This window comes from Alkalibacterium indicireducens, assembly GCF_039522005.1.
GTDB classification, from domain to species: Bacteria; Bacillota; Bacilli; order Lactobacillales; family Carnobacteriaceae_A; genus Alkalibacterium; species Alkalibacterium indicireducens.
The window spans coordinates 1-42524 of the sequence record NZ_BAAADA010000002.1 but is presented as its reverse complement, the minus strand read 5'-3'; the positions used below and the strand labels follow the sequence as shown (position 1 = coordinate 42524).

The window sequence follows — 42524 nt, the reverse complement described above, 5'->3', positions numbered from 1 at the left end:
TCCGATTCCTCTGTCTGCATGAAACCTGTGCAGACAAGAATGGAGTTCGTAGGAAGCCCCCACTTCAAAATCCGGAGGATTTAAGTGGTGGGTAGTTCACACGTCGAAAAGCAGCAGAATAAGTTGGATCATCCACGCTTATTCGTCATGCCTTTTAGACTGGAATGAGATCGCATTATGATTCGGCACAAATTCTGGACTTCTGTACGTCGCTTTATCAAGTCTTTTATTTACATGTGTCTAAGCGCCTCTCATTCTGTCTGAAAACCAGAGTGGGAGGTTTTTTGCATGCGTCATTGATCGATAACAAGGCAGATTTAAAATCAGAAAAGCTTCACGTGCAGTTCAGCCTCGAAAAGAAAATAGGAAATTCGCCCCGAATGAGCATGATGAGCAATGGGTGAATTTATCTTTTTCTCGAGAGGCTGGCACGTTAAGCTAGACAATAACTTAAATTTATACTTTCCTACACAAACAAAAAAAGACCGACCAATGTCTCGACTTTTATCATCATCCCATATTCAGTTTTGATTTCTGAACATGGGATGTAGGGGCAGTCTTAAGCATTGGTCGGTCCTGCAATTTAGTCTACGTTTGCTTCAAATTCATCCTTCACGCGCTGCAGCATGTCAGAGTCTGTAATGAGTGCCAGAGCGGTATGTGTCAGTCCCGCAATGGTCTTTTCCATTCCCTGATACGCTTCTTCAGTCAGCGTGCAGTCTCGAAATTCGGTCGTGTGTGCTGAAACGGATTTGCCATTAGTGATTTCAAAATATGGATTGATCGCAGGAACAACCTGACTGACATTCCCCATATCCATTGACCCCATAGAATCCCGTTCTTCAGTAATCATTTGAATGCCTAGGTCTGCCATCTTTTCATTGTACAAGGAAGACAGCGTCTCATTTGTGATCATATTTTTGTAGGCTGCTTCATAGTGACCCCATTCCATTCGGCAGTCCGCAGCTAGTGCCCCGGCTTCTGCACAGCGAATGACTTTTTCACGCAGTTCATTCAAGTAAGGCATATCCATTGCTCTAACGTAAAACTCGGCTCTCGTGTAGTCCGGAATCACGTTCGCTGCCTCTCCGCCTTCTTTGATGACACCATGAACGCGTGCGCTCGGGTGAATCTGCTGGCGGAGTGAACTGACATTATTGAAGAAGTTGATGCAGGCATCAAGGGCATTTTTTCCCTCGAAAGGTGAGGCAGCTGCATGAGCGGTCTGTCCATAGAATCTGAACTCAATGGCTTCCATGGCCATGGACGTGCCACTGGCCTGATAACTGTCAGATGGGTGAGTACAGAATGCAACATCTACATCGTCAAAGGTTCCCGCATCTGCCATGGTCACTTTATCTCCGTTCGTTTCCTCTGCCGGGGTCCCCAGGACAACCACTGTCCCACCTACCTCATCAACCAGTTTGGACAAGACTAGTCCCGCCCCAGTATCGGTCGCCCCGAGCAGATTATGCCCACAACCATGTCCGATACCAGGAAGGGCATCATATTCAGACAAGTAGGCAAGGGTTGGTCCTTCTTTTTCTCCTTTATAAATCGCTCTGAAGGCTGTACCGATTCCCAGATAAGGGTATTCAACATCAAACCCATGTTCTTCAAGCAGTTCCACATGGGCCTTTGATGACAGAAACTCTTCGTGACCCAGTTCAGGATTAGCATAGATATACTCGCTCAGCTCCTGAAGTTCCGGTCTCAACTCTTTAATGATTGAATCAATTTTTTCATTGTATTGCTCACTCATCGGTTTCATCCTCTACTGTTCGTCTTTTTCAGACTAATATACTTAATATCTCTAGTAATCACAAATCAACTTTTTCCTGCAATAACGTCGATTTCAACTAATGCGCCAGCTGGAAGGGCTGCTACTTCATAAGCAACGCGTGCTGGGAAAGGCTCTTTGAAAAATTCTGCGTATACCTCGTTCATGTCCTGGAAGTTGGAAATATCGCTTAGAAGAACAGTGACTTTCAGGACATCAGAAAGCGTCAGGTTTTCTTCTGCCAGGATATACTCAATGTTTTTCAATGATTGTCTTGTCTGTTCCTTGGCTGTTTCAGCTGTGATTTTTCCTGCTTCCGCATCGATCGGCAGCTGACCCGAAACGTACACGGTATTTCCGAATACGACCGCCTGTGAGTATGGTCCGATTGCTGCTGGTGCCTTTTTAGAGTTTAAAATGTGTTTGTCTAATGTTGTCATGAGTAAGTCTCCTTTTAGTTGGTTTAATATGATAGATCTAAACTTTTACTATACTGTCTGGACACTGACCTGGCTTCCGGCAGTCGTCCGTTCGACAATAATATGAGAAGGGATTCGGGTTTTCAGTTCATCCACGTGAGAAATGATTCCCACTAGTCTGCCGCGTTCCTGCAAATCGAGCAATGTTTCGATGGCTTTGTCCAGAGAATCGGAATCCAGCGTCCCGAATCCTTCATCAATAAAGAGGGTGTCGACACTGACCCCGCCGCTCTGACTTTGGATCACGTCGCTGAGTCCCAGAGCCAGTGCAAGAGAGGCTTTAAACGATTCCCCACCGGAAAGCGTGTTGACCCCTCTCACTTTGCCTGTTTCGTAGTCGAACACGTCCATATCCAGCCCTTTGGGTTTATTTCCTTTGGCCGCATCCATCTTTCTCTGCAGCTCATAGCGGTTATTGGTCATTTCGCTAAAGCGTTCGTTGGCAGCGATCAGAATTTCGTCGAAGTAAATCCCGAGGACATACCGTTCGAATGAGATCCGGTCCGTTTCATTACTTGTACCGCCTGCCATCATGGCCAGCTCACTATAGATCCGGTAGTCTTTTTCCAGTTCATCGCTCTTGCCCTGATGAATGGTAATCGTTTCGACCGCCCGCTGATTCTGATTTACTGTTTTGACCAGGTCATCTCGGCTTTCTTCCAGCTCCGGCAACCTTTCAATAATTGACTTGCACTGATCACGGTATGCCTCAACCGGCAGAAGCTTGTCTTCCTTATCTAGATGCGCCTGGACTTCTTTCATTTGAACAGTCAGGCTGTGTCTAGCTTTCTCATAATCATTGATCGCTCGCTGCATCTTGTCAGCTGTCTCGTGTTCCAGAACGAGGGACTCGAAGCTATCGTCCAGCTTACTTTCTTGAAGTCTATGTTCAAAGTGGGCCCTTGCTTCTGAATGTTTGTCAGTCAGCTTATTGATGCTTTCCTCGGTCAGTTTGATTGCCTGCTTATTAGCCGACTGTTTACTGCTTAAGTCCTGGACAAGGGACTGATTATCTGAAGCCGCCTGCTCAGTTTTTCTGATCAGCGCTTCTTTTTCTGCTATAGCCTCTTTGACTTGTTTCTCGGAGTCATAGGACACAGATGCTTTCAGTTCGCTGCATAACTCACTCAGCTCACCAATCCGCCTAGTCATATGCTGTTCGTCTGACGTCAGCTGAACGCGTACTTCTGACAGATCACGTTCTTCTTTTTGAAGAGCCTCCAGTTTTTCAGTCAGCTTGCCTTCTGCTTCCACCCGCTTTTGTTTCTGCTTCAGGTCTTGTTCCAGCTTATTCAGTTCGTCTGTCAGTTCACGACAGCTTTTCTTCGTCTGTCCAAACGCTTCATCCGCGTCCGTATGTTCAATGCCCAGTTCCTTGCACCGCTTACCGACGGCTTCAGAGAGCTGCTGCAGATGAACACCGATCCGATTATAGTGGGCTTCGGCTTCAGCTTTAACTTTCTCCAGACGGTCGACGTCGTCTTTGGATACTGAATCAACTGCTGCGTGAGCTTTTTTAGGGTGATCCGTTCCACCACAGACCGGACAAGGTTCGTTTTGTTCAAGATCTCCTGCCAGAACTACGGCGATATTGCTGTAATACGCTGCCTTTGCTTCATCCAGACTTTCTGTTGCCTGCTTGAGGTCCTTATTAGCTTTTGAAAAGACCTGCTTAACTTCAGCGCCTTCTTTTCTCAAATCGCACAGTTCCTTCAGTTTTTCAAGTCTCTGCATGGCTTCTGATTTTTTATCTTTCAGCTTACCGATTCGATCATAGCTATCTGAAAAGCTGTTTTTGATGTGTTGAAGCTCCTTCAGCTCATCTTGCTGCGACTGGACAGCCTGCTTGACTGCTTCCATCTTTTCTTTAATAGAGGCCTGTCTTAAGCGGTTTTCTTTCAGCTGTTTTTCTGCCTGACTGATTGCTTCTTCTGTCTTCTCCACTTCGGTCATGCGTTCCAGCTCTTTTTTCAGTGTCTGAATCGCTTCTCTGACACGATCCAGCTTACCCAGTTCGTCTTGAATCAGGGCCTTCTGTTTTTCCGCTTCAGCAAGAGAATCAGTCAAACTCTTCTGCTTTTCAGACAAGTCGTTCCGTTTTATCTGTTCGTCTTTTAACTCCTGGGCCAGATCCTGTTCTGTCTTTTTAGCCTCGACAAGTTTTCGTGCTTCATCGTTTTTAGCCAGCTGTTCCTTGTAATCCGCCACTACTTTTTCAGTCGCATCCAGCTCGATTTTTTCTTTATCAAGAGCTGTCTTCTTCTCAAGGTATTCAATCAGTCGCTCAGTAGCTGTCTTCTCTTCCTGAAGGCTTCCGATTGTCTCTTTAAGTTCAGTGAGGTGTTTCGAATCTGTATCAATGAGTTTAGCTGTCTCTTCCAGAACAGCTGGAATGTCGAACTGGTCAATGGCTTTTTCAAGAGTCTGATTTTCTTTGGTTTCGATCGACTGAAAAGCCAGACTGACTGCCTGAGCATAGCCGTCCCGTTCTTGTTTCAGCTCTTTAGCCTGTTCTTTGAGTTTCTCCTGAAAGGCTTCAAACTGATCCGTCTGGAAAATATTACGGAAAATCTTTTCCTTGTCCGCACTGTTCGAGTCAAGCATACGCCGGAAATCTCCCTGCGGCAGCATGACGATTTGTCTGAACTGGTCATGAGTCAGCCCCAGAAGCGCCTCGATTTCTTTGTTGGCTTCATTGATTTTAGTGGTGACCTGATCTCCATTGTGAAACGCCACGCTGGCTGGGATTTGCTTGGTTTTTGTCCGCGTTCCTGGTCCGGTCTGATTTGGCTCCCGTCTGACGGAATACTGCTTCTGCCCCAGCTCAAACTCCAGCTCTACGTAACAGAGGTCCGTGTCTTTCGCATGATCGGATTTATATGTATCTTTTTCACGGCCATCTTTTGACGGCTTGTCAAACAGGGCATAGGCAATCGCATCGAAAATCGTCGTTTTCCCTGCCCCCGTCGGTCCGCTGACCAGAAAGAGAGCAGACTGATTGAACGCCGTAAAATCAATCTCGACTTCGCCTTTGTAGGGTCCAAAGGCGCTCATTTTGAGTTTTAATGGACGCATCTACTCTCCACCTCTCTGAACGTCTTCCCAGACGCCATTGACTACTTGTTTTCGCTCGTCATCCAGCGGTTCGTCCTTGAAATTCTCGTAAAAATCACTGAAGAGTTCCAGGACATCCTTCTTGTCGGCCAGCTGATGGGTACGTGTCGTTTCTTTGGACTGCCTGTCTTTTTTGGATAAATATTCAAGCCCCATCGCATAAGGGTAGCGTCGTCTCAGCTGATGCATCGCATCCATGACATAGCCTTTATCTTCCAGCTCGAAGAAAATGTAATCTTCTGACTCATCCTGCATCAACTCGTCAAAGAAGCCTCTGATCACACGCAGGTCCCGTTTAGGATTAGTAGGAATGGTCTGCACATCGATCATGTCTTTATCCAGATCGACCAGCAGGTGCTGTTTCTTATGTCTGGCTTCTGATTTAGAATACTTCACAGGTGAGCCACTGTACCGTACCCGGTCTGATTTGACCTTCTGAGCTTTATGCAAATGGCCAAGTGCAACGTAGTCGAAGGCATCGAACAAATTGACATCAACATATTCTGCTGTCCCAATGCTTAACGGACGTTCGGAATCGGAATCTTCCACCGACTCTTTTCCCCCGTTCACTACATATCCGTGGGCAATTAGAATATTCAGCTCATCCGGGTTCATCTTCTCTTTAATCGATTCGATCTGAACGCGTGTCGCATCCTGAAGATCCTTGATCTCATCATTACCCAGCAGTTTTCGAACGGCGACATGATCCGCAAACGGCAGGAGGTAGAAATTGGCCCCCTTGACTGTGACTTTACGGATGTCTGTTTTGAGTGTGCCTTCGATAAAGAGCTCACTGGTCGAAAGCAGTTCCGCACCGTATTCCAGCCGTTCATTGCTGTCATGATTCCCCGCAATAGCCAGGACCGGTATCCCCGCTTCGCGAATCAGGCGGGTAAAAATTTCCGTAGCCAGAATAACTGCCTCTTTAGGAGGAATCGCCCGGTCATATAAGTCTCCTGCCATAATCAGGACATCGACATCCAGTTCCTTGACCTCATCGACCAGTCGGTGCAGGACCTCTGCCTGATCTTCAAGCATCGAAAACTCATTGACGATTTTTCCTATGTGCCAGTCCGCAGTATGTAAAATTCTCATGTCTTACCTCTCCTTCTTTCCGTACGTTTCACGTCTTATCTTTGACTTGTATTTTATCAGAAAACTGGCACAGACTAAATAGGACAGTCCGGCAGTCCGTTCTAAATATGTCTGCTGACAATGGATTTCCAATAAAATTGAAACAAAAAAAAAGCGCGCACCTTCTATCCTTGAGGGTACCCGTCAGTCTTTCTGAAAATCCAGTCGTATCAAATTATGGCCAGGAAGGGAGTTGAACCCTCACGAGCGTTACGCTCACCAGATTCTGAGTCTGGCGTGTCTACCATTCCACCACCTAGCCGGAACATTCATTAGTATAGCACATCGCTCAGATTCTGTTAATACTTTTTTCATACCGGGAATAAATTTTTATACAAGCTGACCCCTCTCAATACGAGCTCCTTTGAGAGCTGATTCGGGGAAGGTTTATTTACAGCTGTATGTTATTTAGGACGGCTCAGAGAAGGAAAAGAACTTCGGCTGATGAACAAGCTGACACATTGGATGACAGATAAAAGTTATCAGACAAATTCCGACTTCATAGTCGCTGTGTATAATGGCCCGCTCACTCTTCCAACAGCCCAACGTAATGAAGTCTGGGGGGAAGAGTGACCGGGAAATATTCATTGGAGGATTTGTCTTCTATACAAAAAACAGCTGGTTGTATTATTGCTTCTCATTTGTATAGTACTTAGTATCACTTATTATCTCTATCCTTCTTCTCCACTACCCACTATTTATTTCTTATTTTATCTTCGCTGGTTCGTACTTTCTGTATCAGAATCATAAGAACTGAGAAAACTTCCTTTCAGACTACTTTTTCATCTGTCTGATGCCTTCTTCAAGAATCTCAATCTGACGAATGGTTTCATGATCCTTAACCAGCTTCTCTTTTCCATTTACAAGTGTTTCGTAGAGCGCTTCGTAGAAATAGCTGTAGCTCCCTTTTTCCGAGACGACTTTTTCCTCATGATACTGGCCATCTCCAGACATATAATATAGCGTGCCGTAATGTTCCGGCAGATCCAGGCCAAAATCCTCGTTTGTCGGCATATAAAACAGCTTCAGATGTTCTTCCTGACGGTCTTTTGATTCCTTGATGAATGTTCCTTTTGTGCCATAGACCACGAAACTTGGGCGTTCTTTCAGACGGAAGTAGCTCGACTTGACGGATACTTTAAGGTTGTCGTCATAAAAGAAATCCAGGTCGAAATAATCGTTCATTCGTCCTTCTCCCAGAAGCTGACGGACATCATATTGAATATCCTGAGGATTTCCAAAGTAAGACAGAACCTGATCGACGGTATGGCAGGCATGGGTATACAGGAAACTTTCCATGGGATCGAAGTGGTCAGTCTGCTCAGGCACTTCAGGACGGAAATAATCGAAATGCATCTCCACTTCCAGAACATCTCCAATTTTTCCGCTTTCGATTACTTTCTGGACAGTCAGAAAATCCGAGTCGAAACGGCGGTTCTGATAGCATTGGATAAACAAGCCATTCTCTTCTGCCAGAGCAAACAGCTCCTTAGCCTGGTCAGATGTTTCGGTAAAAGGTTTCTCGACCAGTACGTTCTTCCCGTTTTCCAGCCCCTCTTTAGCCAGAGGGTAATGGGTATGCGGCGGAGTCGACAGAACCACTAGGTCGATATCCGGATCATTCCAGATCTCTTCACTCTCCTTAACGTAAGTCACCCCTTCGACAGCGTCCCAGTCAGGCCTATCCCCTCTCGAGAGAATTTTCTTTATCTTAATCGTGTCGACCAGACTTGAAAAAGGGATATGATAGCGGTTCGCACTCTTCCCGTTTCCGATGTAGGCAATAGTTAACATATGCTTCCTCCTAATGTGTTGTCATCTCACTTACTATTTAATCACGTTGGCTTCCTTCTGTAAATTGACTTAGTTAAATGGGCAGTTTTTTCAGAAAAGTCTGTTAGAATTGGTTGTTTACTGAAATAAATTACCCAAAAACTGGTTAGATTGCTGTCTTTTATGTACACTTAGTTTTAGGAGGTGGATCGCATGTCATTATTAACAGATCTGAAACACGACGAACAGTTCAATGCATCGGAAAAAGCAGTCGCTCGGTACATAATTACCAACAAGGAGGATGTTTTGAATTTATCGATCCAGGCTCTTTCGGAACTGACTTATACCTCACCTTCAACTGTGGTCAGACTCTGCCGGAAAATCGGTCTGAGAGGCTTCAAGGATTTCAAAATCAAGTGGTCTGCTGAGCTGCAGAAGGAATACAATGCCATATCGAATGTGGACCCTGATTTTCCTTTTACCGATGACGATTCATACGGAGAGATTCAGAAGAAAATCCTCGAGCTGTTCACTGACTCTCTTAATCAGACGAGTCAGCTACTCTCACCTGATAAACTTGAACAGGCTGTGGAACTTCTGCTTCAAGCTGATAAAATCGGGGTATTTGCTTACGGCGATACCTATCTGCCTGCCTTGAATTTCCAGAATAAGCTGATGAAAATCAACCGTTCTGTTCACATGGCCGCTTTGCCTGGAGAAAACCGCCACCTCGCAACAAATTTCAAGCAAGGTGACTGCGCCATCGTGATTTCCTATAGTGGAGAAAGTAAGAATAACTATTACATCACCCAACTGCTCAAGCAGAACGGAGCGACGATTATTGTGATAACGGGTAGTCCGTCTTCACATATCGCATCACTCGGGGACTTGATTCTTCCAGTGGCTGAAAGCGAAAGCCAGTCAGTCAAGCTCTCGACTTTCTCGTCACAGACAGCGATTGATTATGTGCTGAACACCTTGTACGGCTGTCTGTTCGTGTCAAATTACGACAAGAACCAGTCCAAGCGCATCTCATCCGAGACCCTGTTTCTGGATGAGCGGTTTTAATTTTGCTGTAATTTACTAATTGATTCTTATCAGGAGCATATCTAGATCACTTGAACGGATCACAACTGCTCAGGAACGAATGGTCGTGAAGACGAGAAAAAGTGACCACTTGAAAGAGTCGGAATAAATCAAAAGCAGTTGAGCGGATAATTAAATCTAGCGCTCAACTGCTCTTTTTCAATGATGAAGCTTCCGACAGTCGTCGGAAGCCGCCGAATGACCGGTTACTGACTAACCCTTTTGCTCCGCCGCGTAGTAAGATATCACTCAGTTAGCGGATCAAACGGAAAGTTGATTTGTCTTGAATATCTCTTGACCACCAACTGAGTTGGACGCTCACGGAGTCTTTCCGACCACTCGGCTGTCCTTCAACACCTGAGTTGGACGCTCACGGAATCTTTCTGACCACTCGGCTGTCCTTCGACACCTAAGTTGGGCGCTCACAGAGTCTTTCCGACCACTCGACTGTCCTTCGACAACTGAGTTGGGCGCTCTCGGAGTCTTTCTGCCCACTCGGCTGTCCCTCAACACCTGAGTTGGACGCTCACAGGATCTTTCGGCCCACTCGACTGTCCCTCGACACCTGAGTTGGACGCTCACGGAGTCTTTCTGACCACTCGACTGTCCTTCAACAACTGAGTTGGGCGCTCACGGAATCTTTCTGACCACTCGACTGTTCTTCAACACCTGAGTTGGACGCTCACGGAATCTTTCTGACCACTCGACTGTTCTTCAACACCTGAGTTGGACGCTCACGGAATCTTTCTGACCACTCGACTATCCTTCAACACCTGAGTTGGGCGCTCACGGAATCTTTCCGACCACTCGACTGTCCTTAAACACCTGAGTTGGACGCTCACGGAGTCTTTCCGACCACTCGACTGTCCTTCGACAACTGAGTTGGGCGCTCACGGAATCTTTCTGACCACTCGACTGTCCCTCAACACCTGAGTTGGACGCTCACGGAATCTTTCATCCCACTCATTTATTTCAATCTTCTCGAGCTAGTACTAGTATTGCGTGACTTCTGATTATCCATGCTGCCTTTGTACTCTTCAAAGACTAAAACAAAACGCCCACAAATCCCATAACGAATGGGGCCAAAATAACCACGACGATACCAGTCAAGACGATGGACAGTCCAGACATAGCGGCCTGCACATCGCCTAATTCGATAGCTTTAGCCGTACCCATCGCATGCGAGCCTGATCCCAGAGCTACTCCTTGAGCAACCGGGTCGTTTATCTTCAATAAGGCGAAGATCGGAGGGCCGACAACCGTTCCGAGCACTCCTGTGAATACGACGATGGCTACTGTTAACGAAACGATGCCGCCAAGTGATTCAGACACACCCAATGCAATCGGCGTTGTGATTGATTTCGGAAACAGGGTCGCCACCAGTTCTTGATTGAACTGAAACAGGATACTGACAATAACCAAGATAGCCGTGTGAAACAATACACCAAGAGCGATTCCGGATAAAATTGCTGTGTAGTAGGTCTTCAAATAGATAAAGTTCTTTTCTAGCTTAATAGCCAATGCGACGGTAGCCGGTGTGATCCACAAATTAATGAATTGACCGCCTTCATTGTATTGCTCATAAGGAATTCCAGTCACAAGCAAGAGAATAATGATGCAGGTGATGGAAAAAATCAGCGGATTAAATAATGGGTTTCCAGGCCATCTTCTATGAAATATCGTCCCTAGAAGGAAAAAGAAAAAGGTCAGAAATAATCCAAAAAACGGGTTGGTCGATAAAATATCCATCATATCAAATCAGCTCCTTATTGAATCCGGCTTGCTGTTCAGTTTTCTCATCTTTTCTCCGCTTAAGCCACTGAACGACTAGTGCTACAAATGCAATCATCAGCGTTGTCGTGATAAAAATTGTTACCAGGAGCTGCCACCAGATGTCCCCTAGTATACCGAAATTCGTCATCAGTCCAACTCCTGCAGGCACGAAAAAAATCGCCATATTGTCAGTCACCCAGTTGCCGACTTCTTCAACTTGTTTCAACTTGATCCATTTGAAATGAAGCGCAATAAATAACAGGACCATTCCAATCACGCTTCCAGGAATAGCCACTGGGCTAACTAACGACAAAAATTCTCCTATAAATGAAAATAAAAAAATCCAGAAAAGCTGTTTTAACTGTCTCACCTATACTCCTCCTCAAGCTTCTTCTGCTTTATTTTATAGCAAAACCCCTACTTTGAAAAGGAATGACAACACATTTGTTCAACATTTAACATATTGGACATACTTATATCTGAAATATTCAGGCCACCCTTACCTTACGCGATAAATAGCTGCTAATCGATCAAATCGAACCTCGCTTGAAGGATGTCTTCAGTTACAGGTCCCACGACTCTTTCATAGACAGTCCCGTCTGTGCCGATAAAGTAGGAAGTCGGAAGTGATTCGACCATATACAGATTAACGACGTCTTCCACACCATATAAGTTTGGAAACGTCAGTTCCAGCTCATCAATAAATGCTGACGCGTTGGCCGGGTTACTTTCAGAAGAGACGACATTGACACCAAGCACTACTACATCATCGTTTTCCTCATGGAAATTCTGAAGGTGGGGCATTTCTACACGGCACGGCGGACACCAGCTGGCCCAGAAATTCAGAAAAACTTTCTGTCCTCTAAAATCTGACAACTGTACGGTATTGCCGTCCATATCCTCTAACTGAAAATCATAGGCCGTGTTGCCGGACCTGAGACCATACTTTTCTCCAGAAGTCGATGTCACATCAATCGAATCACTATCCAGTTCTTCCAGACTGTATTGAACCTGAATGCCTGCCTGTTCTCTTACCTGCTGTTCCTGATTCAGTCCTGAGACAAAATCATAGACGACAAACATCAGAACTAATCCCAATACTGCCCATATTACTTTTTTTAACATGTTTACTCTCCTCGCTTGTGTTCGTATTATCCTAAAAGTTCAAACGGTGTCCCTTGAAGCCATTGTGCCAGCATTTCTGAGAGGGATTCAAGAGCACCAGTGAAGAGCAGGATACCCATTCCAATCATAAGTATGCCACCTATTTTCATCAGCTGACGACTGTGTTTCATTATCCGATCCATCTTTCCAATAAAAATAGAAACGAGTAGAAACGGCAATATGAAACCTACAATGTATAGGGTCAGATAGATCGCCGGTGGAGAGCCAGTTGAGATTCCGATAAGAAGGATCGAAGAAAAAATCGGTCCGATACAAGGCGTCCATCCAGCCGCAAATCCAAGTCCGATCAGAAAACTGGAGACATAGCTAGTTGATCTGTTTCCCTTCATTTTTCGTGTATCTTTAAGCAGGGCCGGGATATGAAGCCATTCAGCTGTCGCCAGCCCCATAACAATGACTAGAAGTCCAGCAATTCTCTGTAAAAAGACACTTGTTGAACCGGTCATCAATTTTGTAAACACTTCTCCAAGATAAGTGATACTCAAGCCTAAACTGACATAGACCGTCGATACACCGACTAAAAAAAACAATGAGTGGACGATTACGCTTTTCTTGAATGCCTTGGACTTATTCTCTTTGACTTCTTTTACACTCTTGCCTGTAATGTAAGATAAATAGAGCGGAAGCAGTGGGAGTGTACATGGTGAGAGGAACGACAAGGCTCCTGCGGCCAGTGCCATCAGAGCAGTTATTTCTGTTGCGATAGGCTTTTCCTCCTTTGGTACATAATTAGTCCTGTAGTGACTAGAAACACGGTCAATAAATGAACGGGTGAGAATGCAAAATTAAAGTAGATAATTGTACGGCCTCCAATAAGAATGACATGTATCAGGCCGAACAATATGAAATAGACTAACGCCCGTTTTTTTTGTTTAATGGTTTTGAATGAGAGCAGAAGGAGCGTCAAAGCAAACAGACCTACAAACCTTAAAGTGTAAGTCGATGAATACATGAAGTAGACATATAAGTGATTGACCAAACCAATACTACTGAGTAAAAGTGCAGCACTTTTAGTTTTCTCCGGCTGATCCCATAAAGAGGTCCCATACTTGATCCCTTCATATGCGCCTAATCCTAAAGTGGCCAGCCAAACGACACTTGAAGAAAATAGCAATACCCTATACGGTACTTCTAATATTTCCCTGAAATGAATCATAATATTGATTCCGAACAGCAGAATGACAAAGTAGAATATGATATCAATAAATATTGACAAGATTTTTTTCTTTTCATCACGACTGTTGTCTGTTAATCCGAACCATAGACCTATCCCTAAAAGCAGAGTCACTAATGGACTGAACATGGGGTTTGCTGTTAATGTAGACACAAATAAGCTCCTTTGACATTTTTATATACCCCTAGGGGTTATCACTTTAACAGCTTACACACTTTTTATTTTCTAGTCAACCTCTTATGCATGAATGATACCGATTTGACCATACTGAATGGTGTATATCAAATCTTTCACACCTTTATCACAATTTTTCAGGTATTTTATTTCTAATTTCCAGAGTGGATGTCGGGGCCGTACTTCTGTGGTATGATAGAAAAGATGAAAATAAAGGATGTGTTGGAAGGAGCCACAATGTCTGTGATTGTTTTAGCAGGGATGATTGGAGCTGGAAAAAGTACATATACCACTCTAATCTCAGAAGAATTAGATAGTACGGCGTTTTATGAGCAGGTAAAAGATAATGCGATTCTGGAGAAGTTTTATGACAACCCGAAAAGATGGGCATTTTCTTTGCAGATTTTCTTTCTGAATACACGTTTCAGAAGCATCAAGCAGGCTCTGGTGCATCGCCATAATGTACTGGACCGTTCGATCTATGAAGATGCCTTATTTACTCGCATCAACTTCGAACAAGGGAATATGAGTGAAGCGGAAATGTCTTTATACACTGATTTACTTGATAACATGATGGAAGAAATTGACGGCATGCCGAAAAAAGGTCCGGATCTGCTAATTTATCTTAGGGGATCACTGGATACACATCTGGAGCGCATCCAGAAGCGTGGGCGTCCGTTTGAACAGGTCGAAGGGAATCCAGAACTGCTCGATTACTACAAGAAGCTTCATAGCCGATACGACGACTGGTTTGCCTCATATGACAAGAGCCCTACTCTAGTAATTGATATCGATGAAATCAATCTCGAGCTGCCAGGTCATCAGGAACTGGTCATGAAAAAAATAAAGGACGCCCTGAAAGAAACGCAGGAAGTCTAAATAAGTAAATAAAGCACACAAAGTCATCAAACGGTTAGTCTGATTAATCTTCCATTGGTTGAATAATTATTCAAATCGCCTGATGGCTTTTCTTATATCGATACCCCTGAAATCAAGAAACAGAAAGGATTAAGATTCCAATGTCCAAAACATTTTATAGCTTATTCTCATTCGAGGATTGGCAGTTCTATATCGCTTCAACTGATGAAGCCTTGTGTTTTGTCGGCTCCATGCCTGCTTCAGAGGAAGAATGTCTGAGCTGGCTGGCTGTTCATTACCCAGACCATTCTATTGAAAAAAATGAAGCTGAACTACGGCCATACGCCGAAGCCTTCCAGTCTTATTTGTCAGGCCAGTCACGGTCCATCGATGTACCGGTTGTTCAAAATGGAACGGATTATCAGAAGAAAATATGGCGAAGTCTGGCTACTATTCCATACGGAGAGACGATCACTTATGGTCAGCTGGCTGAAAAAAATGGGCTCTCACCCAAAGCTGCCCGATCTGTCGGGACAGCAATTGGTAAGAACCCGCTACTTATTGTTTATCCTTGTCATCGTGTTGTGCCGAAGTCTTCAGCTCCAAGAAAATTCAGAGGTGGCTTAGACATGAAAACCCAGTTGTTGAAGCTGGAACAGGAGCATAGGCCTTAATTAACGCAGGACTTTGATCCTATTGAAAATCAAAGCCATTATCCACTGGCGCATACCTTGTTTTCTCTTTCGTATCGGTCAAGTCCATAAATTTAAAGGTATTGTCAGACAAGCCATGCACAATTATGAAGGGCTTATCTAAAGTCGCTTCTGCACACTTTTGTATCAGCTGATTCAGATCGCGTTTGCTGACGTATGTGCTGCGTTCACGCATGTCCGGCTCCTCGCCGTTTTCCTTCATGACTTCCAGTGACCGGTAACCGCCAATACGGATCGCAACGACTTCCATGTCAGTTTCATACCCATAGTAATGGCCGATCGCTTCACCGAATGCTTTACTTGCCCCGTACAGATCCGGCGGCCGGACCGGGCTAGTCGTTTTGACCTGCTCATCAGCAGCATAGCCTTTTACGGCATGAATACTGCTGGCAAAGATCAGCCGACTGACTCCCTGTTCGCTCGCGGCCTGCATCATATTATAGGTGCCGTCGATATTGACCCCTTTCAGTTCATCATACTTGGCGAATGGCGACGGATTTCCGGCAAGATGAATCACCGTGTCCATTCCTCCGCAAAGTTGGCGACAATCGGACAGGTCTGTCACATCAAATGTCACTAGACGACACCCTCTATCTTTCCATTCAGCAATGGTGGTACAGTCCTTGTCGGCAGCTGTCAGGTCGTACTGGTCTACTAAATCTTCAATCAGGCGGGAACCGATTCGACCGGCCGCACCAGTAAGCAGCAGCTTTTTCATCTGTCACCTCTCCAGTTTAACTGATTTTTCCGGAACGTTTCATCAAATCGATCACTCTTAAAAAGGCCAGTTTATAGCACAGGAAGCGCATAGTGACATCACTTTCTGATGAGAAGTAGGCATTATAGACACGGTAACTCACATTCTTCATACGGTCGCTCATGTCTTTAAGAATCGTTTCTTTAGATTTTGCATCATTTGTGAAGCCTTGAACCCACTCCAGATAGGATACGGTTACTCCTCCGGCATTGGCCAGAACGTCAGGAATGATGACTTTTCCTTTAGATTCCAGGTACTCATCTGCTTCTTTAGTAATCGGGCCATTTGCGCCTTCTACTAGGATAGCGGCTTTTATGTCGGCCTGGTTCTCAGACGTAATCTGGTCTTCAATTGCACCTAGAATCAGAACATCACAGTCAAGCGTCAATACCGCGTCAGGGTCCCTGACTTCTCCTTCTACTCCTAGCTCCTTGAGTTCTTCTGCATTCGGCAGACGATCATTCGTTTCTTTAAATGGAGCCAGTTTCTCTACATCCAGCCCAGTTTCATTGTAAATAGTCGCACGGCTGTCAGACACTGCTATAACCGTGTGTTTCATCTCACAGTTGGCTGCCTCAATGGCTGCAGCCCGACTCAAGTTTCCGAAGCCTTGGACAGCGACGATCACATTATCTTTTTCCCCAATGGCTTTGACCGTTTCCTTACGTTCAGTATGGTCTTCATTGACCGACAGACTTCCACTCAAAACTGCTTCGACTAAATAGTAGTAGCTCAGGAAAGTCCCTATTCCTGTCGATTCAGCGCGGCCTTTAGTCCCGCCATTGGCAATGCTTTTTCCGGTGAAAGTGTTGATGAACGGCTGGTTCGGATGCAGCACCTTGTACTCCTCCGTCATCCAGTCCATCGTCTCTTCCCCAGTTCCCACATCGGGAGCCGGAATATCTTTGTACGGGCCGATCTGATTCTGCAGCATGCGTACAAATGCTTTACTGACTTCTTTCAGCTCACGCTTGGAGTGTTCGCGTACATTGATATGCACGCCACCTTTTCCTCCACCATAAGGAAGATCATGCAGAGCATTCTTCAGTGTCATCAGCATAGCCAGTGTTTCTACTTCTGACTGGTGTACACCCGTACTGAAACGAATGCCTCCTTTGTAGTATCCGCAGGCATTGTTGTGCTGGACACGAAATGCCGGGTATGTACCGATCGATCCATCATCCTTGACGATTCTCAGGTCACTGGAAATCACTTTGTCAATGCCTTTTAGCAAGTCTCCCCCCATTTGCACCCAATGATCACGTTTGTCTCCCCATTGGCTCAGTGCTTTCTTGTCTTCTGCAATAACGTGATCCACTACTTCCTGAATCAGCTGTGTTGTCGTATTCTCAGTCATAAAAATCCCTCCGAAGAATTATATTAGAATAATTTAATCGTTGCTTTATCATTGTATCATAATTAAAAGTTATATGGCGAATGCCTAATCAGAAAATTTATATTATTTTACCACAAAAAACCGCCAGCTTCTCCAAAATACAGAGAAGTCCGGCGGTTCAATACACAACTTAAGCATCCCAGCAAGGATGCAGCTTAAATAAGTGTACCTTGAATATTCAGTTTTTTCTTCAGGTACCATTTTGCTGCGAAGGCTACTACCCCTATAACGAGTGTAATAGACCCCGGTATCATCGGATTCAACGCCTGAGGCAGCATGGCCGTTCCGAACGCCATCAGGATGATCCAGGTAAGCATGGTGATCGTCGTCGCCACGATGTACTTGATGAATCCACCTTTAACACCTGGTTGAGGGGCATACTTAGTGATGACCATAACAGCCAGTCCACCAAGAAGGAAGTTTAGAATCATTGTAATTAGTCCGAGTCCCGCTTCCTGATTCCCTACAAGATATGAAATCCCAGTAATGACGGCAAACATCCCACCTAATAGAAGGGCCCCGTCAAGGTAGATTTTCCATGATTCGGAACGTTCAATCGGACCAGTCATATCTGCATGGTCGCTTTCAGTCAAGTATCTCGCCTGGTCTGTAGCCGTACCGTAGAGTTTGCGAGCTGTCAGGTGATTTGCCTGTTGGGAGACAATATTTTTCAGCATGTCATTAAACACTAAAGTCTTGTTGTCTTCAGGAAAACCCGCATCGTCCAGCTTGCGGTTCAGCGTCATCATGTATTCTCTGTTTTTATTTGTTAACTGATCGAATAAGGCGTCGTTTTCTCTCTTTTTATCTTCAAGAGTCACTTCCGGTTCCTGTTCAACCGTATTTTTTTTCTTCGGCATGTGTTCTGTTTCCTCTCTTTCCTACACGTTAAAGCGGAACAAGATAACGTCTCCGTCCTGGACCACGTAGTCTTTTCCCTCTGCTCTCAGTTTTCCTGCTTCACGAGCAGCTTTTTCACTACCTAGTTCATTGTAATCTTCAAAGGCTATCGTTTCAGCACGAATGAACCCTCTTTCGAAATCGGTATGAATAACGCCGGCAGTCTGAGGTGCCTTCATTCCTTTTTTGAATGTCCATGCTCTAACTTCTTTTGGTCCAGCAGTAAAGAATGTAGCCAGTCCAAGCAGGTCATAAGATGAACGAATCAGCTTGTTCAGTCCAGGCTCAGTTACACCCAGATCGTCAAGGAACATAGCTTTTTCTTCATCATCCAGTTCAGCTATCTCTTCTTCGATCGCCGCTGAAATGGCAACAACTTCCGCGCCTTCTTCCTGAGCAATCTCGCGGACAGTCTGCAGGTACTGGTTGCTTTCCGGATCTGCAATTTCTTCTTCAGCTACGTTAGCTACATACAGGACCGGCTTGCTTGTCAGCAAGAACAGCGAGCGAAGGATCGGCAGTTCTTCTTTAGTAAAGTCCAGTACGCGGACTGGCTTTCCTTCTTCAAGAACGGGTTTGATTTTTTCAAGAACTGCCAGAAGTGCGACAGCGTCTGCATCTTTGGATTTAGCTTGTTTTCTGACACGTTCGATTCGTTTGTCGACGGCTTCCAGGTCGGCCAATGCCAGTTCCAGATTGATTGTTTCGATATCTTCTGCCGGATTGACGCATCCGGATACGTGAGTGATGTTGTCATCTTCAAAACAGCGGACAACATGACAGATCGCGTCCACTTCACGGATATTGGCCAGGAATTTATTCCCCAGACCTTCCCCTTTACTGGCTCCTTTGACGATACCGGCAATGTCAGTGAATTCGAATGTTGTCGGGACGACTTTCGCCGGGTTAACAAGTTCAGCCAGACGGTCAAGACGCTCGTCCGGTACTTCAACGATTCCGACGTTCGGGTCGATCGTTGCAAAAGGGTAGTTCGCAGCTTCTGCGCCTGCTTTAGTGATTGCGTTAAATAACGTAGACTTTCCTACGTTGGGTAATCCTACAATTCCTGCTGTTAAAGGCATGTATATGTTCACCTTTCTCTTTCTATAATGGTCTTTCGAGTTAAAATCTAGTCTTTCAGTACTTTTTTCATCTTGCGGTCGAATTCACGGCGGGGCATGAGAACCAAATGGCCGCAGCCGGTACATCTAATACGGATATCCGCTCCCAGACGAATAATTTCCCATCTATTGACCCCGCACGGGTGGGCCTTTTTCATTTCTACTTTGTCGTGCAGCTCGTATGTTTTATCCACTTGATTTCCTCCTGTCCTAGTAAATCCAGCCGGTCGGTTCAATAGTCTAATTTAAGTCGATATTCAGTTCTTCAAGAATGCGGTTCAAGTCATCTGGGGATACATATTCGATTTCGATCTTCCCTTTTTCGCCTTTTTCGCGAATGATGACACTTGTGCCGAACTTGTCCGTCAGTAATTCTTCAGACTTTCTGATGTAAACAGACTTGACGGGCGCATTGTCTTTATTGCCGTCCTTTTTCGGATTCTGATTAGCTTCTGCCACAAGGTGCTCCAGCTGCCTCACTGTCAGTTTTTCTTTCACCGCACGGCGTGCCAGCTTCTTGATCTTGGACTTATCTTTAAGCCCCAGTAGTGTTCTTGCCTGACCATTGGACAGTTTACCTTCCTGAACAAGCTTCTTCACTTCTTCCGGAAGGGACAGTAGACGCAGATGGTTAGCGATATACGATCTGCTTTTACCTAGTCGTTCAGCGACCATTTCCTGAGTCATGGACAGTTTATCCATCATCATGTTGTACGCTTCTGCTTCTTCAAGAGAGGTCAGATCTTCACGCTGCAGGTTTTCCAGAATCGCGACCTGCATCATGACTTCTTCATTCAGCTCTCTGACGATTGCAGGGACACTATCTTTTCCAGCCAGCTTCGATGCTCTAAAGCGCCGCTCTCCGGCAATGATCTCATAGCCTTTCACAGATGACTTGCGAAGGATGATCGGCTGAAGGACACCCGACACTTTGATTGATGCTGCCAGTTCATTCAGTGCGTCCTCGTCAAAATGACGTCTCGGCTGATAAGGGTTCGGACGGATCTCAGTCAACTCGATCATTTCCACACGTTCGTCATTGTTTCTGACTTCCTCTTCAAAATCAGGCACATCAAACAAGGCATCGATGCCGCGGCCTAAGCCTTTTTTCTTATTAGCCATTACCCAACACTTCCTTTGCTAGTTCCTGGTAGACTTCTGCCCCTTTTGACTTCAGGTCGTAATCGATAATGGACAGGCCGTAACTTGGTGCCTCGGATAATCGGATATTTCTTGGAATAATAGTCTGATAGACTTTTTCACGAAAATACTTCTTCACTTCATTGACGACTTCAAGGCCCAGATTGGTTCGGGCATCCAGCATCGTCAGCAATACGCCTTCTACTTTCAAATCTTTATTGAAGTGCTTCTGGACCAGACGGACCGTGTTGAGAAGCTGACTCAATCCCTCCAGAGCGTAATACTCACACTGAACAGGGATCAGAACAGAATCACTTGCTGTAAAGGCATTGATCGTCAGGTGCCCCAGAGAAGGCGGGCAGTCGATCAGAATATAGTCATACTGATCTTCAACCGTTTCTACTGCACGCTTCAGACGGGTTTCTCTCGCCATCAGACTCGTCAGTTCCACTTCTGCCCCGGCCAGCTGAATCGTTGCCGGGACCATGCTCAAATTCTCGCGACTTGATGACAGAATGACATCCTCAAGCGGTTCTTCGTTGATCAGAACATCGTAAATGTCTTTGTTGACTTCACCTTTACGGACACCCAGGCCACTGGTTGCGTTGCCCTGTGCGTCCATGTCGATCAGAAGCACTTTCTTGCCGGCATAGGCAAGTGAGGCGCCTAGGTTGACAGTTGTCGTTGTCTTGCCCACTCCGCCTTTTTGGTTTGCGACAGCTATAATCTGTGCCATACTACTCCTCCATACTTTCTGTTGTCATTAAACCAGCGGACTCTTGTTCGGAGTGCCGGGTTTTCTCGGGTATTTATTAGGTGTTTCCTTTGTCTTGTCGATCAGGATGATATGACGTTCCCCGGCCTCTTCAGGCAGTTCAAAGGAGATATCATCTCTCACTTTCCCGCCCAGCAGACCGATCGCTTTGCGTCCTTCATCCAGTTCTTCCGGTGCATGAGCGGCCTTCATGGCAATAAAGGTTCCGCCTTTTTTAGCAAGCGGCAGACACAATTCTGACAGGACACTCATACGCGCTACTGCGCGGGCCGTCACAAAATCAAAAGAGGCTCTGAACTGTTTATTCTGACCGAATGTTTCTGCCCGGTCGTGGTACAAATAAACATCTTCCAGCCCCAGCTCGTTGACGACAGTTTCCAGAAAGCCGATTCGTTTCTTCAATGAATCGACAATGGTGATCTGCAGATTCGGGTAGATGATTTTAAGGGGGATACTAGGAAACCCAGCACCTGAGCCTACGTCGCATAGACTGTGGACCCCTTTGCTAAAATCTACATATAGTCCTGCCGTTAATGAATCATAAAAATGTTTTAAATAAACTTCTTCTTTTTTAGTTATAGCGGTTAGATTGATTTTTTCGTTCCATTCTTGTAATAGTTCCAAGTAACGCTCAAACTGACGCATTTTTTCTTCTGTTACCGGAATATCTCTTTCAATTAATTCAGACTGAAATTCTTCTGGAGTCATTGTTGAAAATCCTTTCTATGTTCAGTCGTGAAACAGTTTTTTGTTTCACAAAATCCCTCCCTTCACTTTATACCAAATCGGCTTTAAATACAATGGTAGGAAGCTATTTTTTCATTTAAAAAGACATCTATCCTGCAAGGGAAGATGTCTTTTTTTTTTATACATTTTTGAAATTCTTAGTTTTAAATAATTTTTATACAGACATTTAAAAGGAGTGACTTGATTTTGACCTCAACGGATACATCACACTTTTCTGTGCTGGCGTAAGATAAAAATGTTCAGCCCGACAAAGACTACTGAAAATCCCAGCAGGACTATTAATTGGATGTAGATGTGTTCAAGACCGTATCCTCTGACCATGACATTCCGTAAAGCATCTGTCGCGTAGTATAAAGGCGTTAATGGACCAATCCAGCTGACCCAGTCAGAAATCGTATCCAGATTGAAGAGACCTGAGAAGAATATTTGCGGAACAATGACGATCGGAATAAACTGAATCATCTGCAGCTCGTTGTGGGCAAATGAGGACAGCAGTATCCCGAGAGTGAGGGCCGAAAAGGACAGACACAGGGTGATTAGCAGTACATAGAAGAAGTTTCCTTCCATCATCATGCCCAGGACAAAAATGGAATACGCTGAAATGATCGTCGATTGAATGACGGTAAACAGACCAAATCCTATAACGTAACCCAACACGATTTCCCATTTCCTCAAAGGACTCGACAGTAACCGTTCCAGCGTTCCTCTCGTTCTCTCTCTCAAGAAAGATACCCCTGAGATCAGAAACACGAAGAAGAATATAAAGAACCCTAGAAGTACCGGGCCAAAGTAATCAAAATGCCGCATCTCTTCATGCCCGTGAATAAACGTTATTTCAAGCTGACTGTCGCTTTCACCAGATAATGGCGCAAATGCCTCCTGCATCCAGTTCAGTACAGCCGAATTGACGACCGGATCACTGCCTTCCACCGTGACATTAGGCTGATTTCCATCCAAAATAACGTACGCATCTAACTCCACTGTCTCCAGTTCATCATACGCCGCCTCTTCCTCTTCATAGGGTATTATATTTGCATCTGACACGTCTATTCTTTCAATCACTTCTGCAGGAAAATCCACCAGCCCTATACGAGGCGTGTATCCTTCGTCTCCAAAGACTAAATACAATAATGACAAGACCAGAATAGGTGCAAATATAAGCAGAGCCATCGTACGTTTATCCCGCTTGAACTGGCGTAGAATTCTTATAACCAATGCTTTAATTCTCATTTTGAACGCCTCCAAACACCAGAAAAGCAGCTTCCAGATCTTTAACGTCTGCTTCTTCTTTCAATTCTTAAGGAGAACCGACTGCAGTCAGTTTACCTTCTCTAATCATACCTAAACGGTCACATTTATCCGCTTCATCCATGACATGGGTCGTCACAATAATGGTTACACCCGTCTTTTTCAAAGCATTAAAATTATTCCAGATACTCTTTCTTAAAATGGGATCCATTCCGACTGTCGGTTCATCTAAGATCAAAATGACCGGTTCGTGCAGCATAGCGATCGCCAAACTCAGCCGGCGTTTCATTCCTCCTGAGAACTGCGCGACGATCTTATCCATCGAATCCTCTAGATCGACTACACGCATGACTTCTTTTATCCGTTCTTTGCGTTCCGTTTTGGTTAAATCGTAAAGAGAGACAAAAAATTCCAGATTTTCTCTGGCAGACAATTCTGTATACAATGCATCAGACTGAGCCATATACCCTATCTTTTCAATCAGCTTAAGTGAAGGCTGTTTTTCATCTAATATATGAATTTCGCCGGATGAGACTTCTTCCAGACCAACAAGCTGCTTGACCAGGGTTGTCTTCCCTGCTCCCGAAGGACCCAGCAGACCGAATATTTCGCCTTCTACAATATCCAGATTGATATTTTTTAAAACCGTCTGTTTCCCGTAGGATTTTGTCGCATTATTTATTATGATCACGCTTTTCTGAGCAGTCACTTTCTCTCAACCTCCTTCTATTTGGTAGGTCTTTAATAATAATTAAGAAATGAATCACTTGTTCAAAGTAAGCTAATGAAGATAACGATCCCTTCTTTTAAGTATACCAGTTTTTATTTTCATTATTAATGTTCACATCTTACTTTTTAAAGAGGATACAATTATATATATAGCTGCTAAAAGTAATGTAGCACTTACAAGGTAGAAAAGTTAAATATGAGTGAACAATATCTAATAGGAGAAATTAACTGTTGATTAAATCCTTTGATTTTGTCAAATTGATATTTTTACAAACATATAGATAGTAGGGCCAGCACCTTTTATGCTAAACATTGAAATTTCCCCAAAGACTTTTTCCGTTAACCAAAGTGTGACATATTCACCTCTAACAATTTCCATTTATTTAAAAGGTTAATTTAGTTATTTTAAAATTGATAATAGTAAAATATGGTATATTTACTTGCCTGATTTTTGATATTAATAACACTATTCTCATTATTTTTACTCAATAATATCTTTCAGTAACTCCCCTTTGAAAACATCAAAATTTATATCTTCATCAAAAAATAGAATGGTAATTTTGTCCAGTTCAAGATACTTATTTTCCCTTCAACTAACCAAATTTTATCATGCATATCTGCGTGAGCATTGATTTGGTTATTCACTATGTTAATCTTATAATTTTCGTTCTTATAGAAATTGAATGAACCATCAACCTGATCAAACTCATGACTATAGGATTATAAATTGAATGAAGATATCTAAACTGATACCATTTTTTTGCTCTTCAAAATGGAATCGTTCTTCAATATCAATCCATAATTCTGAGCCTTTTTTATGAGAAATCTTGAATTTTATTTTCCCCATTTGATTTGCTAATATTTTCTTCTGCCAGGCCTGTAGTGGACTTTAACCGCCAAGTTATCGCTCATACCTGGCGTGCTAGAAAAAGCTTGACATCGAATGGGTTTCGACATCAAGCTATAAATAAATTTGAGTATTTACTAGATTAAACGAATTAAAATATTATAAATATGTTAAATAGTAATTTCGAGTCTGTTATTTATTTTGAAACATAAACATAATATACATAAGGATATCACAGATTGATAATTTGATAAATTCTTATGTCTAAATTAGTTTAAAAGTGATTAATATTGTAAAAGCTGTATTTGAAAAATTCTTCAGATATAAAAGCAGTTAGTGCATCTTTGTGTCCATTATATTGTTTTATTAATCCTTTATTCATTACTCACATGAATTAGCAATCTCTACCTTCTGTAAAACCAGGCCCTCCAGCCCCTAAAAATCCATTACTCTTTCCATCGGATTCTTTTGCTACCCAAAAAGAGTATAGTTCTGCATTTTCTAAATAAAAACGAATTTTTACTGGCCTATTTTTGAGTTTACCTATCGATTCTATTTGCCAGGTAAGCTGAGTTTTTGTATTGTCTTGATTTTTAATAGCTATACTTTCATCAGCGCTAAATCCATCTATGACATTATAGTTTTCGTCTAATATTTCAGCATACAATTTCCCTTTTAAACAGTTGGTGTTTACAAATAAATGATTTCCTGAAAATTCTATTGTATTCGTCAAAAGATTCCCACTATTTTCGACGTCTGTCATGTAAGCAAATCCATCTCTTCTTAATTTGGCTAATCCTAAATTACCACCTGCATATTTATGGGTATCAAATTTAGGGGATTGGCCTGAGAACATAGAAAAGTAAATATATATTTCATCTTTTAGTACCACGTATCCTCCATTTACTGGGTGAGCATAGCCATAATTCCATGTACCTTTTTCTCGAGAGGAAGAAATGAAATTAGAGTAATCTGGTCTTTCCCAATGGAATCCATCTCTGCTAAAACCTAATTTCAAGTCACATATTTTAGGCATTTTTCTTTTCCCTGCAATATTATTTGGAGGACCCATAAAAATACTAAATGTTCCAATCATCAAACTTTCATAAGCTATAGCATTTAGATCATATAATTGAGTATAGTAACCTAAATCTTCATCAGGCGCATCAAAGATATCCGATCTCGACCAAAAAGAAATATTGTCTTTACCCCATATTGATTTATCAAAAAAATTATCTGTTTCAATATATCCCCTTGTTCTTACTCTTCTGTCTAATTGAGAAAATGTACGTAAGCTAAATACCCATTTTTTACGAAAAGGATTATAAAAGAATCCTGTATTATCTCCACTAGGCCCTACTTCTGACATTTCCGTCCAATCGAGTCCATTTCCAGATTTGAATAACACTGTTCTCTCTTTTGGTGGAACAGAATGAGGATCATCGTGAGCATGTTTTGGTTTTTGATGATAATAATGTATTTCAAAATCATATTCCCTAAAGAAAATGAGCATTTTGTATCTTTCATCTTTATTATTCGTTTCTTTGTCTATCCACACGGCGGCGCCGTCACGAATTTGATTAGGCTTAATATTTAAAACACTTTCTGATTCTCGTTCAGGATATAACTCTTGCAATCTCACCCAGTTTTCTCCGTCCTTGCTTTCAGCATAGCCTACCCCATTAAACCATCCTGCATGATACCACATTTTAAATTTATTCTCTTCTTCATCAAAGAAAATACCGTCATTAAAAGGTGTAGCACAAGGATTGTAGCCACCATTTAATTCCAAAGGTGTTTCAGGTTTAAAGATACTTTCTTTACTGACTTCTGGTTTAGGAAAGGATCTTTTTAAATTAGTATCTTCTATTAAAAAATCATCAACAAATAGTTGCCTTCCAGTGTCTATATTAATAATTTCTTGTTTATTTTCTAAATAGGGTACCTTTAGAGGTTCATCTAAATTTTGTTCTTCATATTTTGGTGGCCATTCTTCCGGAAGCTTAATATTATTATATAATTTTTTCATATTATCTCCTTTTCAATATTCTGTTAAATATTTGATTATTTAATCCTCCTCACTCTTATAGAAGAAAAATGTCAATGCAAAAGCGGTAGCTAATCCGATGAACATTGCGATGAAATATTGGGTCAATTGTCCATCTAGATAGAGTAGTGCCCCTGGTATCATCGTAATGGCCAATCCAGTCGCTTCCAACCCTACAAGTGATGAATATAATCCAGCACATGCCGCTCCAAAACAGCCAAATATGAATGGTTTAATTAATCTTAAGTTAACACCAAATATAGCTGGTTCCGTGATTCCAAAGAATGCAGGTAAAGCAGAAGTGAGATATAGAGATCGTTTCTTTAAGTCTTTTGTTTTAAATACTACTGCTAATGCTGCACCTGCTTGAGCAGCTATTGCACCAGATGATAAAGCATTAAAAGCGTTTCCACCTGTACTTGCTAATAAATCAATTTCTAATGCTCTAAACGCATGATGCAAGCCCGTTATAACTATTACTTGTTGAAGTGCAGCTACAATAGCACCACCAATACCGAATGGAATATTCATCAATCCTTCAAATCCAGAAATAATGTACCCCTCGACAAAATACATGATAGGTCCAATCACTAATAAACCGGCAATTACACCTGCTAGTAAAGTGAAGAATGGTGTTACGATGAGATCTAAAAAATCTGGAACAATTTTCCTGAGATTTTTTTCTACTTTAGCTGTAAATATTGAAACAACTAAAGCTGGTAATACGGAGCCTTGATATCCAATAACAGGAATAGATAGTGCCCCTAAAGAGAGCATTAAAGGATCAGCGTCTCCACGACCGACAGCATGTGCATTTGGTAATTGAGGTGCAACTAGCATTAGTCCAATAACAAATCCTACAATAGGAGATCCACCAAACTTCTTCATTACAGAATAACCTACTAATGCCGGAAGGAATGCAAATGCCGTATCCGTTAATATTTCAGATAGTAAAATAAAGTTATCAGGTAAGTTGATATCTAAATTTAATAGTAGTCCTCTTAATCCCATAAACAAACCAGTAGCCACCAGAATTGGAATAATAGGTAAAAATACATCTCCTAATGTTCTTGATACTTTCTGAAAAATGTTTATGTCTTTGTATACTTCTGATTTGTTATCAGTGTCTACATTCGAGCTATCTTTAACAATTTCATTGTAAACTTTATTTACAAAACCAGTCCCTAAAATAATCTGGTACTGACCTAAGGAATGAAACATCCCTTTTACTCCTTCAATATCTTCAATCTTTTTTTCGTCAATTTTTTTGGAATCATTTAGTACAAGTCGTAATCTTGTCGCACAATGTTCGATCGATCTAATATTTTCTTCTCCACCGATATTTAATAAGATATTTTCTGCAACTTCTCTTGCATTCATTTTTACAACCTCCATTATTATTATATGCTCCTACTTTTCTTTTATTACTATACATTTTCTACAGAATACCAACACCTTCCGTTATATACTTTTCAAAATTTATAAGCCGTTTCACTCTATATTAGAGTGTTTTTCATTAGCATCTTGATTACTTATTTTTTCTTGTCTGCTTAGTAGTAAACAAATATAATCCAACACAATATGCACAGATTGATCAAATAGAGTACTTAATAATTGAATCGATTGATTATTTTCACTATTTTTTGTTGCTCCTGGAACAAGTAAATGGAAAGATGCAATACCTGCTAACTTAGAATCCTTTGTACTTGAAATACCAATAACTTCCACATTTATTTTTTTTGCCTTTTTGACAACATCTAGTACATTAGTTGTTTTTCCAGAACCGGAAATGGCAACCAATAGATCTTTTTCCTGGATAGAAGGAGTAATGGTCTCCCCCACCACAAATGAAGTAAAACCTAGATGCATAAGTCTCATAGCAAACGCTTTCCCTTGAAGTCCACTCCTACCTTCTCCTACAACGAATATTCTATTGCTTTTAGTCATTTTTTTAAGAACACCGTTGACTTGTTCATCCTCAACAGCTTCGATTACCTGTGTAATCTCAGATAAAATTTCTTTTTTTAAGTCCAACTATTCATCTCCTCTCTCAATTCTTTTACTCTTTCGTTAGGCTCCCCCCCTTTAGTTACAAAACTGCCTACAATCGCACGTTCAACCGTAGATTCCTCTAATTCTTTTAATTTCTTTAAATCTATCCCCCCAGCGATAGCTACTCTTTTTATTTTTGGAAAATCTATATTAAAATCATTTATCACTTGTTTAATCGAATACTCTTTTTTAGAATCAGAAGAAAAATGAAGACAGTAAATAGCTTCCTGATATTGCTCAATTTGAGCAATATTTTTATTTGAGCATTCCAGTAGATCAATCATCATTTCTTTCTTATATACTCTGGAGACTTCATAGCACTTATCAAGAGTATCTATTGAGCTTACACCCATTACAGTCAAGCTATCCGCCCCTGCTTCAAAATACTTTGTAAACTCATATTTCCCTTGATCTATTGTTTTAATATCAGCGAGAATTTTTGTTTCTTCTGAAATATGCTTTTTTATAGTACGGACACATTCTAATCCATACTCTTTACAAAGCGACGTTCCGATTTCTATTACATCTACTTCAGTCAACTGCTTAACTGTCTCGATTGCGTCTGATAAAGTCATTCTATCAATTGCTACTTGAAGTTTCATCGACTTTCTCCTCGTATCATTCTTCTATTAGATATAAAATCTGCTAATTCTTCATGGATAGGTAAATTTTCATTATCACTAATATGGCTTACCTGGATAGCTCCTATAGCATTCGCTCTTTCCAACGTCTCTTCCATAGATAACTTCTCGATTATTCCTGAAATAACACCTACTGCAAATCCATCACCTGCACCTACAGTATCAACCTTCTTCGGCACAGGAAAAGCAAAAGAATATAACTCTTCTAATTGGTCATCTTCCCACCATTTGGCATACGCCCCATTGTGACTATCTTTGATAATCACTCCTTTTACCCCTTTTTTTATGTAAAAATCAACAATATCCTTTTTATCTTTCATGGAAGTGAGTATTCTTCCTTCTTCCAACCCTGGTAACACATAATCTACTTTTGAAGCAATTCTATTGATACCGTCAATCATCTCCTTATCTGAATTCCATAGTACTGGACGTAAATTTGGATCAAAGGTAATTACTATATTTGCTTGTCTAGCTTTGTCAATTAGAGCCCGTGTTAACTCATACGTCTCTGTACTTAATGCCATAAATATACCTGTAAGATGAAGAACGTCAAATTTATTAAATTCGATAGACTCAATAATTTGACTGTTTAAATTTGAAGCGGCAGAATCTTTCCTAAAATAAACTACTTCTGGATCATTTATATTATCTCTACTTTTAATCTGAAATCCTGTAAAATGATCACTCGTCATTTTAACTAATGAAGTATTTATTCCCTCCTTTTCGAGAGAATCATATATAAACTCTCCAAAAGGATCTTTACCAAGCTGAGTAATGTATGTCACATCATGTTTTAGCCTAGATAACCCTATAGAAACATTCATCTCAGCCCCTGCTGCAAATAGTGTATATTCGCGATTATGTTTAAGTTCTCCTTCATTATTTGCTATAAACATACCCATTGCTTCTCCTATAGTCAGTACCTTACCCATGTTTCTTCCTCCTACTTATGCCATACTACTTAATCAATATCAAAGTAATTAAGTAAGTATTGAATTTAGTAAACCGGTTTCTAAAGAAGTTAATAAAAACTAGTTATAGTTAGATGTTTATTTATATTCTTAACTTGTTCTATGTTCTATGTTCTATGTTCTATAAGTCAGTGTACCGGTTTCCTAAAAGTGTTTTTAACAATCCATTATAAAGAACTTCTATAATGGATTGTTGCACTAATTTCTATTTTTTCACCAATTTGTTCTTCATTATTTAGTTCTGAAATCATAATCTCAGCTGCTCGTTTACCAATTTTATATGGTTGTTGGTGAATGGATGTAATTCCAGGCGTTATAAGATCCGCCCATAACCAATCATCAAAACCACAAATTCCATAATCAACAGGAACTGAGATACCTAATTGTTGTATAGTAAATACTATTTCATACAAAGCATTCCCGTTAGCTCCAAACAATACAGTTTTAACAGGATTTTTCTTTTTTTTTAAAAATTCTAGTAGTTTATTTTTATTTTCACCTAGCTCAATTAATTCGAGATCAATACCATGAATTAAAGCTGAATTCATCATGGCTTCATATCTCTCTATTCTGGGTGTCATTGTCCCAATTTCCTCAGTTACATGAATAATTTTTTCATAACCTTTTCTTGAGATTTCTTCAGCCAATTCCTTGGTTACTTGATAATTGTTTGACTGTACAATTGTCCAATCAGATTTTTTTAAATATCTATCAACTTGCACTATAGGAATCTCTGCTTCTTTTAACATATTGTGATCAGATAATTCGTCTCCTACTGGTTGAATTAAAAGACCTGCTATATTTTGATCTAATAACTGTCTAATCGACTTTTTCTCTTCTTCAATTGAGTTATTATTATTCATTATGATCATTTGATAATCATATAATTGTAAGGTTGCTTGAAGTGATTTTATTAAGAAAGCTGTGTATAAATTTTCTATATCTGCTACTAGCAAACCGATTAAAGAACTCTTTTTAGATTTTAAGTATTGAGCTTGTTTGCTAGGTCTGTAATCTAGTTCTTCAATAACTTTTTCAATATGATTCTTTGTCCTTTCAGACATATATTCATATTTTTTATTAAGGAACCTTGAGACAGTCGTTTTAGACACACCTGCCTTCTCAGCTACATCTTGAATCGTAATATGCGTTTCCATTTATCTCCTTGTTGTGTATCGGTTTCTAAATATAAAGTTGTTGTAAGGGATTACTTTTTCATTGTCAAGCGTATATTTTTAAATACTTCTAGCTTTAAAAACTATTTCATTTAGAGAAATCATTTTTCCTTTTCTTTTTTATAAATTTCATAATTAAGTTAGCCACTTAAAATAACCTATTAAAAACACCATGTAAATATCTAAAACCCTACTGAAAAACTAATACAGATTCTTTGACTCATACTTACCCATGAATCACCTTATAGTCATAGCCCCTTTTAAAATTTCCATAACCATAGGCGGGAATATATCCCATAATACTGCTTTAATAAGAATTTGATACGCTTTATGAATTACAGATACGACTGATGGATTACGTTAATTGGTGGAATTATTTCCGTCCTCACGGAGCATTAAATTATTTGGCACCTGTCGACGTTCGAAAAAGATGGATAGAAATCCAGCAAACCAGAGGTGTGGCGTGAATCAACTGATTTAGTCATTACTGAACTAATTAAAGAAGGAAAATAAGTGACCCAGAGTCATTAACTAAGCACTTTATAATTATTGTTCAAAAAAGTGTTGACCAACCACAGCTTTGTATTTTATTAAAGAGCAAAAAAATACCCTGATTGATTATGGCTTTTAATGCCTCATCAATCAGAATATGCAAATTGCTTATAATTACTATTCCTTTTATTTTTCTGATACCTTCTGACTTCTTGATTCGTGTGTTTCGCCTACTGCTTTGAGAGCAAATCCAGTAATCATTGGGCCAAAAATCTCGAAGAATACAGCACCCGCCAGTATAACCCCTATAATCGCTCCGGAAACATTTGGGATACTCCGTTCAGCGATCGTGGCCAGTCCTATAGCGATCCCTGCCTGCGGGAAAAGTCCCAACCCGATAAACGGCCGTATTTTTTTATTTAAATCAGTAAATTGAGAAAAGACTAACGATCCGAAATATTTGCCAATGGAACGGGCAGCGATATAAGCAAGGCCGGCAATCCCTACAGCGCCTAGAATAGATAGATCTATATGAGCGCCTGCCAATGTCAGGAACACGACAAATACGGGCAGTTCAATCCTATTCAGTAAACTGGCGATCAGCACTTTTCTGGAGGTTAGATTAGTAATGGCAATGCCTGAAAAAATATTGGTCAGGACTGGAGACAGTCCAAACATCGAAGCTATCCCTGTATTAAACAGGATTGCAGCTAGCAGAAAAACTAATAATTTATCATTTGATGTATCTTTTCGAATGAAATAAGATACAAAGAGCCCACTTAAAGCTCCGACCACTACACCCGATAGTACGTCCAAAAGAACAGAACCCACTAATGCGATCCCCCCTGTTCCTTGATCTCCCAGAGACTGAACAAAAGAGACCATCATACCGAAAGCTAAAATAGCCACCAGGTTATCGAAAGCAACCAGACCCAATACATTCTGAGTCATTTCTCCTTCAGAACGGGTATCTTTAATGACTTCAACAACTCCCGCCGGCGAAACAGTCAATGCCAATGTCCCTAAAATAAGGGCATACCGTATTGGCATTCCTGCCAGCCACGTTAAAAGCGTCGCAATAACAACAGTAAAGACCGCACTTCCTAAAGAAATCGTGATTAAATTTTTCCCGAATTTTTTAAACATGAGGTAGTGCAGTTCGGTTCCGATCGAAATAGCCAGCATCCCCAGAGCTAACTCATTCACAAATCCCAAGTTATAGTAGACCTCGCTTGTTATGAGATTGAGCACACTCGGTCCCAATATCAATCCGCATAAGAGGTAGCCACTGACTGTGGGAAGTCCCACTTTGCTTGCCAGTTTCCCCCCTGCGATACCCACAAGCATTAATACAGCAATGTAAAGCGAATACGTCATGTTTAAAACCCTTCTTCTAAATTAGTTTCGTTATCGATCCCTTTTGTGAAATTAACAGGCACACTAAAGAAAATAGCTGTATCTGGTTCAGTTAATTCACCGCATACGCTTTCTACTATTGACAGAACTTCTTTACGCTCTTCTCCATCTTTGACTACGGTAAAAATCGTCTTACTGTTCGCTTCCCGTTCTTCTCCAAGTTCAGCAAACATTGAAAACATAGGAAACTGATTGGAAATCAGATGACCCATTCCGCTGCTGTCCAAAACTGTCGCACCTTTAATTTTGAAACGCATAAACAGGGTTAATATTTCGTCCAGCAAATCTACTTTGTTCAATACAATAACAACTAGCTCCATTTTTCTCTTCCTTCTTTCTTGAATTGGATGCGCTAATAATAAGTCCACCTTAAATTATGCTCCTAAACCCTTTTTAAATCAAGGATTTTCAGAAAATACCATAATTTCAGATAATACATTTGACCTTCTATTTTTATTATGTATACTAGTAATGTGGGTTCAGGAAGATACTTACTTTTTAAAAGTATTTACGGAATATAATTGACTAAAAAAGGAGATTGACACACTTTTATGTGGCAGTTTAAACAGTTTGAAGAATTAAGCGCTAAGGACTATCACCAGATTGTAAAAGAGCGTACAAAAATATTTGTAGTAGAGCAGGGTTGTGCCTATCAGGAAATAGACGATATCGATTTACATGCTGTTCATCTGATCAAGCGTCAAAAAGGGATCATTAAAGCCTATGCTCGAATTTATAAAGAGGATAAAAAAATGCGCATCGGCCGTGTATTAGTGCCTTCAGAGTTCAGAAGTGAAGGGCACGGTCGGGAATTGTTAAAAGTGGCTTTAGAGTATATTAAATGTAAACATCCAAAAGCCGAAGTCGAAATTCAGGCAGAGGCATACTTGAAAGAGTTTTACGAATCATTTGGATTCAAAGTCATTTCAGACCTCTATTATGATGAAGAAATCGGTCATTATGACATGGAGCTGGAAAAAGAAGAAATAATCGTTCAATCATGATAAGCAGAAACACATCTTACTCTCTCATTTCGTGAGTAAGATGTGTTTTTTAGATAAAATTAGTGAAGAGATAAAAGGCATAAACACCTATCAGCAAGAAGCCTTTCCTTCGGTTGATCGCTTCCACACGTTTAGATAAGATCGGTATGCTCAGTAAAATAAGGATCAGAGCAAGAATAGGAAACTGAATAGAATAATAACTTGACGGTACGTTGACGCCTCCTGGTATCAAGGTGATTGTCGCTCCCATAACGAGTAAAAGATTCATCATATTGGCACCGAGCACGTTCCCTATCGCCAGCTCGCCATGTCCATACCTGACTGCTACCAGTGTCGTTGTTACTTCCGGAACACTCGTGCCGAACGCAACAAGTGTAGATGAAATCACGGTATCAGGAATTCCTAGCCTTAAAGCCCCTATTTCCGCCGTCGCAACGAGTAGCATGGCACCAACCGTTACTCCTAATGAACTGATTGCCATAAAAATGAGTGATTGAATGAAATTAACAGGTTTGTTATCTGTCTCTTCTGCTTTTTCTGCGTCTTCAGGCAACTCTTCCATAAGGGTTTCCGGTTTCTTTTTGACAGTGTACCAGAGATAAAGAGGTAAAAGTACAAGCAAACCGATCCCACTCCACCTGGGTAAATAGCCACCACTTGAGTTTAAACCCGCTAATATACTCACTCCAATAAACACAGCAGACACTCCACATAAAAGAAGAAATGTATTTTTCAGTTCTTTTTTTACCGGAATGATTCCTATCACTGCACCGATTCCCAGAATTAATGAAGCATTCGTAATCATTGACCCTATAGCATTTCCCAATCCGAATTGACCATTTCCACCTATTGCTGCCACGACTGAGGAAGAGACTTCGGGCAACGTTGTTCCAACTGATAATATAGTCGCTCCAACTACAACTTTGGATAATCCGAAATGTAACGAAAGAGCAACGGCTTTATCAATTAGCTTATCCGCTGATTTGGATAAAATAACTAAGGACACTATAAAAATTATGATAACAACACTAACTGGAAATTGGTTAATTAAATCAGTCACTTCAGAACCTACTTTCTATATACTAGTCAGGTTCTATTCTACCAGATTTTCCATTCATATACTTGATGGAGCACTATGAAAAGGTGTTCCGCGTTAATTTTTTCTGTTTTGCATCTAGAAGAGGGAGTGTCGATAGGTATCTCTCGGTGGGGTACCGTGTACTTCTTCTTGAATCGCTTCCGTCTTCTCTACAGTCAACTCCAGCGGATTCAGTGACTGTCCATAAATGACCATACTTGTTTACAGTCACGTCTAATCGTGTTGGCAGTGTCCACAAGTCACCTCTCCTTCTTTACACTCATTCAGTAATAAGGCATGACTGTCGACTAATTCCCATTTTTGTTTACACTCCATACCGTTTAAGCGCCGACTGTACAGAAAAGCGTCAAGCTTCTGCACACTCAGCTCACTTCACCTTGTCCACTGTCCATAATGCTTTGCTCCTTCTCTTTGCTTGCAGACAATCGACTCTTGAGTGTCCATAACTAACTGTCTTTCATCCATCGATAGTCTTCATATGCGCTCAGGCTTCACATTTAATTGTGCAAAACCCGTCAGACAAATCGCCACAATGAAGAAAGCTATCCACTTCCTTTTTGACAATAGGGCGAACTTTGTCTTTTTGTTTCTCCAAAAAAGTGTACCCATTATTATTGTGCAGACACATGGCTTTTAGACTGTTCATTTCATTGTGAATATCTGTTAAAGAACCCATAGATTTATCCTATCTTCTCTATGGTCGGCTTTTCAAACGATGTGTAAGACGAAAAATCCCGACAGAACAGCAATAGTTGAACTTCAAATTTTACTGTTTCCTAATTTATAAAATATAAACCGCATAAAGTATCCCTTTCACGAGCATACTTTAAACGGTCTGACTTTTCCCTGTATCTATTATAGTATTGATTTTTACAAAAATAGTGTTTACGCCTTAACCTATACTAGTGACGATCAGAAATCCTATGCCACCGATAATTGATCCTATGAACGGACCTAAAACAGGAATCCATGAGTATTCCCAATTAGACTGCCCCTTATTTGCGATAGGCATTAACTGGTGTGCAATACGCGGACCTAAATCTCTGGCTGGATTAATTGCGTAACCAGTTGTTCCCCCGAGAGACAGACCGATTGTAAGAATCAGTAAGCCCACAATCACAGGATTCAACCCTTCAGTGAATTCCCCTTGCGTAAAAGCGAGTAAGGCATATACTAAAAATCCAGTTGCGAACGTCTCACTGATCAGGTTCCATCGCTTTCGGCTAATTGCCGGGGCTGTCGAGAAGACGCTTAATATCGCTTCTTCATTTTCAGTCTCTTTAAAGTGAGGGTAATAGTGGATCCATACCAGAACAGCTCCCAGAAACCCTCCTAAAATCTGTACGACTATATACGGAATGACCAGTATCCACTCAATTTGACCGGCTACAGCCATTCCAAGGGTTACTGCGGGGTTAAGATGGGCAGGCGATAACCAGCCTACTGAATAGATAGCCATTGTTACAGCCAAACCCCACCCAAGAGTAATATGAAGCCAGCCTGTGTTAAATGATTTAGTCTTGTTCAACACATTTCCAGCCACTACGCTATTTCCAATATAGATTAAAATAACTGTTCCAAAAAATTCACCCGTTAATTGCTGCAAGATTGTGGTGTCCATTTAAAGTTTAAGTGTCCCTTCTGTAAGAAAAATAGTTATTATACGCTACATTTCTTTGTAATAGCGAAAATTCGTATTCCCACCGGATAAAACATAGACTTGCTTGAATCCGATATTTAAAAGTAAATTTTGAGCCGTGTTGCTCGTCACTCCTTTATTACAGTAAACAACCGTTGGAAGTGATTTGTCTAATTCGCCTGCTCCCTTACGCAGTGCGGGCATCGGAATATTGATTGCATCATCTACATGATTTTTTTCATACTGCTTTGATGAGCGGACATCGATCACCTGCAATTTTTCACCAGAGTTCTGCTTGCTGATCAATTCTTCAGGAGTCATGACCGGCAACTGTTCTCGCGCGTTTTCCAGAACCATTCCCGTATAGATCACAGGATCTTTAGTTGTACTAAACGGCGGAGCATAGGCTAGATCAAGATCGAACAGTTCTTCAGCATTGGCCTCAAAGGTAATAGCTGTTGCAAAGACGTCGATACGCTTGTCTACGCCTTCAGATCCGACAATTTGTGCCCCTAAAAAACGCCCCGTTTTTCGGTCAGCAACTGCTTTGATGATCAGATTTTGACCACCGACATACTGTGCATGAGCTGGTTTAATGTTATGGATAACGACTGGATCAAACCCTGCTGTTTTTGCTTCTGCTTGCGATAAGCCAGTGTAGCCGACTGTTAAATCAAACAGTCTGACTATCCCTGTTCCCAACGTCCCTTTGAACGATAATTTCCCGCCAGTGATATGGTCACCTGCAATACGGCCCATTTTATTAGCTGTCGACCCCAGAGGATGGTAAATAGGTTTCCCTGTAACTCTATGAAAGCTTTCAGCCACATCCCCCACTGCAAAAACATCTTTAACGGATGTTTCCATATAGTCATTGACCTTGATGGCACCCGTCTGACCTAACTCGATGTCTGTATTAGTTGTCAAGAAGGTATTCGGCCTTACACCGACAGCCAGGATGACTAGATCTGTCTCAATATCTGCGCCTTTATCAGTCGTCAGAACGGCCGCTTTCCCGCTGCCCTCAATTGTCTGAACTTTATCACTTAAGTGCAGCTTAACGCCTTTGTCCTTGAGTTTCTTTTCAATATGATAAGCCATATCCGGATCGATTTTAGGAAAAACCTGAGACGCCAGTTCGACTACTGTCACGTTCATTCCTTTTTCTGTCAGCTGTTCCGTCATTTCCAGACCGATAAACCCTGACCCGACAACCGTCACGTGCTTAGTGTCATTCTGTTTCATGTAAGCATCAATAGCTTTCGTGTCAGCCATCGATTTCACGTGAAAGATGTTGCTGTAAGAATCCAGGCTGAACGGAGACGGCGCTAGAGAATAAGATCCTGTAGCTAGAACCAGTTTGTCGAATGTTTCACGGAACCCCTTGCCTTCTTTTTTATTGTATACCTCAATTTCTTTTACTGAAGGATGGATCGCTTTGACATGGTGGCCTGTATGGATATCGAAATCAAATCGTTTCTTGAACCACTGAGCATTTCTTGGGATGAGCGTGTCCACTGAGTCGACTTCTCCGCCTAAAAAATACGGCATCCCGCAGACTGAGTAAGATATATCTTCTCCAGATTCATATACGACGATCTCAGCTGTTTCATCATTACGTCTCGCTTTTGCGGCAACAGACGTCCCCGCAGCTACCGATCCAATCACTACTATTTTCATTTGTTTCCTCCTCGTATACCTGGCATTCCAACATAAGCCTCCTTTTCAGTTTAACAGATGCCCTTATAGCTGGCTATCACAGTTTTTTTGCCTTTGTGTAAATGTTCTGTAAAGGAAAGGGACTAGCAGAACAGCCATCCAACCGTCTCGTTTTCCAGCATAATATATAGCCCAAGAGCGACGAAGACTAGTGATTCGATCCATTGTTCATACTTTTCAATAAATGTGTTGATCCGTCTCACCTCAGATATCTTATAAGCAGCACCAACCATTAATACCAACAAAGCGTAATATACAAACAGCGTCAGAACCAGCTGTGACCAGTCGAATCGAGGCAAATAGAGGAATGTATATACCTAAGTTATCTCCGCCAAACGGCAGCATAATGAAAAACACTACGACATATGGCTTGGAATGTCGCGAAAAAGAAAAGGATATTTTTTCTTCGGCTTCCTTTTCACTTTGTTCTATATGTTCCTTGAGATGTGTATTTCCATCTACGACCAGATCGATATTGTTTTTGACTGCCTGTATATCAAGTTGTATATTTTCTGTGGATTCATGAGCCTGTTTGGACAGCCGCTTGACTTCCACTGCAATGACCCCAACTCCCAAACCATATTTTCCTGAACGTGCATCCTCTATGGAAGCACTCAGTGCCAGAAGATTAGTCTGAGATGCAATGTTCTGTATTTTTTCAACAATACTCTTGACCGATTCATTCTTCTTAAGAAGTTCGTTCAAATTCTCTGTACTGTCATTTGATTCTTTTATCATGGCTGTACTTTTTTCAAGCAGGTCTCCTCCTTTTGAAATACAGTTTCTCGAAGACACAGCCATGCTCTTGGAAAGTTCCGTAATTCTTGGATCACGGCTTCAATTTTTAACTGCCTTTCTGTTATATCCGTCGCAACCTTTGACACCCCGATAACTCGATTACCAAGGGTAACGTAAGTTGGGAAATATGTAGCTTCAAGCCAAATCACCTCTCCATATGCATTTTTACGCATGATTTTATCCTGAAAGCTCACTCCGTTAAGCAGGTTATTCCAGAGCTCTACATAGGCGAGGGAATTATAGAAATCAGGAAAACAGAACGTTTTATGTTCTTTACCGAGCACATCCTCCTTTCTATGTTTAAGGGCCTGGGAAAAATTATAACCGTCGTATTAAAGCATATGTTAACACTCCAGTTGACCGTCATTATTACTAATTCGAACTAAATTCGGAACGTTAATTATTATAATTCACGGTCCAAGATATAGGAAGAATTTGAACTCGCTTTGTCTTTTTTCTTCAGAAAGAAAAGAATAATTCCTTAAACCAGTGCATTTTTCTAAAAAGTAAGTATAATAAAACCTAATGACTAATTGAGAATATAGAGCACAAAAGAAACGAGGCAAATATTTAATGATTACAGTAACAGATGTAAGCTTGCGTTTTTCAGATAGAAAACTGTTTGAAGACGTCAATTTAAAATTCACAAACGACAATTGCTATGGTGTGATCGGTGCGAACGGTGCCGGTAAGTCGACATTCCTTAAAATCTTATCCGGAGAAGTGTCTCCATCGACTGGTGACGTTTCTATGCCAAGTGACCAGCGTATGGCTGTTCTGAAGCAGAATCACTTTGATTACGAAGACTATACGGTCATCGACACCGTCATCATGGGACACGAACGTCTCTATGCTATTATTCAGGAAAAGAACGACATCTACATGAAGCCGGACTTCTCTGACGAAGACGGCATTAAAGTGGCTGAACTTGAAGGCGAATTTGCTGAACTGAACGGGTGGGAAGCTGAACCTGAAGCCACTACTCTGCTGCAGGGGCTGGGTATTCCTGAAAATCTGCATAGCCAGAAAATGAGCGAACTGACAGCTGGACAGAAAGTGAAAGTCCTCCTGGCTCAAGCTCTATTCGGTCAGCCCGATGTCCTGCTTTTAGATGAGCCGACAAACGGACTCGACACGCAGTCCATTATCTGGCTGGAAGAATTCCTGATCAATTTTGAAAATACCGTTATTGTCGTTTCCCACGACCGTCACTTCCTGAACAAGGTCTGTACGCATATGGTCGATGTCGACTTCGGTAAAATCAAGCTCTTCGTCGGAAACTACGACTTCTGGCTTGAATCAAGCCAGCTGGCTGCCAAACTGCAGGCTGATCAGAACAGCAAAAAAGAAGAGAAAATCAAAGAACTTGAAGCCTTTATCGCACGATTCAGTGCCAATGCATCGAAATCCAAGCAGGCAACCTCTCGTAAAAAAATGCTGGATAAAATTACGCTGGATGACATTCATCCGTCTTCACGCCGCTATCCGTTTGTCGGATTCAAGCCTGAGCGTGAAATCGGAAACGACTTGCTTCGTGTAGAAAATCTGTCTAAAACAATTGACGGAAAACAAGTCTTAAGTAACATCTCCTTCAATCTGGGCCGTGACGACAAAGTGGCATTTGTCAGCCGTAACGATGTCGCCATTACAACTTTATTCAAAATCATTATGGGTGAAATGGAGCCTGATACTGGGTCATTCCAGTGGGGAATCACGACTTCACAGGCCTACCTGCCGAAAGATTCGTCAAGTGAGTTCAACAACAGCTCAATGACTATTCTTGACTGGCTACGTCAGTATGCTTCCAAAGAGGAAAACGACAACACATTCCTGCGCAGCTTCCTGGGGCGCATGCTCTTCTCCGGTGAAGAAGTGCTTAAAGAAGTCAACGTGCTGTCCGGTGGAGAAAAAGTTCGCTGCATGCTGTCCAAGCTTATGCTGAGCAAAGCGAACGTTCTGGTACTTGATGACCCGACAAACCACCTTGATCTGGAATCCATCACGTCGCTGAACAACGGACTGATCGATTTCAAAGGGTCTGTCTTGTTCGGTTCACATGACCACCAGTTCATTCAGACAATAGCCAACCGCATCATCGAACTGACACCAAATGGCGTCGTCGACCGTGCGGAAACCACTTATGATGAATTCCTTGAAAATAAAGACGCTCAGAAACAAGTCGCTGCTTTATACGAAGCCTAAGACAGACCTGACTGACGTTTAAAAAATTTTATTCAGCCGACTTAAGAGACTTGATTCTCTTGGGTCGGCTTTTTTTATCCGCCTTTAAAGGAAGTTGACTAAATGGTGCTTTTAATTATAGCTTGAGTAAATTCTGATCCGTTTTTTCAACTTAAACGAATATGTCATGCTCCATTAATAAGTGCTTCAACATATGTAGTTTCTACCTTCAGAAGGCACTTCGTATCAATGGTAAAAATTGACAACGGTTTCCGGTTGTGCTAGATTTTGGATAGCATAATGCACGAAGGGTAACTCCCAATAATCTATGAAAAATTATGTTTCCCAAATTTCTCGTTGCTCGTATGATGATTTCTGTCGATGAAG

The 42524-nt window shown here is 41.6% G+C and carries 38 protein-coding genes, 1 tRNA gene and 2 pseudogenes; 6 read left to right on the top strand and 35 right to left on the bottom strand.

What is annotated here, in order from left to right; all coding sequences use genetic code 11:
* Positions 1–583 precede the first annotated feature (583 nt).
* From ABFX15_RS00355 to ABFX15_RS00330, 6 genes are all read right to left on the bottom strand, one after another.
* On the bottom strand, positions 584–1762 hold the full coding sequence (locus ABFX15_RS00355; RefSeq protein ID WP_346023582.1) for a M20 family metallopeptidase: 1179 nt from the start codon (positions 1760–1762) through the stop codon (positions 584–586).
* 65 nt (positions 1763–1827) lie between these two features.
* Positions 1828–2220 (bottom strand): Rid family detoxifying hydrolase, encoded by a 393-nt coding sequence (locus ABFX15_RS00350; protein ID WP_346023580.1) that lies wholly within the window; start codon positions 2218–2220, stop codon positions 1828–1830.
* Positions 2221–2268: 48 nt separating this feature from the next.
* Complete coding sequence (locus ABFX15_RS00345) at positions 2269–5334, bottom strand: AAA family ATPase (RefSeq protein ID WP_346023579.1); 3066 nt, start codon at positions 5332–5334, stop codon at positions 2269–2271.
* Positions 5335–6468: an exonuclease SbcCD subunit D gene (locus ABFX15_RS00340; protein WP_346023578.1), complete on the bottom strand. Its 1134-nt coding sequence runs from the start codon at positions 6466–6468 to the stop codon at positions 5335–5337. It lies immediately after the preceding gene.
* 217 nt (positions 6469–6685) lie between these two features.
* Positions 6686–6769, bottom strand: a tRNA-Leu gene (locus ABFX15_RS00335).
* 512 nt (positions 6770–7281) lie between these two features.
* A complete protein-coding gene (locus ABFX15_RS00330; RefSeq protein ID WP_346023577.1) occupies positions 7282–8301 on the bottom strand; it encodes a Gfo/Idh/MocA family oxidoreductase in 1020 nt (339 codons plus the stop codon).
* A 192-nt stretch (positions 8302–8493) separates the two neighbouring features.
* Between ABFX15_RS00330 and ABFX15_RS00325 the strand changes: the two genes are divergently transcribed.
* On the top strand, positions 8494–9348 hold the full coding sequence (locus ABFX15_RS00325) for a MurR/RpiR family transcriptional regulator (RefSeq protein WP_346023576.1): 855 nt from the start codon (positions 8494–8496) through the stop codon (positions 9346–9348).
* 1062 nt (positions 9349–10410) lie between these two features.
* Here ABFX15_RS00325 and ABFX15_RS00320 read toward each other — a convergent pair.
* The 5 genes from ABFX15_RS00320 to ABFX15_RS00300 all read right to left on the bottom strand — a co-directional run bounded on the left by ABFX15_RS00320 (position 10411) and on the right by ABFX15_RS00300 (position 13651).
* Entirely contained in the window at positions 10411–11118 is a 708-nt protein-coding gene (locus tag ABFX15_RS00320; protein ID WP_346023575.1) for an LrgB family protein, read from the bottom strand.
* A 1-nt stretch (position 11119) separates the two neighbouring features.
* The gene (locus ABFX15_RS00315; RefSeq protein ID WP_346023574.1) at positions 11120–11509 is read right to left on the bottom strand and encodes a CidA/LrgA family protein; all 390 of its coding nucleotides are present in this window, start codon (positions 11507–11509) and stop codon (positions 11120–11122) included.
* Positions 11510–11661: 152 nt separating this feature from the next.
* Positions 11662–12264 carry a TlpA family protein disulfide reductase gene (locus ABFX15_RS00310; protein ID WP_346023573.1) on the bottom strand — a complete coding sequence of 201 codons (603 nt, stop codon included), beginning with the start codon at positions 12262–12264 and terminating at the stop codon, positions 11662–11664.
* Between the two features lie 26 nt (positions 12265–12290).
* Positions 12291–13004, bottom strand: coding sequence for a cytochrome c biogenesis CcdA family protein (locus tag ABFX15_RS00305; RefSeq protein ID WP_346023572.1), 714 nt, complete (start codon positions 13002–13004; stop codon positions 12291–12293).
* 8 nt (positions 13005–13012) lie between these two features.
* A complete protein-coding gene (locus ABFX15_RS00300) occupies positions 13013–13651 on the bottom strand; it encodes a hypothetical protein (protein ID WP_346023571.1) in 639 nt (212 codons plus the stop codon).
* A gap of 258 nt (positions 13652–13909) precedes the next feature.
* On the opposite strand from ABFX15_RS00300, the gene ABFX15_RS00295 reads away from it, so the two are divergent.
* Complete coding sequence (locus ABFX15_RS00295) at positions 13910–14551, top strand: deoxynucleoside kinase (RefSeq protein ID WP_346023585.1); 642 nt, start codon at positions 13910–13912, stop codon at positions 14549–14551.
* 140 nt (positions 14552–14691) lie between these two features.
* Complete coding sequence (locus tag ABFX15_RS00290; RefSeq protein ID WP_346023570.1) at positions 14692–15204, top strand: methylated-DNA--[protein]-cysteine S-methyltransferase; 513 nt, start codon at positions 14692–14694, stop codon at positions 15202–15204.
* Positions 15205–15223: 19 nt separating this feature from the next.
* Here ABFX15_RS00290 and ABFX15_RS00285 read toward each other — a convergent pair whose 3' ends face one another.
* From ABFX15_RS00285 to ABFX15_RS00210, 16 genes are all read right to left on the bottom strand, one after another.
* Positions 15224–15961 (bottom strand): NAD-dependent epimerase/dehydratase family protein, encoded by a 738-nt coding sequence (locus tag ABFX15_RS00285; protein WP_346023569.1) that lies wholly within the window; start codon positions 15959–15961, stop codon positions 15224–15226.
* Positions 15962–15977: 16 nt separating this feature from the next.
* Positions 15978–17357 carry a Glu/Leu/Phe/Val family dehydrogenase gene (locus ABFX15_RS00280; protein ID WP_346023568.1) on the bottom strand — a complete coding sequence of 460 codons (1380 nt, stop codon included), beginning with the start codon at positions 17355–17357 and terminating at the stop codon, positions 15978–15980.
* A 194-nt stretch (positions 17358–17551) separates the two neighbouring features.
* Positions 17552–18256 carry a DUF1129 domain-containing protein gene (locus ABFX15_RS00275; RefSeq protein WP_346023567.1) on the bottom strand — a complete coding sequence of 235 codons (705 nt, stop codon included), beginning with the start codon at positions 18254–18256 and terminating at the stop codon, positions 17552–17554.
* A 21-nt stretch (positions 18257–18277) separates the two neighbouring features.
* The gene (gene ychF, locus ABFX15_RS00270) at positions 18278–19378 is read right to left on the bottom strand and encodes a redox-regulated ATPase YchF (protein ID WP_346023566.1); all 1101 of its coding nucleotides are present in this window, start codon (positions 19376–19378) and stop codon (positions 18278–18280) included.
* A gap of 47 nt (positions 19379–19425) precedes the next feature.
* On the bottom strand, positions 19426–19611 hold the full coding sequence (locus ABFX15_RS00265) for a DUF951 domain-containing protein (protein ID WP_091267780.1): 186 nt from the start codon (positions 19609–19611) through the stop codon (positions 19426–19428).
* Positions 19612–19657: 46 nt separating this feature from the next.
* The gene (locus tag ABFX15_RS00260; RefSeq protein WP_346023564.1) at positions 19658–20539 is read right to left on the bottom strand and encodes a ParB/RepB/Spo0J family partition protein; all 882 of its coding nucleotides are present in this window, start codon (positions 20537–20539) and stop codon (positions 19658–19660) included.
* Positions 20532–21293: a ParA family protein gene (locus ABFX15_RS00255; protein WP_346023563.1), complete on the bottom strand. Its 762-nt coding sequence runs from the start codon at positions 21291–21293 to the stop codon at positions 20532–20534. The genes ABFX15_RS00260 and ABFX15_RS00255 overlap by 8 nt, the downstream gene beginning before the upstream one ends.
* A 27-nt stretch (positions 21294–21320) precedes the next feature.
* The gene (gene rsmG, locus ABFX15_RS00250; RefSeq protein ID WP_346023562.1) at positions 21321–22040 is read right to left on the bottom strand and encodes a 16S rRNA (guanine(527)-N(7))-methyltransferase RsmG; all 720 of its coding nucleotides are present in this window, start codon (positions 22038–22040) and stop codon (positions 21321–21323) included.
* 243 nt (positions 22041–22283) lie between these two features.
* Complete coding sequence (locus ABFX15_RS00245; protein ID WP_346023561.1) at positions 22284–23309, bottom strand: ABC transporter permease; 1026 nt, start codon at positions 23307–23309, stop codon at positions 22284–22286.
* A 67-nt stretch (positions 23310–23376) separates the two neighbouring features.
* Complete coding sequence (locus ABFX15_RS00240) at positions 23377–24036, bottom strand: ABC transporter ATP-binding protein (protein ID WP_346023560.1); 660 nt, start codon at positions 24034–24036, stop codon at positions 23377–23379.
* 1261 nt (positions 24037–25297) lie between these two features.
* Positions 25298–26932: a hypothetical protein gene (locus ABFX15_RS00235; protein WP_346023559.1), complete on the bottom strand. Its 1635-nt coding sequence runs from the start codon at positions 26930–26932 to the stop codon at positions 25298–25300.
* A 39-nt stretch (positions 26933–26971) separates the two neighbouring features.
* Complete coding sequence (locus tag ABFX15_RS00230; RefSeq protein WP_346023558.1) at positions 26972–28330, bottom strand: PTS transporter subunit EIIC; 1359 nt, start codon at positions 28328–28330, stop codon at positions 26972–26974.
* Between the two features lie 111 nt (positions 28331–28441).
* On the bottom strand, positions 28442–28984 hold the full coding sequence (hxlB, locus tag ABFX15_RS00225) for a 6-phospho-3-hexuloisomerase (RefSeq protein ID WP_346023557.1): 543 nt from the start codon (positions 28982–28984) through the stop codon (positions 28442–28444).
* Positions 28975–29604, bottom strand: a complete 630-nt coding sequence (locus ABFX15_RS00220) for an orotidine 5'-phosphate decarboxylase / HUMPS family protein (RefSeq protein ID WP_346023556.1) — start codon at positions 29602–29604, stop codon at positions 28975–28977. Before ABFX15_RS00220 ends, hxlB begins: the two co-directional genes overlap by 10 nt.
* The gene (locus ABFX15_RS00215; protein ID WP_346023555.1) at positions 29601–30575 is read right to left on the bottom strand and encodes a sugar kinase; all 975 of its coding nucleotides are present in this window, start codon (positions 30573–30575) and stop codon (positions 29601–29603) included. Before ABFX15_RS00215 ends, ABFX15_RS00220 begins: the two co-directional genes overlap by 4 nt.
* Before the next feature lie 206 nt (positions 30576–30781).
* Positions 30782–31771 carry a LacI family DNA-binding transcriptional regulator gene (locus ABFX15_RS00210; protein WP_346023554.1) on the bottom strand — a complete coding sequence of 330 codons (990 nt, stop codon included), beginning with the start codon at positions 31769–31771 and terminating at the stop codon, positions 30782–30784.
* Positions 31772–32118: 347 nt separating this feature from the next.
* On the opposite strand from ABFX15_RS00210, the pseudogene ABFX15_RS12100 reads away from it, so the two are divergent.
* Positions 32119–32256, top strand: a pseudogene (locus tag ABFX15_RS12100) (IS3 family transposase); the annotation flags it as partial.
* Between the two features lie 211 nt (positions 32257–32467).
* Here the strand turns inward: ABFX15_RS12100 and ABFX15_RS00205 are convergent.
* Together ABFX15_RS00205 and ABFX15_RS00200 are read right to left on the bottom strand one after the other, a co-directional pair.
* Positions 32468–33658, bottom strand: a complete 1191-nt coding sequence (locus ABFX15_RS00205; RefSeq protein ID WP_346023553.1) for a cation:proton antiporter — start codon at positions 33656–33658, stop codon at positions 32468–32470.
* Positions 33659–33660: 2 nt separating this feature from the next.
* Positions 33661–34065 carry a hypothetical protein gene (locus ABFX15_RS00200; RefSeq protein WP_346023552.1) on the bottom strand — a complete coding sequence of 135 codons (405 nt, stop codon included), beginning with the start codon at positions 34063–34065 and terminating at the stop codon, positions 33661–33663.
* A gap of 183 nt (positions 34066–34248) precedes the next feature.
* On the opposite strand from ABFX15_RS00200, the gene ABFX15_RS00195 reads away from it, so the two are divergent.
* Positions 34249–34701 carry a GNAT family N-acetyltransferase gene (locus ABFX15_RS00195; protein ID WP_346023551.1) on the top strand — a complete coding sequence of 151 codons (453 nt, stop codon included), beginning with the start codon at positions 34249–34251 and terminating at the stop codon, positions 34699–34701.
* A 49-nt stretch (positions 34702–34750) separates the two neighbouring features.
* On the opposite strand, the gene ABFX15_RS00190 is transcribed toward ABFX15_RS00195, so the two are convergent.
* The 6 genes and pseudogenes from ABFX15_RS00190 to ABFX15_RS00165 all read right to left on the bottom strand — a co-directional run.
* Positions 34751–35761 (bottom strand): sodium:calcium antiporter, encoded by a 1011-nt coding sequence (locus tag ABFX15_RS00190; protein ID WP_346023550.1) that lies wholly within the window; start codon positions 35759–35761, stop codon positions 34751–34753.
* Positions 35762–36692: 931 nt separating this feature from the next.
* On the bottom strand, positions 36693–37421 hold the full coding sequence (locus ABFX15_RS00185) for an MIP/aquaporin family protein (protein WP_346023549.1): 729 nt from the start codon (positions 37419–37421) through the stop codon (positions 36693–36695).
* A gap of 45 nt (positions 37422–37466) precedes the next feature.
* Positions 37467–39119, bottom strand: coding sequence for an FAD-dependent oxidoreductase (locus ABFX15_RS00180; protein WP_346023548.1), 1653 nt, complete (start codon positions 39117–39119; stop codon positions 37467–37469).
* 122 nt (positions 39120–39241) lie between these two features.
* Positions 39242–39400: a cadmium resistance transporter gene (locus tag ABFX15_RS00175; RefSeq protein WP_346023547.1), complete on the bottom strand. Its 159-nt coding sequence runs from the start codon at positions 39398–39400 to the stop codon at positions 39242–39244.
* A complete protein-coding gene (locus tag ABFX15_RS00170) occupies positions 39372–39896 on the bottom strand; it encodes a methyl-accepting chemotaxis protein (RefSeq protein ID WP_346023546.1) in 525 nt (174 codons plus the stop codon). The genes ABFX15_RS00175 and ABFX15_RS00170 overlap by 29 nt, the downstream gene beginning before the upstream one ends.
* A pseudogene (locus ABFX15_RS00165) lies at positions 39893–40261 on the bottom strand (PAS domain-containing protein); the annotation flags it as partial. The gene ABFX15_RS00170 and the pseudogene ABFX15_RS00165, both read right to left, overlap by 4 nt.
* 268 nt (positions 40262–40529) lie before the next feature.
* On the opposite strand from ABFX15_RS00165, the gene ABFX15_RS00160 reads away from it, so the two are divergent.
* Positions 40530–42158, top strand: coding sequence for an ABC-F family ATP-binding cassette domain-containing protein (locus tag ABFX15_RS00160; protein WP_346023545.1), 1629 nt, complete (start codon positions 40530–40532; stop codon positions 42156–42158).
* The last annotated feature ends 366 nt before the right edge of the window (positions 42159–42524 follow it).

What these genes read in the sequence shown, in the direction of transcription:
- ABFX15_RS00355 (WP_346023582.1), bottom strand. Translation starts at nt 1,762, where the DNA reads ATGAGTGAGCAATACAATGAAAAAATTGATTCAATCATTAAAGAGTTG.
- ABFX15_RS00350 (WP_346023580.1), bottom strand. Translation starts at nt 2,220, where the DNA reads ATGACAACATTAGACAAACACATTTTAAACTCTAAAAAGGCACCAGCA.
- ABFX15_RS00345 (WP_346023579.1), bottom strand. Translation starts at nt 5,334, where the DNA reads ATGCGTCCATTAAAACTCAAAATGAGCGCCTTTGGACCCTACAAAGGC.
- ABFX15_RS00340 (WP_346023578.1), bottom strand. Translation starts at nt 6,468, where the DNA reads ATGAGAATTTTACATACTGCGGACTGGCACATAGGAAAAATCGTCAAT.
- ABFX15_RS00330 (WP_346023577.1), bottom strand. Translation starts at nt 8,301, where the DNA reads ATGTTAACTATTGCCTACATCGGAAACGGGAAGAGTGCGAACCGCTAT.
- ABFX15_RS00325 (WP_346023576.1), top strand. Translation starts at nt 8,494, where the DNA reads ATGTCATTATTAACAGATCTGAAACACGACGAACAGTTCAATGCATCG.
- ABFX15_RS00320 (WP_346023575.1), bottom strand. Translation starts at nt 11,118, where the DNA reads ATGATGGATATTTTATCGACCAACCCGTTTTTTGGATTATTTCTGACC.
- ABFX15_RS00310 (WP_346023573.1), bottom strand. Translation starts at nt 12,264, where the DNA reads ATGTTAAAAAAAGTAATATGGGCAGTATTGGGATTAGTTCTGATGTTT.
- ABFX15_RS00305 (WP_346023572.1), bottom strand. Translation starts at nt 13,004, where the DNA reads ATGGCACTGGCCGCAGGAGCCTTGTCGTTCCTCTCACCATGTACACTC.
- ABFX15_RS00295 (WP_346023585.1), top strand. Translation starts at nt 13,910, where the DNA reads ATGTCTGTGATTGTTTTAGCAGGGATGATTGGAGCTGGAAAAAGTACA.
- ABFX15_RS00290 (WP_346023570.1), top strand. Translation starts at nt 14,692, where the DNA reads ATGTCCAAAACATTTTATAGCTTATTCTCATTCGAGGATTGGCAGTTC.
- ABFX15_RS00285 (WP_346023569.1), bottom strand. Translation starts at nt 15,961, where the DNA reads ATGAAAAAGCTGCTGCTTACTGGTGCGGCCGGTCGAATCGGTTCCCGC.
- ABFX15_RS00280 (WP_346023568.1), bottom strand. Translation starts at nt 17,357, where the DNA reads ATGACTGAGAATACGACAACACAGCTGATTCAGGAAGTAGTGGATCAC.
- ABFX15_RS00275 (WP_346023567.1), bottom strand. Translation starts at nt 18,256, where the DNA reads ATGCCGAAGAAAAAAAATACGGTTGAACAGGAACCGGAAGTGACTCTT.
- ychF (WP_346023566.1), bottom strand. Translation starts at nt 19,378, where the DNA reads ATGCCTTTAACAGCAGGAATTGTAGGATTACCCAACGTAGGAAAGTCT.
- ABFX15_RS00260 (WP_346023564.1), bottom strand. Translation starts at nt 20,539, where the DNA reads ATGGCTAATAAGAAAAAAGGCTTAGGCCGCGGCATCGATGCCTTGTTT.
- ABFX15_RS00255 (WP_346023563.1), bottom strand. Translation starts at nt 21,293, where the DNA reads ATGGCACAGATTATAGCTGTCGCAAACCAAAAAGGCGGAGTGGGCAAG.
- rsmG (WP_346023562.1), bottom strand. Translation starts at nt 22,040, where the DNA reads ATGACTCCAGAAGAATTTCAGTCTGAATTAATTGAAAGAGATATTCCG.
- ABFX15_RS00245 (WP_346023561.1), bottom strand. Translation starts at nt 23,309, where the DNA reads ATGAGAATTAAAGCATTGGTTATAAGAATTCTACGCCAGTTCAAGCGG.
- ABFX15_RS00235 (WP_346023559.1), bottom strand. Translation starts at nt 26,932, where the DNA reads ATGAAAAAATTATATAATAATATTAAGCTTCCGGAAGAATGGCCACCA.
- ABFX15_RS00230 (WP_346023558.1), bottom strand. Translation starts at nt 28,330, where the DNA reads ATGAATGCAAGAGAAGTTGCAGAAAATATCTTATTAAATATCGGTGGA.
- ABFX15_RS00220 (WP_346023556.1), bottom strand. Translation starts at nt 29,604, where the DNA reads ATGAAACTTCAAGTAGCAATTGATAGAATGACTTTATCAGACGCAATC.
- ABFX15_RS00215 (WP_346023555.1), bottom strand. Translation starts at nt 30,575, where the DNA reads ATGGGTAAGGTACTGACTATAGGAGAAGCAATGGGTATGTTTATAGCA.
- ABFX15_RS00210 (WP_346023554.1), bottom strand. Translation starts at nt 31,771, where the DNA reads ATGGAAACGCATATTACGATTCAAGATGTAGCTGAGAAGGCAGGTGTG.
- ABFX15_RS00205 (WP_346023553.1), bottom strand. Translation starts at nt 33,658, where the DNA reads ATGACGTATTCGCTTTACATTGCTGTATTAATGCTTGTGGGTATCGCA.
- ABFX15_RS00195 (WP_346023551.1), top strand. Translation starts at nt 34,249, where the DNA reads ATGTGGCAGTTTAAACAGTTTGAAGAATTAAGCGCTAAGGACTATCAC.
- ABFX15_RS00185 (WP_346023549.1), bottom strand. Translation starts at nt 37,421, where the DNA reads ATGGACACCACAATCTTGCAGCAATTAACGGGTGAATTTTTTGGAACA.
- ABFX15_RS00180 (WP_346023548.1), bottom strand. Translation starts at nt 39,119, where the DNA reads ATGAAAATAGTAGTGATTGGATCGGTAGCTGCGGGGACGTCTGTTGCC.
- ABFX15_RS00170 (WP_346023546.1), bottom strand. Translation starts at nt 39,896, where the DNA reads ATGATAAAAGAATCAAATGACAGTACAGAGAATTTGAACGAACTTCTT.
- ABFX15_RS00160 (WP_346023545.1), top strand. Translation starts at nt 40,530, where the DNA reads ATGATTACAGTAACAGATGTAAGCTTGCGTTTTTCAGATAGAAAACTG.